The organism is Massilia mucilaginosa, assembly GCF_011682145.1.
GTDB classification, from domain to species: Bacteria; Pseudomonadota; Gammaproteobacteria; order Burkholderiales; family Burkholderiaceae_D; genus Telluria_A; species Telluria_A mucilaginosa.
Genome location: NZ_WHJH01000010.1, coordinates 1 through 57,671 on the forward strand (window position 1 = coordinate 1; position 57,671 = coordinate 57,671).

Below are 57,671 nucleotides of genomic sequence, written 5' to 3' on the forward strand. Positions count from 1 at the left end.
TAGGTCTACATGATTCTGAGCCACGATCGCGCTGTCCAATCAAGCTGATAGAATCAGAAGTTATCTCATAAATTCAATCGGTTACAAGATGATTTGGGTATTTTTACACGAATCCCGGCCAACCCTCTATTCGACAGCCCATCCTTGCTGATAGACTGCAAGCCGCGCACCGGCCGCCCCACGCCGCTCACTCTTCGACGACCATGACAGCATCACGACGATTTACCCTGCCTGCGCTCGCAGCTTCCTGCGTGCTGGCCCTGTTGGCCACCGGCGCCAGCGCCCGCAGCGCGGCGGCGGTGCCGGTGCCGGCGAGCGACGCCGAGATCCTGGCCATGATGAAGGCACGCGTCGATATCGATAAAAAAGGCAGCGGCATGGTGGTCGGCCTGATCGATCCACGCGGCAGCCGGGTGATCTCGTACGGCACCATGAGCATCGGCGGCGCCCCGGCCGGCGCCGACACGGTCTACGAAATCGGTTCGATCACCAAGGTGTTCAGCGCCACCCTGTTGAGCGACATGGCGCTGCGCGGCGACGTCAAGCTGGACGACCCGATCGGCGCCTGGCTGCCGGCCGGCGTCAAGACGCCGCAGTTCAAGGGCAAGCCGATCACCTTGCGCGAACTGTCGGCGCAACTGTCTGGTTTGCCAAGTACGCCAGCGAACCTGGCGCCGGCCAATCCCGCCAATCCGTTCGCCGATTACACCGTCGCGCAACTGTATGCGGCGCTGGGCAGTTACGAGCCGGCGCGCGCCAGCGGCGAAGTGTACGGCTATTCGAATTACGGCGTCGGCCTGCTCGGGCATATCCTGAGCCTGCGCGCGGGAAGCGATTTCGAGACCCTGGTGGGCCAGCGCATCAGCAAGCCGCTGGGCATGGACAGCACCGCCATCACCCTCGGCGCCGACCTGAAACAACGGCTCGCGACCGGCTACGGCATGCCCGGCATGGCGTCCCGGAACTGGGACATGCCGGCGCTGGCCGGCATGGGCGCACTGCGCTCGAGTACGTCCGACCTGCTCAAGTTCGTCGGCGTCAATGCGGGCCTGATTCCCTCGCCGCTGTATCCGGCCATGCAGGCCGCGCACCAGCGCCAGCACCCGATTGGCAAGCAGGCGGGCGAATACATCGGCCTGGGCTGGCATATTCTCGACAAGTTCGGCTCGCACATCGTCTGGCATAACGGCGGCACCGCCGGCTACCGCACCTATATCGGCTTCGATCCGGACACGCGGCGCGGCGTGGTGCTGATGTCCAATTCGCACAGCGGCTCGGACGATATCGCCCGGCGCGCCCTGAACCGCGCCTTCCCGCTGACCATCCACAGCGCGCCGCCGGCGCTGGTGGCCGCACTGGAAAAACGCGGCTACGAGCAGATCGGCGCGCTCTACCAGGAACTGCGCGCCGCCGATCCGCAGTTCAGGCTCGATGAAGCCTTCGTGAACAACTGGGCCTACGAGATGCTCATGCAGGGCAAGCTGAAACAAAGCCTGGCGGTGTTCAAGTTCAATGCCACGCAATACCCTGCCAGCAGCAATGTGTTCGACAGCCTGGGCGAAGCGCATGAAAAGAACGGCCATCTTGACGATGCCATCGCCAGCTACCAGCGCGCGCTCGAGCTCGACCCGCAAGCGAAGAACGCGCAGGACAGTCTGAAACGGCTCAATGCCCTGAAACAGGGCAAGTGAAGCGCAGGCGCGCTCAGCCGCGCAGCCCGCCGAGGCCGATCACCGAGGCGGGTACGTGCTTGAACCCGGCACGCTGCAGATTGTTCGCCAGATCGCCGATGAAGTCGTCGTAATCCCACCACTGATCGCGTCCCTTATATACCTCATCGAGGCCCGGTTCGCACGATTGCGGAACGCCGGTGCCGGAACCCGGGCCGACCCAGGCCGAAAAACATGCCTGCGCGCCGCCCCGTCCCCGCCAGTGCGGATGCAGGCCGACCTGCTGATCGAGCAGCCAGTCAAAACGCCTGATCAGCGCCAGCCCATGGCCGCATGCATTCTCCAACGCGGCCCAGACCAGTTTTTCGTCAACGCTGTTGTCGCCAATTAACAGAGACAAATCCAGCATATCCTTGAAGCTCGGCCGCGTCAGGCAGCGATGCAGTTTCCATGCAATCTGCAATTCGGCCGCCACACAGTTTGGTAGCATGAATGGCGCGCCGGACTGCGGCCGGTATGGCATCGGCTGCGGGGCTAGCCCGGGTTGCACGCCGAAGCGGACGTTCAGGTGGCAGTGCTCGACCCGCTGCGCGCCGGTCCAGCCGGCCAGATCAATCTTCGCGGCCGGGAAATCCCCGGCGAACGCGGTGTCGATATGGCATCGGAGCGGATCGTCGGAAAAACCACGAAAGCGCACGCCGTCATCGAGCGCGATGTCGGCAATGGCGGTCAGCCAGGTCGTCAGCAGCGCGGCATCGGGCGGCCCGAGGCCCACCCAGTCGAGACCGTTTGGAATGCGGCGCCAGCCTTCATGAATCCGCTGGCGGGTCACATAACTGCCTTCGAGCATGAAAGGACCGTCGATGATCGCGACGCGCCTGAGAAAGCCCTCCGCCAGCGCGATGCGCGCGTCAGGCGCGGGCGCGTTCAGGGGCGCCGCCCGAGCAAGCCGCACCGACATGCCGACCGGCTCGGCCGACGGCGCATAAGCTGGCGCCGCCACAGGCGCAAAGCCGGCGCCTTTCAGCAGCGTGGACAATTCCGCGACAAGCCGGCCGAGGTCGGGCCACAACAGCTCGGCGCCGCCGCAATACACATGTTCCAGCCGGTCTTCGGCCAGGTGCAGGCCGGGAAACGGTGATGTGCTCGCACGCCACTCTTCAAAACAGTCGGCCATACTGTAACGTCCGCATTTGATCCTCTCCCACGCCGGGTGTAGCACGATGGTTTGGTCGAGCAGCCAGTTGAAGCGCTCCATTGGCGTCTTATCGCGCCGGCACTCTTCTTCCAGGACCGCCCGGATGACAGCGGCATCGACCGTATTGGCGCGCAGCACGAGAACGATGTCCATCATGTCCTTGAAGCGTGGCCGGACCATACATTGATGCAGCTTCCACGCCATCTGCAGTTCGGTCGCCACGCTCTTGTTGACCGTGAACGCCTCGCCCATGCGGGGCTGGTACAGCAAGGACTGCGGCGGCGGCTCCAGGCGCAGGCCAAAGCTGACGTCGATGTCAACGTCACGGTGTTGATCGCCTATCCACGCGTCGAGACTGGTATTTACAGTCGGAAAATCGTCGTCCATCGCGTAGTCGATGTCGCGCCAGAACGCGTTTTTAGAAAAACTGTCGAAACGAATGCCGTCGTCGCAATCGGTTTCGGTGACGGCCGTCGCCCAGGCAGTGAGCTCGTTCGCATCGAGCGCGCCAAGGCCGACCCAATCGAGGTCGCCGGGCATGCGCCGCCACGCCTGGTCGATCTGCTGGCTGGTGACATAGCTGCCCTTGAGCATGAACGGACCGTCCACAATCGCGGCACGGCGCAGAAAAGCTTCTTCAGCAACCAGGCGCAGGACCGCATGTTCGTTCATATCGCGTTGCGCGGCGTAGTCCGCGATGTCTTGCATCGTTATTCTCATCATGCCTGCTCCAGCCATCCCTTATCGAGTGCGAGATTGCTGTCGAAGACGACGCGTTCCCACTGCTGTTTTTCGATTGTCCATCCGTGCGCGTCAAGCGCTCCGCGCAATTCATCCACGCGCGAGCGCAAGCCGGCGTGCTCGCCGGTTTCGCGCAGGGTCACGTAGCGGATATCGCCGCCGCGGATGGCGTTGTTCGACAAATGGCCACCGAAGGGCGCGCACAGCGCCGCCAGTCGCAGGCGGATCGGCTCGGGCACGGCCATGCGGGCGTGCCATTCATAGTAATGATGGCGCTCGCCCGCCACAGGCCGCGTATCCGGCGAGGCATCCTGCTCGATCTTGCAGCGCACCACCGCGAAACCGGCTTGCGCCGCCTGAACGGCCAGCGCCTGCGCAAAGGCGATGGCTTGATCGATGGTTCCGGCGCGGCACAAGGACAGCATCGGCTGTACCGGATGCCTACCGCGCGCCAGTGCGATGACCATCGGTTTGGCTTCGATGGCGGCGGCGAAGCGCGCGAAGCCGGCCCACTGCGAACCGGCCAGCGGTGCGGTGGTCAGGTGAATTTCATACATGGGCTTCCAGTGGCGCGTGGCGTGACTTATCGAAAAACCAATATGATACAGTGGACGGAACGCCCATCACATCAAGCAAGCAAGGCCGCCAACAAGATCAAACAGCTGGAACACGGCGGCACCCGCCTGCGCACGCGATGCGAAGGCCTGTTCGAGCGCATCGTCAGTGCCCGGAACCGGGCTATTTGTCACGGCTCGCGTTTGAAAGTGACCGTGCGTGCTCGCATTCGACGCCGATATTGAGACAAGAAAACCGTCTCGCTCAAGCGACTCATTTAGGCATACCCAAGAGAAACAGCTGTTGCTCTATGGCGCTTGATCCCATTTTGTTTTATGGCATCATTTTTTATGTCATCATGTGCCATACGGATCCGGAATTGGTAAATCTTCAATCGAGTCGTGTTCGACGATGGAGCACTCCAGGAGATGGTGGTATGGAGGGTGTTTTCGCGAGTGCCATTCAGCGGTCACGGTGTCAAGTACCGACTGCTTTACGGCATTGATGGGCGGCGCCTGGTTGAGGACGACAACGAACGCGAAAAGGTTGATCATCGCCACGTCAAAGGTCGCGAGGAGCCAGTTCCTCGACTGGGGCGCTCATTGACGATTTCCTTGCTGATGTGGCTCGGACAAGGAACAAGCCATGAACGATACCGACCTGCATGTGAATTACGACCGGACCGCATCGAAAGCGTGCGTCCTTGATGCGATCCGCCGCGCCGAGGTGGGCGCTATCGCACCGGAAAGCCATGTCACAGTCGAAAGCTGGGACGGGCTTTCCCGAACGCTTACCGGGAAGCGCCTCGAGTTACTGCGCCATGTCCGGAGTAGACCCGCAGCAACGGTTGCCGAACTCGCCCGAGCGCTTGGGCGAGACTACAAGCGTGTGCATCAGGATGTTAAGATCCCGGCAATGGCCGGCCTGCTCGATCAAACACGGGACGGTGTCCGCGCCGCCCACGACGAGATACGGACTGTGATCGGCCTGGCGCCAGAGGACTCACCATTCGCTCCCGCGCCATGAAGAGCCCAAGCATTCGCACTCGTCTGGTCACTTTGGTGCTGGGCTGCGTGCTGCCCATCGCTGTTGTCGCAGCGCTTCTAATTTTTGAGTTTTATGAGCGCGAGCAAGCGCAGCTCATCAGCAACGCCATAAGCCAGGCGCGCGCCATGGTGTCCGCTATCGACCGGGATTTTGGCCGTACCCAGGCCGCGCTGGAAGCACTTGCCACCTCTCACCGACTGGCGACTGGTGACCTCAAGGGCTTCCATTCGAGGGCGCTGGGTGCAGTGAAGAACATGCAAGCTGACAGCATCGTGGTCGTGGATGCTAGCGGGCAATTGCTTCTGTCTACACGGCGGCCGTTTGGCGAACCATTGCCCAAGCTTACTACTGCACCGTTGCTGAAACGCATCATAAAAACCGGCAAGCCAGGTGTTTCCGATCTTTACATAGGTCCGGTGGTTGGTCGCTTCATCTATACCGTTGCCGTTCCCGTCAAGCGCGACGGCGCGTTCCTGTATCTGCTCAATGCTACGGCGCCGCCGACCCAGCTCGCCCCGGTGCTGACGGAGCAAAAGCTGCCCCCAACGTGGCGGGCTTCCATTGTGGACAGTACCGGCGCGGTAGTGGTGCGAACGCATGATTTGGTGAAATTTCTGGGAAAAAAAGTCAACCCAGATCTGTTGCAACGCATGGCCAATGCCGACGAAGATAGTTTTAAGACCAAGACGCTGGATGGCATTCCCGTAATTACGGTATATAGCCGCTCGCAAGTGAGCAGGTGGTCGGTTGTGCTGGGCATGCCATTGGAGCAACTAACCTTAGGGCTGCGCGAAACTTTGACCCAGTTGATTGTGGCAACCTTTGCCGCGTTGGGCCTGGGGATCGCTCTGGCATGGTTTATTGGGGGGCGCGTGGCCACGTCCATAGTTGCGTTGACCAAACCAGCCATTGCACTGGCGCTCGGTGAAACTGCAATCGTCATTGCGCCGTTGTACTTTGAAGAGGCTAACGCGATGGGGCGGGCCTTGCAGGACACTGCGAAGTCGCTACAGCATGCCAAGCATGAAGCGCAGCACGATGGATTGACCGGTTTGGCCAATCGTTCGTCATTCCACCTCGTGGTCAATCAGCACTTGGCGCTGTGCCTGCGAAACAAGACAGGACTGGCGATACTATTTATCGATTTGGATGGTTTTAAGGCCGTGAACGATACCTTCGGTCATGCTGTGGGAGACCAATTGTTGAAAACGGTGTCCATCAGGATCACAGATGCCGTGCGGGAGTCTGATTTCTGTGCGCGACTGGGCGGCGACGAATTTGCGATTGCCTTGCTGGAATCCGATCTGGAACAAGGTGCAGCGTTTGCACAGCGGCTGATAGAGATTGTATCGGAACCGTATCCGATTGATGGCATCACCGCCACGGTTTCAGCCAGTGTGGGCGTTGCGGCTTTTCCGGCCTCAGCGACCAGTACTGATACCTTGCTCAAAAAGGCCGATCAAGCGATGTATCATGCCAAAGTTTTGGGGAAACGACGCTGTTGTGTGGCGACATAGGTCCTCGCACGGTCCCGCTCGGTGACTCAATTTTTCATCTGATGCTGGCGGGCGGATTGCCGGTCTAGTCAAGCGCAACTAATGTGAGCCGGCCGGCATGGGATGCAAGCCGACGCCGCCGATTGCAAGCTCATTTGCAGATGGCGTGAGCGCGGACGATCTTTCGCTCGCAGATATTGTGATCCGAAAACGGCGTGGATTGCGAGCACGGCCGTTTTCAAACGCGAGCCGCTATAGCTATTCGAAGTCGGGTGGCCAATACTCCCGGTTCGGCGGATTCACCGAAAAATGGATGCCCAGGGGTGTGGTGAATTGATTAAGGACTAATGCGCCGGCAGCGATACGCGCTACGAATTGCTCCAGAAACTCCACAAGAGTCCCGGCAACAGACTCGACCGTCGGAGCGTCGTGCGGAACATAGTAAAGCGTGCCCGAATCTTCCTTGTGGCGAATGCAGAGATAGTCGCCGTTGGCGTAGAACAAGGGAACGAGTGTCATTGCTTCGGCTTCGTCGGGACGGTCGGATTCGAGGGACATCTGTAGTTCCGCCAAATGGTCGCCGAGGAACTCGGTTCCTATCCATTCCCAACCGCCAAAAATTCCGTCGCCTTGATTGCAACCATCCGCTTGGCGATACAAAAGACGAACCGGATCGGGAAGCCGAATGCCGGTCTCATGCTCAAATGATGCTATTTGAGCCGCGCTCGCCGGCTCACTCAATCGCTTCGGCAAGTCGGGATGAAGCGCTTCAAGCGCACTGCGCGCTTCTCCGAATACATGCTCTAAACTTGCCATGATCTATCTCTTGGGTGGGAACCTTCTATCGGCGCCATGCCGATGCGCTTGCAAGTTTTACCATGCTGCCTGAGCCCAGTTGAAGCCGTTCAGGCATTCTCCACCTGCTGCGGCGCCAACGCCGCGCGCCGTCCCGCCGTCATCAGGAACACCCCGTAGCCGGCCAGCATCAAGCCGGCGAACACCAGCGACATGACGAAGTTGTAGTACACCATCGTCCCCAGGCAGACCAGCGCGCCCAGCAAGGCGAACAGCGGGAAGAACGGATACAGCGGCGCGCTGAACGGCCGTACCATCTGCGGCTCGCTGCGGCGCAGCTTGAACAGCGCCAGCATGCTGACGATATACATCGTGATCGCCCCGAACACCGACATGGTGACGATATTGGCCGTCAGGGTCTGGCCGCCGATCTTGATCAGCTCGTCGCTGTAGATTGCGGCGATCCCGACCACCCCGCCGGCCAGCACGGCCCGGTGCGGGGTCTTGAAGCGCGGATGAATCCTGGCGAAATAGTGCGGCAGATACCCTTCGCGGGCAAGCGCAAAGATCTGGCGCGAATAGCCGAAGATAATGCCGTGAAACGAGGCAATCAGGCCGAACAAGCCCAGCCACACCAGCATATGCAGCCAGCCGCTGCTGCCGCCAACGATCATCTTCATCGCCTGCGGCAGTGGATCGTTGATATTGGACAGCTTGGTCCAGTCCCCCGCCCCGCCCGCGAACAGCATCACGCCCATGGCCAGCGCCACCAGTGTCAGGATGCCGCTCACATACGCGATGGGAATCGAGCGGCGCGGGTCCTTGGCCTCTTCGGCGGCCATCGCCACGCCCTCGATGGCGAGGAAAAACCAGATCGCAAACGGAATGGCGGCGAACATGCCGGGAACGGCAGCCATGCTGAAGCTATCCTGCCCGGCCCAGCCGCCCTTGGTGAAGTTGACAAGCGAAAATCCCGGTGCCACCACGCCCATAAACACCAGCAACTCGAAGATCGCCAGCAGCGCCAGCATCAGCTCCAGCGTGGCCGCCACCTGCACGCCGATGATGTTCATGGTCATGAAAATCACATACGCGCCGACCGCCACCAGCTTGGGATCGAGCGCCGGAAACTGCACGTTCAGATAGGCGCCGATGGCCAGGGCGATGGCGGGCGGGGCGAACACGAATTCGATCAGCGTGGCGGCCCCGGCAATGTAGCCGCCGACCGGCCCGAAGGCGCGCTTGCTGTAGGCAAACGGCCCGCCGGCATGGGGGATCGAGGTGGTCAGCTCGGTGAAGCTGAAGATGAAGGTGGTGTACATGGCAGCGATGAAGATGGCCGTCACGGCGAAACCGAGGGTGCCGGCCGAGGCCCAGCCGTAGCTCCAGCCGAAATACTCGCCAGAAATGACCAACCCGACCGCAATGCCCCACAATTGAAAGGTGCTTAAAGCCTGCTTGAGCGCGGGCGCGCCCGCGGTGTTCGCGTTCATGAGTCACTCCAGTCCGGGTAAGGTGGGGAAACGTGATACGAAGATGCGGCCAGCGCACGCGCGTCCGGCCATGCTGCCGTCGGACGCGGGGGAACGATGCTGACGAGTTAAGTATGCCGTTAAATCAACGGTTTTGGGGAAGAGTTCGCTCCAGAATGCGCAACAAAGCGCATCGAGCGGGTCCGGCGCCGCGAAGCGCCGGGGCATTCATGCGGCGTCAAGGGCTACGGATAACTCTTGAGCAAGACCTGTTCGCCGAGGCTGGTCAACGATTGCTGGCGCTGGTGTTCTTTCTGTTCCTCCGACAAACTTGTGTGACCGGTGAGGTACGGTGCCAGCGCCGCCAGCAGGTCGCGCTGGAACGATTGCTGACCCGGGCTGAAAATATCGGACACCAGCTTGCCCATCGCATAGCTCAGCACCCGGGCCGACTGGCTGGCGGACTGATTGAGCGTGGCCTTGACCAGGTGTCCGTCGCTGTACGCCAGGTTCATGTCGCTGCTGGCCGCGTCCTTGATCTGATGATAATCGTAGTTCTGCGATTCTTGGGTGTGGTCCAGTTTGAGCGTGGTGCCGGGCGTGCTCGGCGTATGGAAACTCGCGTTCAGCTCGGACTTCTGCTGTTGCGAGACGGTGCGCTCGCCCTGGCTGCGCCCGCCCACATTGGTGCTTTGCGACACCTCGTAGGCGAAGCTGTCCAGTTCGCTCGAGCGCATCGGGTTGATCGCAGTGCTCACCTGGCTGATCGAGGCGCTGAAGTCGGCCAGCCCGCTCAGCACGGCGTGGTCGGCGGCCGCCAGCTCCCACTTGCCACCCGTGGCCACGCCGCTGCGGGGCTGCGCGCTCCCGACATTGCTGTTCAGGCCGGTAAAGGCTTCCTTGAACATCGTCATCAGTCCGGCATCGGCCCGGCCGCGCGATGCCGCCTGGTCGAATTGCTTGAGATTGCTGGCCAGCGCCCTGGCCTGCTGTTCCGGGCTGCCCAGGCCCGCCAGATTGCCGGTATCGACGCTGACAGAGGCCGTGCCGGACGGTCCGCTCAGGCTGACCGTGCGCTGCGCGGCGTCGGCGCGGAAGCTCAGCGCCTGGGTCGCTTCGGGGTCGCCGGCCAGTTTGATGGTGGCGCGCAGGTCGACCGAGGCCAGCACGGCCGGATCGAATTGCGTCAAGCCCTGCAGCCTGACCGAGGGCGGCTCCTGCGTCATGCCGTCGATGGCGTCCTGGAAACCGCCGGCCAGGCCGGCCAGCGCGCTGCGCTCGGCATCGCTCAGTTCCGCGCTGCTGCTCATGCGCACCGCCAGGCCATCGTCGGTGTTATCCAGCGACAAGGTGACTTCGACCCCGCTTTTGGTGGTGATGCTGAGCGAAATCTTGTCGTTGCCTAGGCCATGCAAGAATGGCGGCGCGGCCGCGATGCCGTAAGGCGAGGCTAGCGTTGCGGACGGGGCCAGCTGGACCGATTGGGAAACGTTGCCGGCCTCGCCCCTGAACTGGGTCAGCAAGGCCGCGCCCAGTCCGCTGAAACGGCCGGCCGCCGAGCGCGCGGCGACATTGGCGGCCATCAGCGCGCTGACGCCATCCTGCGCCGCCGATTCCCAATGCAGGGCGGCGCGGCCGGAGGCGGCCGCGGACAGGCTCTGCGGGCTGAGGCTGACAATGGTCGACGAGGACGGGCGCTGGACGGCCTGCTCATCGTTGCGTTGAGAAATCGGTACAGGACTGCGCACCGGCACCGTGTTGCGGCTGGAAATGGGAGAAATGGCGGTCATCTTCGCGATTTGTAAAGGATAGTCTGTTTATCAACTGGACACTTCCGGCCGAACTGACCGACGAAGCAACATTGACATAAGGTTATATCGACGACAAATCACAAATCATGAGGGCTGGCGGGAAAATATCGACATTATCCCAATACGCGCCTAGTCCAGATATCCCACCCAATAGTATTCGTCCGGACTTTTGCCTTTGAAGAGATGGCCACCGCGCCAAAACGCGACGAACGTGGATTCATTGATCTGTTCTTTGGAAAACCAATCCGGCGCTTCCGCGAACACGTAGTTCGGGTACCAGAATCTTCTATCCTCGTCGTGGGCTTCCCCCGCTCTCCCAGCGCTTCAATGGGCCTTCCCGGAAGCCGGTCGCATGATTCTGGCCGACTCGCCAGGCTTGCACAGCGGCGGCAAAGTCGGACGAGCGCAACTCGACATAGGCGAGTCTATGGGCATACTTCAGATCCAATTTGCAAGCAACCAGAGTTTCGCCACGTCGAAATGCCGTCTCGGCGCGCATGCCGCCTGGCACCAGCAGTGCCTCTTGAATGAACATCTCGGGAGAGCCATCGAGCCGGCGACCGGTTCGTTTGGCGCCATCATACGACCAAGCATAATGCTGGAATTTCGAGAACATGCATCCGGGCGCTGCGCCCCGATACACATATGTGCCAGCGAGGAAAAGCATGCCAAGAATGGCGACCGAAACTACCGCGACAACGGTATCTTTATGCATTCAAATAGCCTCATCTGATTTCGGAGGTTTGCCCATCTCAAATTGAGAGCCAGCTTCGTCGTTGTTGATTTCCACAGACCTGCTCGCCTGAACAATGGCGACACTGAACAATGGCGACACTGAATAATGCAATGGAGGCTGGATCGTAGTCGGAAGCATTGCTATGTGTCAACGCCATATGATCCGAACTGACAGCAAAGTCATATTGACAGACAATTAACACTCAGTCCACAATAGCAGTCATGCAGATTTCTCCCCTCATCGATATTGGACTGAACCTCGCCAGCCACCGTTTCACTCGCGATTGGAAACAAGTCATCGCCCGCGCGCAGGACGCCGGTGTCGAGCGCTTCATTTTGACTGGCACATCGCTCAAGATTTCCAGGGAAGTGGCGCTGCTGACGGAAAAAATGGCTCCCGGCACTGCATGCTTCACCGCCGGCATTCATCCGCATTACGCGTCCGAGCTCGACGCCGATGCATTGCTCCAGCTGCGCGCATTGCTGTCGCATCCGAATGCCGTTGCAGTAGGCGAGACTGGCCTGGACTACAACCGCGACCTGTCGCCGCGCCATGTGCAGCGCGCCGCGCTCGAATCCCAAGTCGCGCTGGCGTGTACGGTCGGAAAGCCCTTGTTCCTGCATGAACGCGAGGCTGCGGACGACCTGCTGGCCATCCTGGATAACTTCAAGGACCGTCTGCCGAACTGCGTGGTGCACTGCTTCACCGGTAGCGAGACTGTGGCGCGGCAGTACATCGAGCGCGGCTTCTATCTCGGCATCACCGGCTGGGTCGGGCAGAAAAACCGCAATCAAGACTTGCTGCGTGCCCTGCAAGCCATTCCGCCCGAGCGCACAATGCTCGAAACCGATGCGCCCTACCTGACCCCGCCCGGCTACGCGCCGAGCATCGCGGGCAGAAACGAACCGGCGGCCTTGCCGCGCGTCGCCGAACTGCTGGCCATTGCCCGCGGCGTGCCGGTTGAGCAGGTCAGGGCCGATGCCTATGCGGCGACGATGGGATTCTTCGGACTCGCCGACTTGCCCCACACGCCGGGCTGACCCCGGTCACATTTCACCTTCTTCAACTCGCTCTCGTCGCACGCTCGCATCAGCGGGCGCATGATCCTTGCGCTTGCCTCGGTCGCTTGGGTTTTCCATCGCACGCAAATCCATCACCGAGTTTTCGGAAAACAGAGCGCCGCCCGGGCGACCAGCGCCATTCCCGCCCTAAGCATCGCGTGGGTGGACGGTTCCGGCACCGCCGTGAGCTCGGTGAAGCTGGTCATCTGCGCACCCAGTGAGTATTTCTCCTTCGTGGTCCACCCGCGCCGGGGCACGCATGAAGATCCCTTCATCGACGACATTGGACTTGGCCCGGAACTGCATGTCGAGGTCGTGCTGGCTGTCATCGAACGTGAAGCGGCCGACGGTCTTGCCGCCCACATTGATGATGTCGAATTACCGATGATGCCGACGGCGGCGCCTACCCGACTCATATCAAAATCATAAAATAGTTTACTTGAATTAACATTAATATCGTGAAGCTATTAATGGTTTCTTCATTATGTCCTGCCTTCTCGATCCGCAAATTCTTTGCGTCATACCCCTGTAACTTTTGAACATTACAATCATTCCCGTTCAATACCGGCTGCGCGACTGTAGGCCGTATTTTAATGCTCGATGATGAAATAACATTTACGCCCGTCCGTGAAATAGCGCATTCGCCCAGAGGCCACCATTGCAATCAATATCCAGCTTCATTAGCGCACTGATTACCGTTACCGCCGCCGTCGTGCTCAGTGCGTGCGCGTCGAGTGCCACGACCAGGGCGTCGCCCTATCGCATCGAATTCCAGGCGGCCCGCGACGTGAATGGCGACAGCCGCCAGCGCCCCTCCCCGGTGCTGGTCAAGGTATATGCGCTGCGCTCGCCGACCAGCTTCCAGTCGGCCGATTTCTTTGCGCTGCAAAGCCAGGCCGACACGGTGCTGGGCAAGGATCTGGTGGAAATCGAACAGCTCGTGCTGGCGCCCGGCGAAAGTCGCTCGATCAAAAAACCGGGCAATCCCGAGGTTACCGCGATCGGCATCGTCGCTGAATACCGCTTATTGGAAAAGAATAAGTGGCGCGAAACAATTACCTTGCCCGATCCGAAACAACTGAATGCCTTCAAGTTCTGGCAAACCTTGCCCGATCAGTTTCTTTTGCAGGTCGGTATTAACAAGGGCGGTATTGCCTTGATTCAAAAAGCCAAATGAAACCCTATTCACCCAATCCGAATATCGCCAGCAGCATGCATCAGCGCATTGTCTGGACCGAAGGCATGTTTTTGCGCCCGCACCACTTCCAGCAGATGGAGCGCTATTTCGAAAACTTCGTGCTGGCGCGCGTGCTGCCAATGCAGGGTTTTCACTGGGGATGGTCGCGCCTGGTGCTGGACCGGGATGCGCTGGCACTGGGAAAGCTGGCCATCGGCAGCGGCGCCGGGGTCATGCCTGATGGAACGCCATTTGCCTTTGAAGCGGACAACGCACCTGCCATGCTGGACGTGCCGGCCCAGCTCAAGGACCAGGACATCGTGCTGGCCTTGCCCTTGTGGCGTGCCAACCGGCCCGATTTTTCCTGGTCCGACGAGGCCCCGCCCCAGGATGCCGCCGGCAACACCGGCTGGACCCGCCACGACATCGGCGAGTTCGAGATCGAAGACGCCAACAGCGATGCATACGGCCCGGCCGTGCTGCAATTCGGCCGCTTGAACCTGCGCCTGATGCCCGCGTCCGCGCTCAATGCGGACTGGCAGTCGGTCGGCGTGGTGCGCGTGAACGAACGGCGCAACGATGGCCAGGTGCTGCTCGATGACAGCTACATCCCGCCGATGCTCGCTGCCACTTCCCATCCGGTGCTGGAAAAGTTTGTCTCGCAACTGCACGGTCTGCTACAACAGCGCGGTGACGCCCTGGCCGAGCGCCTGTCGCAGCCGGGCAGCAGCGGCGTGGCCGAATTCGCCGATTTCCTGCTGCTTGAAGTGATCAACCGCTACACCGGCGTCACCTGGCATGCCGGTCAAAGCAGTCGTCTGCATCCCGAGATGCTCTATAAAGACATGCTGAAACTGGCGTGCGACCTGGCCACCTATACGTCCGACAAGCGCCGCCCGACGGTCTATCCGCCGTACCTGCACGACGATCTGCGGGCCACGTTTACGCCGCTGATGGTGGAACTGCGCCGCGCGCTCTCCACCGTCCTCGAGCAGCACGCCATCGCCATCCCGCTGCAAGAGCGCGGCAATGGCATTCGCGTGGCGCAGATCCCTTCGCTGGAATTGATCCAGGACGCCGGGTTTGTCCTGGCGGTCAATGCCGATATGCCGTCCGACCTGCTGCGCACGCGCTTCCCGGCGCAACTGAAAATGGGCGCGGTCGAGCGCATCCGCGACCTGGTGCTGCTGCAGCTTCCCGGTATCGGCGTGCGCCTGTTGCCAGTGGCGCCGCGCCATCTGCCCTACCACGCCGGCTTCACCTACTTTGAACTCGACAAGACCGGCGAGTTCTGGAAGCAGCTGGAACAGTCCGGCGGCCTGGCGCTGCACGTGGCCGGTCAGTTCCCCGGTCTTTCCATGGAATTCTGGGCCATCCGTCAATGAACACCACCAACACCTTCGGTTTCGATCCACTCGGCCAGCTGGGCCGGCGCGGCGACCATTTTGTCGCGCCCAATCCTGGCGGCGCGTCCGCCGCAAACAACATGCAAGGCGCCGGAGCGGCTCCCGCCGCGCCGCCTCCCGGCCAACGCATTTACAGCGGCAGCAACCCGCTGGTGGCGCTGGCCAACCCGCTGCTCAACCTCATTCCACAGATTCGCACGACCGTGCATCACGCCGATCCGGCCATGCTGCGCGAGCAGTTGCTGGCCGAACTGCGCCAGTTCGAAACCCGCGCCCGGGAAGCGGGCATTGCCAACGAAACCATTCTCGGCGCACGCTACTGCCTCTGCACCACGCTCGATGAAGCCGCCACCTTGACGCCCTGGGGCGGCGGTGGCGTCTGGTCGGCCAACAGCCTGCTGGTGACCTTTCATAACGAAACCTGGGGCGGCGAAAAGTTCTTCCAGTTGCTGTCGCGCCTGGCGCCCTATCCGGCCCAGCACGTCGACCTGCTTGAACTTCAATATTTCTGCCTGATGTTGGGCTTCGAAGGACGCTACCGCGTGCTCGACCAGGGCCGCTCGCAGCTCGAATTGCTCAAGCAGCGCCTGCTGCAACTGATCCGCACCCAGCGCGGCGAGCATGCCAGCGCGCTGTCGCCGCATTGGCACGATCCGGTTGTCGCCGCCCGTGCGCAGCGCAGCGTGCCGCTGTGGGCAGTCGCCAGCGTGGCGGCGCTGGCCTGTCTCGGTTTGTTCGTCGGTCTGCAGTGGTCGCTGTCGTCGCGCTCCGACGAGGTCTATGCCGCGATCGACCAACTGCGCGTGCCGCGCGTGGTGGCCAGCGCCGCCAGGCCGACCCCGGCACCGCAGGCGCGCCGCCTTGCCCAGTTCCTGGAAACCGAAATCGCCGAAAAACTTGTCAGCGTGCTGGACCTGAGCGACCGCAGCACGATCATCATCCGCGGCGACAGCCTGTTCGAGTCGGGCGCCGCCACGGTCAGCAGCAGCCCGGCGCACGCATCCTTGTTGCAGCGCATCGGCAAGGCGCTCAATGCCGTCCCTGGCGCCGTGCTGGTGGTCGGCTACACGGACGACGTGCCCACCCGCGGATTGCGCTTTGCCTCCAACTGGGAGCTGTCGGTGGCGCGCGCCGACAGCGTCAAGACCTTGCTGCAAGCGCTGCTCGATCAACAGGGCCGCCTGCGCGCCGAGGGCCGCGGCGCGGCCGAGCCGGCCGTGCCGAACGACAGCCCAGCCAACCGGGCGCGCAACCGGCGCGTCGAAATTACCCTGATGGTGCCGCCGGCGGCACCAGCCACCGAGTCCGCGCCATGAATCTTGTTATGAACCTGTTCGCCAGATTTGCCGGTGTCGTCTTCGGTCGCCATCTGTGGATATTCCTTGGCATGGTTTCCCTGTGCTGCATGATCTGGGTGCTGGGGCCGATCATCGCCATCGGCCAGATGCGCCCGCTGGAGAGCGAACTGGCGCGCTGGTGCGTGATCGGACTGGTGTTTGCCTTCTGGCTGCTGCGCGCGCTGTACCGCAACTGGCGCGCGGCCCGCCTGAACTCCCAGCTGCTGACGCAAATCCGCACGCCCGCCGCACGCCCGAATGCCGCGCCGAGCCCCGCCAACCCGCACCTGGACGAACTCGGCCAGCGCTTCCAGGACGCCTCCGAGAAACTGAAGACGGCCAGGTTCGCCACCGACGCCAATCAAGGCAAGCTGGCTTTCCTGCAACGCTTCTCGGGCCAGTATCTGTATCAGCTGCCGTGGTACGTCTTCATCGGCGCGCCCGGCTCGGGCAAGACCACGGCGCTGGTCAATGCCGGCCTGGAATTCCCGCTGGCTGAACAATTCGGCAAGGCGGCCATTCGCGGCATCGGCGGCACCCGCAACTGCGACTGGTGGTTCACCAATGAAGCGGTGCTGATCGACACGGCCGGCCGCTACACCGTGCAAGAAAATCGTGACCATGACCAGGGAGAATGGCAGGGTTTTGTCGATCTCCTCAAAAAATTCCGGCCGCGCCAGCCGCTCAACGGCGCCATTCTGACCATCAGCATCGCCGACCTGCTCGGCAGCAGCGAGCAGGAACGCGCACTGCATGCGCTCACCTTGCGCAAGCGCCTGCACGAACTGCGCGATCAGCTCGGCATTCAATTCCCGGTCTACGTCCTGATCACCAAGGTCGATCTGCTGGCCGGTTTTACCGAGTATTTTGCCCAACTGAGCAAGGAACAGCGCAGCCAGGTATGGGGCCTGACCTTCAAGCTGGACGCCGTGCGCGACAGCAGTTTCGACTTGCCGGGCGCTTTTTCGGCCCAGTACAAGCACCTGCTGGAACGCCTGTACGCCAGCCTGCCCGAGCAGCTGCTGGCCGAACACGACCCGCGCCAGCGCGAACTGGCCTACCTGCTGCCGCAGGAATTTGCCGGCCTGGAAAGCATCCTGAGCCAGTTCCTGGCGCACGTCTTCGTCTCGTCGAAATTCGAATCGAACGCCTTGCTGCGCGGCGTGTACTTTACCAGCGGCACCCAGGAAGGCACCGTGTTCGACCGGGTCCTCGGCGGCATCAAGAACTTCTTGCAGATCAATACCGGCCAGCGCTCGCCGCAGATCGGCGAACCGGGCCGCAGCTTCTTCCTGCGCAGCCTGTTGCAAGACATCATTTTCAAGGAAGCCGGCCTGGCTGGCATCAATGAACGCTGGCAGAAGAAGCAAACCTGGCTGCGCACCGCCGGCTACGCCGCCACCGCCGTGCTGGCCGTCGCGCTCTCGCTGGCATGGATCAACAGCTACCGCGCCAACCAGGCTTACGTCGACGACGTCGCAGCGCGCCTGCCAGCGCTCGAAAAACGCCTCGGCGCAGTCAAACTGAGCGACCGCGAACCGATCACCAGCGTCATGCCGATGCTCGACGCCTTGCACGCCGTGCCGGTCAGCACGGTGCTCGACGTGGACAAGCCAGCGTTCGCTTACCAGCTGGGCCTGTATCAGGGCGGCAAGCTGCAAGCGGCATCCACCCGCGCTTACGAACGGGCGCTGGACGACATGTTCCTGCCGCAGCTGGCGCGCCGCCTGGAAGACAGCCTGCGCCAGGCCCCGGCCAACGACGTGGAACTGAGCTACAACGCCCTCAAGGCCTACCTGATGCTGTTCGACCCGGCCCATTACGACGCCGATTTCCTGCAAGCGTGGTTGTCGCTGGACCTGGAACGTCAATTGGGCAGCGCCCTGTCGAACGTCCAGCGCGAGGACCTGCGCGCCCATCTGAAGCGCTTGCTGGCGCAACGGATCGTGGCCTCGCCGTTTGCAATCGACGAGCCGCTGGTGGCGCAAACGCGTGAACGGCTGCTGACGCATACCCTGGCCCAGCGCGCCTACGGCACCATGCGGCGCATGCTGCAAGGTAACAATCAACTGCCGACCTTCAATGTCGGCACCGTGGTCGGTCCCCAGGCCCCGCTGGTGTTCCGGCGCGCAAGTGGGGCCAGCCTGAATCAGGGCGTGCCCGGCTTGTACAGCTATCGCGGCTACTGGGAACTGTTCGCTCCCGGCCTCGATGCGCGCATCGCCAAACTGGCGGAAGAAGAGAAATGGGTCCTGGCCCAGCCAAAAAGCGCGCCAGCGCAGGCCGCAAGTGTCGACAACCTGGCCGCCTGGAGCGCCGAGGTACGGCGCCTGTACCTGACCGACTACATTCGCGTATGGGAAGACTATCTGGGCGACCTGCGCCTGAAGACCGGCGGCACCCTGGCCCAGAACATCCAGGTCGCGCGCATCCTGTCGTCAAGCGATTCGCCGCTGGTGCGCTTCATGAACGCGGCCGCCAGGGAAACCACCCTGGTGCGCAAGGACGAGATCAACGGCGCCACCATCGTCGACAAGGCCCGCGACAAACTCGACAGCACGCGCTCGTCCCTGAGCCAGATCTTCGGCCAAAACGACCTGGCCAACGGAAAGCGCGAGGCGGCCGCTACCGAACGCGTGGAAATGCTGGTCGATACGCGCTTCGCCGCGCTGCGCGAATTCACGACGGCACGCGACAAAGGCGGCAAGGCCCCGATCGACGGCATTGTCGAGACCCTCGGCGAGCTGTACGCCCAGTTGATCGCCACCGAAACCGCCCTGCGCGACGGCGCCACGCCGCCACCGAACCAGGTGGTCAGCAAAATCCTGGCCGAAGCCGGCCGCCTGCCGACCCCGTTTCGCGGCATGCTGGGCGAACTGGCCAATTCGTCCGGCAACAACGTGACCCAGGTGCTGCAACAGCAGCTTGGCAAGAATGTCGCCGCCAACGTGGGCCACTACTGCCAGCAAAGCGTGGCTGGCCGCTACCCCTTCGTGCGCGCCTCCTCGCGCGACATGGCGCTTGGCGACTTTGCCCAGATCTTCGCGCCCGGCGCCCTGATGGACGAGTTTTTCCAGAAGAACCTGGCAAACCAGGTCGACACGGCGGTGCGGCCATGGCGCTTCAAGGGCGAACAGAAGGCCCGTGCCGGCTACCTCAATTCCTTCGAGCAGGCTGTCGTCATTCGCGATGTGTTTTTCGCCGGCGGCGCCCGTACGCCCACCATCCGGCTCGATATCAAGCCGGTGCAGATGGACGCCTCCATCGCCCAGTTTGTCATCGACGTCGACGGCCAGGCAGTGCGCTACGCCCACGGCCCGCAAGTGTCGACGCCGATTCAATGGCCCGGCCCGGCAGGGCGCAACCAGGTGCGCGTGCAGCTTACCGGCAGCAACGGCAGCAGTGCTTCCCTGATGACCGAAGGCGCGTGGGCGCTGCACCGCATGTTCGACCGCGCCAGCCTGGCGCCGCAGCGCGACGCGGAAAAGATGCTGGCGACCTTCGACGTCGGCGGCGCCAAGACCGTGTTCGAAGTGACCGCCAGCAGTGCGCAAAACCCGTTCCGCCTGGCCCAGCTGGCCAGCTTTTCCTGCCCGGGAGGGATTTGATGAACGGCCCGTTCAAGACGCTCGTTCCGAGCACCGCAAGCGCGCCGGTCGGCTGGTTCGGCAAGATCCCGTCGGCCGGCGACTTCGTCCGCCAGCAACTGCCCTACGCGCTGCTGGGCGGCTGGGAGCACTGGCTGCAAAACGGCCTGGCGGCCTTGCAGCAGGCCGGCCCGAACATGCTGTCCACGCACTACGCCGTGGCGCCGCTGTGGAATTTCCTGCTGCCGGCGGGACTCGGCCACGACTCCGTCCAGCTCGGCGTTCTGGCGCCCAGTTGCGACCGCGTTGGCCGCTACTACCCGGTCGCGGCGCTGTGGCCGGTGCCGGTCAACGCCTTCCATAACGGCATGCTGGAGGGCTGCGACGAATTCTACGGCGCGCTCGGCCAGGCGCTGCTGGAGGCGATCCGCCACGGCCACGCCATCGACCGCCTCGGCAGCGCCCTGGCGCGCGTCAACACCGCGCCGATGAGCACGCGCACCATCGTGGACCAGGACGCGTTCTGGCGCCAGGCGCAGGCCGGCACCCGTCGCCACGCCAGGTCCAGCCCCGACCTGGCGCTGTATTTCGACGCCGCCAGTGCCACCAGCTTCTGGTGGACCAACCAGGGCGACGGCTCGCCCCTGCAGACCTGCACCCACACCGGACAGCTGAACAATGCCCTGTTCGCCCGCCTGTTTGGTCCCCAACAAGGATCCGTATGACCGATTTCTCCAACGCCAGCGTCCTGATCGATCCAGCGGCGGCGGCGGACGCCTCCACGCGCCCGCTGCCCAACGGCCACCGCATGGAAGAATTCGAAATCACCGGCGTGCTCGGCGCCGGCGGCTTCGGCATCGTGTACCGCGCGTTCGACCATGCGCTCGAACGGGTGGTGGCGATCAAGGAATACATGCCGGCCATGCTGGCGCTGCGCCAGGGCGACCTCTCCATCGCGCTGCGCGGCGAGCGCTTCGCCGCCACCTTCAAGACCGGCCAGGCGGGCTTTATCAATGAAGCGCGTTTGCTGGCCAAATTCGACCATCCGGGCCTGATCAAGGTGCTGCGCTTCTGGGAAGACCACGGCACCGCCTACATGGCCACGCCCTGCTACGAAGGCCTGACGCTCAAGCAGCGCCTGGCGGGCGGGCGCGCCCTCGGCGAAGCGGAGATCATGCGCATGCTGGCGGCCCTGCTGGGCGCGCTCGAAACCTTGCACCGCGCCCAGTGCTTCCACCGTGATATCGCCCTCGACAACATCCTGATGCAGCCGGACGGCACCCCGGTCCTGCTCGATTTCGGCTCGGCCCGCAAGCTTATCGGCGACCTGGTCGACGATTCGAGCATCATGCTCAAACCCGGCTATTCGCCGATTGAGCAATACACCGACGATCCGGCCTTTCCCCAGGGGCCGTGGACCGACATTTATGCGCTCGGCGCGGTGATTCACATCCTGGTGTCGGGCCAGCTGCCGCCGGCGGCGGTGGTGCGCAGCATTTCGGACAACTACCAGCCGCTCGAAGGCAGCACCCAGCGCTACAGCGCCACCCTGCTGCGCGCCGCCGATGCTGCCCTGCGCCAGCGCATCGAAGAGCGGCCGCAATCGGTCGGCGCTTTCGCGACCCTGCTGGGCCTGGCGTCGGCGACGCCGGGCCACTACAGCGCTGCCGATCAGGCGGCCCCGTTGGCGGGCGTGGCGGCGCCAGCGGCACACGAAGCCGCGCTTCCAGCCAGCCCGGCGCCCCAGCAAGGCACGCCGCGCGACGCACTTGTCATGTCGGCCTCGGTCGCGCCGCAAGCGCCGTCCGGCGCGAGCGCTGCGCCAGGCTCGTCGAAACGCTGGTGGGTGCTCGGCGCCGGCGCATCGGCGCTGGCCCTGGGGGCCGTGCTGTGGCAGGTGAACAGCGCGCAGCCGCCCGAATCGACAACGACCATGAACGCCGCAACGCCGCCGCAGGCGCCGCCACCGATTGCCGAAACAGCGCCCGTGCCTGCCCCGCCCAAGCCCGAAGCGCCTGCGCCAGTGGTCGACAGCGGCGAGGTGACGGTACCCGCGCCGCTGCCGGCGCAGAGCAGCGAGCCCGAGCCCCCTGCACCGGCGCTGGCCGATGCCGAGCCCGCGCCCGCGGCCAAACCTGCCGCCGAGCCGGTGCGCAAGCCGATACAGGTCGCGCTGCGTATCAGCCCATGGGGCGAGGTCTATGTGAACGGCAAAAAACGCGGCGTCAGCCCGCCCATGAAGTCGCTCCAGCTGATGCCCGGCGACTACCAGATCGAAGTGCGCAACGGATCGCTGACGCCGCACCGCCTGCGCCTGCAGGTGACAGCCGATGCCGCCGCGCCCGATGTGGTCCACGCTTTCAAATCGGGCCAGCCATGAACCTGCCTGACGCTCCCTGCGCCGAGTCGGCCCTGCTCGGCACCTTGCTCGCGCCAGCCGCCGACGCGCCGCCTTGCGGCCCCAACCTGGAATATGCCGCCCCCTTCCTGGCGCTGATGCAGGCCGCGCAGCCGCGCGCCGAGCAGCAATACGGCGACACCATCATCGCGGCCGAAGCGCCGGACTGGCGCGAGGTCGCGCGCCAGGGCGAGCAGCTGATCTTGCAAAGCAAGGACCTGCGCATCGCCTGCCTGCTGGCGCAAGCCTGGACCAACCTGCAAGGCATGCAGGGCTACGCCCAAGGGCTGCGCCTGGTGGCGGAGCTGCTCAGCCGCTACTGGACCGATGTCTACCCGCGCCTGAAGGACGACGGCGAGGATGACGAGGACATCGACCCATTCCCGCGCACCAATGCGCTGGCGCCGCTGTTCGAGCCGCAGAGCGTGCTGCGCGACTTGCGCGCCGTGCCGCTGCTCGGCCCCGGCGCCCTCCCTCTGCGCGAGATGGAAGCGGTATTCAATCACAGCGCCCCGGAGCATGTGAACTACCCCGGTGGACCGGAGCGCCTGCGCATGGAACTGACGCGCGCCCGCAACGACAATCATCCCGCCCTGCTGGCCGTGGGCGAAGCGCAATGGGCGCTCGAGACGATCGTCGCACTGCTGCGGGAGCACCTGGGACCGGAATGGCTGCCGGAACACCAGCCCGTCGCCAAACTGCTGCAACGCCTCGCCGAGGTCAGCGGCAGCGGTGGCAGCCACGCTCCCGTCGAGAGCGCGCCTGAGCAGGCAGCTGGCCAGCCTGGCGCGCCACCGGCGCCGGGCGCGCGCGCAAGCGACTGGCGTACGCAGGAGCTCGGCAGCCGCGACGACGTGCGCCTGATGCTCGAAAAAATCTGCTTCTATCTGGAAAAGCACGAACCGAGCCACCCGGCGCCGCTGTTGCTGCGGCGCGCGCAACGGCTGATGCAGATGAGTTTCTACGAGATCATGCGCGACCTCGCGCCGGACAGCGTCAGCCAGATCGACCTGCTGATGGGCACGCAGACATGACAGCGCAGCCTTCCCTTTTGACGTCCACACCGTTTTCGACCAATTGACAGCTTTCACAAGGAGTGTTTTCCATGGCTAACCGACGGCCCGCAAGCAGCGGCCAGAAATTTATCGCACGTAACCGTGCACCGCGCGTGCAAATCGAATACGACGTCGAAGTGTATGGCGCTGAACGCAAGGTGCAACTGCCGTTCGTCATGGGCGTCATGGCCGACCTGGCCGGCAAGCAGCTCAATCCACTGCCGGACCTGGCCGAGCGCAAATTCCTGGAAATCGACATCGACAATTTCGATGAACGCATGAAGTCGCTGCAACCGCGCACCGCTTTCCAGGTCCCCAACACGCTGACCGGCGAAGGCGTGCTGCAAGTCGACCTGACCTTCAACAGCATGGACGACTTCTCGCCGGCCAATGTGGCGCGCAATGTGGATTCCCTGGCGCAGCTGCTCGACGCCCGCACCCAGCTGTCCAACCTGCTCTCCTACATGGACGGCAAGAGCGGCGCCGAGGAATTGATTAACAAGGTGCTCAAGAATCCGGCACTGCTCGGCAGCCTGGCCGCCCGGCCGGCCAACGACACCGCCAGCGGCCCAGCGGCCGCGCAGGGAGACGCGCATGAATGATTTTTCCGCCCTGCTGGAAGCGGGCACCCTGCCCGCCCACGGTATCAGCGACAACGCCAGCGCCGACAGCGACTTTGCCCTGCTGCTGCAAAAGGAATTCAAGCCAAAGAGCGAGCAAGCCAACCACGCGGTGCAGAACGCCGTGCGCACCCTGGCCCAGCAAGCGCTGGCGCACACGGTGACGATGTCGTCGGACGCCTACAGCTCGATCCAGGCCATCATCGCCGAGATCGACCTGAAGCTGTCGGAACAGATCAACCAGATCTTGCACCACGCCGACTTCCAGCAGCTCGAAGGCGCATGGCTCGGCCTGCATCACCTGGTCAGCAACACCGAAACCGACGAACTGCTGAAGATCCGCGTGTTGCCGATTTCGAAAAAGGAACTGGCGCGCAACCTGAAACGCTTCAAGGGCGTGGCCTGGGACCAGAGCCCGCTTTTCAAAAAGGTCTACGAAGAAGAATACGGCCAGTTCGGCGGCGAGCCTTTCGGCAGCATGATCGGCGACTTCTACTTCGACCACAGCCCGCAGGACGTTGAAACGCTGGCGGAACTGGCGCGCATCTCGGCGGCCGCGCACTGCCCCTTCATTTCCGCCGCCGCCCCGACCGTGCTGCAGATGGAATCGTGGCAGGAACTGGCCAACCCGCGCGACCTGACCAAGATTTTCCAGAACACCGAATACGCCGCCTGGCGCAGCCTGCGCGAATCGGAAGACGCGCGCTACATCGGCCTGACCATGCCGCGCTTCCTCGGCCGCCTGCCCTACGGCGCGCGCACCAATCCGGTCGATGAATTCAGTTTTGAAGAAGACACCGACAGCGCATCGCACGAGCGTTACACCTGGGCCAATTCGGCCTACGCCATGGGCGTGAACATCAATCGCTCGTTCAAGGAATTCGGCTGGTGCACCTCGATTCGCGGGGTCGAATCGGGCGGCGCGGTCGACAACCTGCCGTGCCACACCTTCCCGACCGACGACGGCGGCATGGACATGAAGTGCCCGACAGAAATCGCCATCAGCGACCGCCGCGAAGCGGAACTGGCCAAGAACGGCTTCATGCCGCTGGTGCACCGCAAGAACTCGGACTTTGCCGCGTTCATCGGCGCCCAGTCGCTGCAGCAGCCGGCCGAGTACTTCGACGCCGACGCCTCGGCCAACGCGCGCCTGTCGGCCCGCCTGCCGTACCTGTTCGCCTGCTGCCGTTTCGCGCACTACCTGAAATGCATCGTACGCGACAAGATCGGCTCGTTCAAGGACCGCGATGAAATGACCAGTTGGCTCAACAGCTGGATCATGCACTACGTCGATGGCGATCCGGCCAACTCGTCGCAGGAGACCAAGTCGCGCAAACCCCTGGCCGCCGCCGAAGTCCAGGTCGAAGAGCTGGCCGATAACCCGGGTTACTACGCCGCCAAGTTTTTCCTGCGTCCCCATTACCAGCTGGAAGGCCTGACCGTCTCCCTGCGCCTGGTATCGAAATTGCCTTCGCTGAAGAAAGTGGATGGCTAAGCAAGCACCAACCCTGCAAGTCTTTTCTTAATTTAGGAGTTTTACATGGCAGCAATGATGTTTATGAAAGTAACTGGCGTCACCGGCGAAGCAACCGATGACAAGCACAAGGATTGGAGCGACATCAAATCGTTCTCGTGGGGCGCCAGCCAGCCAGGCGGCATGGTCGTCGGTGGCGGCGCGGGCCGCGCCAGCTTCAACGACCTGCAAGTGGTCGCCTACATGGACAAGGCCACCCCGGCCTTGATCAAGCACTGCGCAAGCGGCATGCATCTCGGCAGCGTGGTTGTCCACGTCTGCAAATCGACGGGCACGAAGAAAGAGTTTTGCGTCGTCACCCTGGAAGATGTGCTGGTCACATCGGCGCAAATCGTCGGCGTCGATCCGCAAGACACGCTTGAGCGTCTGGTCATGAACTATGGCTTCCAGGCTGCCAAAGTGCGTCAGGCTTACACCGACAAGCAAGGCAACGGCGCATCGAGCCCAATGGGCTGGAACATCAGCGACAACGTCGAAATGTAATGTGCGGGGTTCATCGCGCCACGGCCCGATGAACCCTTTCTCAAAGGTGGAACATGAATCAACATGCGGTCGCTGAAGTAGCAAGCCTGGATGAAGAACATGCGCAGCTCAAGGAGCTGATCCGGCGCACACCGGAAGACGCGGACCTGCGCGCGCGGCTGTTCCAGGTGCTGGCATTGCGCGGTGACTGGCCGCGTGCGCAGGCCGCGCTGAGAATGACCCTGGAACTCAATCCCAACGCCCATTCGCTGGCGGGGACCTACCTGCGGCCGCTGGCGTGCGAACTGCTGCGCGCGCAGGTGTTCGCCGGTGCCCGGCGGCCCGAGGTCCAGGAAGCCCATGCGGCGGTGTCGGCGGCAGTTGAGCGCCTGGCCGACGCCCTGCAACTCGACGAAGGCGGTAGCCATGCGCAGGCCGGGCTCTTGCGCGCCGCCGCCATGGCCGACCTGCCGGCGCGCGGCGGACACCTGCGCCTGCACGGCGCCGACACACCTGTCCCGTTCGACTGGCTGGCCGATGGCGACAGCCGCTTCGGCCCGGTGCTCGAACTGTTCGCAGCCGATCGCTATCTGTGGCTGCCACTGGCCCAGGTGCGGCGCATTCGCCTGGTGCCGCCGACCAGCCGCTGCGCGCTGGTCTGGTCGCATGGCGCCATCGATCTCGTGACCGGCAAGACCATCCACGGGGCTTTGCCGGTGCGCTACCCCTTGCCCGCCACCGTGACTGACCAAAAAATCCTGACCGCCGCGTATACCGAATGGCAGCCGCTGGCGGGGGCCGACCAGTATCTGGGCATCGGCCAACGCATGCTGGTGACCGACCAGGGCGAATACGCCCTGCTCGATATCGCCGAGATTGTTTTCGAACTTGACGATGCGCAGGCGGGCAATGACTAGGTCAGGCAACCACGTCCCGCGTCCCCTGCACGGGCGCCATGACGACGCCGAGCGCCTGCGCCTGGGTGCGCGCGACCGTCTGCGTCCGGCCCTGCTGGAACGCCTGACCGACCACGACCGGCTGCAAGCCATCGAAATGGAGCCGCCCGGCACCTCCAGTGCGGCCCTGCGCAGCGCCGTCATGCGCGACCTGGTCTGGCTGCTCAATTGCACCGCCATGGCGGCCGACGTCGATCTCGAGGCTTACCCGCAGGTGGAGCGCTCGGTCCTCAATTACGGCATCCTTCCGCTGTCGGGCAAGCATTTGTCGGAGCTCGATACCCAGGAACTGGCCGGCAGCCTGCGCCGCGCGATTCTCAGGTTCGAGCCGCGCCTGCTGCCGGACACGCTCCAGGTGCGTTGCGTGTCCGCCCCGGACAGTCTGACGCTGCACAACGAACTGGCGTTCGAAATCCGTGCCCAGTTATGGTCGCAACCGTATCCGGTGGAGTTTCTCGTGCGCTCCGACGTGGACATCGAAACCGGCCACACCAGACTGCACAACCTGGTGGCCGACTGATGGATGCACGGCTGCTGGACTACTACAACCGCGAACTTGGCTACCTGCGCGAGATGGGCGCCGAATTCGCCGAACAGTTTCCCAAGGTCGCTGGCCGCCTGGGCATGCACGGCATTGACGTGGCCGACCCCTACGTCGAGCGCTTGCTGGAAGGCTTCAGCTTCCTGACGGCGCGCGTGCAGCTGAAAATGGATGCGCAGTTTCCCCGCTTTACCGAGCAGCTGCTGACGTCGATCTACCCCGGCTATCTGGCGCCGACGCCGTCCATGGCGGTGGTGCAGCTGCAGCCGGACCTGACCGTGGGCAGCCTGGCGTCGGGCTTCACCTTGCCGGCCCGGACCTCGCTGCGCGCCGCTCTGGCGCGCGGCGAACAGACCGCCTGCGAGTTTCGCACCGGCCACGCCGTCACACTGTGGCCGCTGACCCTGGACCAGGTGCGTTTCGGCCCCGCACCGGGCGATCTGCCGGCGCGCCTGCGCAACCGGGCCAAGGCCGCGCTGCGCATCAACCTGCAGTTTGGCTGCGGTCAGCGCTGCGAAGCGACGCCGCTCGACAAGCTGACCTTCCATGTGGCCGGTCCCGAGCAGCGCGCCTTGCGCCTGCTGGAACTGGTGGCGGGTCACAGCATCGCCGTGCTGTGCCGGCAAACCGACAGCGGCAATGGGGCCAGCCGGCCATGGGGCGAGGTGCTCGACGCCAGCGCCGTGCGCCATGAAGGCTTCGACATGGCGCAGGCCCTGCTGCCGGTCGACGAACGCCACTTCCAGGGCTACCGGATCTTGCAGGAGTATTTCGCCTACCCGGCCCGCCTGCTGTTTTTCAGTATCGCCGGCTTGCAGCGCGCCTTGCGCGGCGTCACCGGCACGCAGTTCGACATCGTCATCCTGCTCGACCAGGACGATGCAACGCTCGAGCGCCTGGTCGGCACGGGCGACCTGGCGATGCACTGCACGCCGGTGGTGAACCTGTTCCCGAAACGCGCGGACCGGGTCCTGGTCACGCCCAAGGTCAATGAATACCATCTGCTGGTCGACCGCAGCAAGGCACTCGACTTCGAAGTCCATAGCGTGACGTCCATGCTCGGCCACGGCAGCGGCGACGACCGCCAGTTCCGCCCGTTTCATGCCTCGTTCGCACGCGATGCGCGCGACCATGGCGCCTACTACTGCCTGCGGCGCGAAGCGCGCCTGCTGTCGCAGCGCGCCCGCCAGCAAGGCGCGCGCACCTCCTACAACGGCAGCGATGTGTACATTTCACTGGTCGACCAGCACGAAGCGCCGTTTGCCGACACCTTGCGCCAGCTATCGGTCGATACGCTGTGCACCAACCGCGACCTGGCCTTGCTGCTCAGTACCGGCGGCGACAGCGACTTCACGCTCAACGTCTCGGCCCCGGTCGGTGCCATCACGACCGTGCGCGCGCCGTCGCGTCCCCAGGCGCCGCTGGCCGACGGCAAGCTGGCATGGCAGCTGATCAGCCACCTCGGCCTGAATCACCAGGGCCTGTTCGAGCAGGATGGCGAGCAAGGCGCGGCGATCCTGCGTGAATTGCTTGGCCTGTATCTGGACGACAGCCAGGCCGGATTGCAGCGCCAGGTCGAAGGCGTGCGTTCGGTCGTGCACCAGCCGGTGTTTCGCCGCCTGCCCCAGCCTGGCCCGCCGGTGCATGGGCGCGGCGTGAAGATCGCCGTGACCGTCGACGAGCAAGCCTTCTCCGGCGACAGTCCGTATCTGTTCGGCGCGGTGCTGGAACAGTTCTTCGCGCGCTACGTGTCGGTCAATCTGTTCGCCGAGCTGGAGCTCCATAGCGGTAGCCGGGGCCGGATCGCCAGCTGGCCGGCGCGCCTGGGCAACAGGCCGCTGTTATGAACGCGACCTGGAGCAATCAGGCGCGCTGGCGGCAGCTGCGCGAAGCGCCGTACGAGCACGATCTGTTCGCGCTGCTGCGCTGGATCGACGCGCGCGCCGGTGCCGCGCAGCAGCTGGGGCGGACCGGCCATCCGGACCAGGAACCGCTGCGCCTGGCGCAAAAGGCCTCGCTCGCCTTTGCGCCCGCCTCGGTGGCCGACCTGCGCGAGCTGGAAGGCCGCGCGCCGCAACTGAGCATCTACGGCTTCGGTGTGTTTGGACCGAACGGGCCGCTGCCGCTGCATCTGACCGAATACGCGCGCGAACGCGAGCGCATGGCGTCCGATCCGACCCTGGTCGCTTTTGCCGACCTGTTTCATCATCGCCTGATCACCCTGTTTTACCGGGCCTGGGCCGATAGCCAGGTGACCGCCACGCTCGATCGCCCGGGCGAGGCGCGTTTCGATGCCCATCTGGCCAGCCTGCTGGGCATGGGACTGCCGGCACAAAAGCGCCCTGGCGCCATCGGTCTGCATGCGCGCTACTGCCAGGCTGGCCATCTGGGCCGGCAAAGCCGCAATCCGGAAGGCTTGCGCGCCATCTTGCACAGCTATTTCGAGATCCCGGTCAAGGTCATCGAGCATGTGACGCACTGGGTCAGTCTGGCCGCCGCCGACCGCCTTGCGCTTGGCAACGCGGGCACGGGACTTGGCCGGGGCAGCACCCTCGGCATGGCCGTGCGCGACGCCCAGTCGCGCTTTCGGCTGGTACTGGGGCCGCTGACACTGGACGACTACCAGCGCTTTTTGCCGGGCGGCGAGCGTGTCGCCGCGCTGGTCGAATGGGTCCACGAATTTGTCGGCATGGACCTGAGCTGGGATGTCCAGCTGGTGCTGGCCGACGAGCACAAGCCCATGACGGCGCTGAGCCGGATGCAGCCGCTCGGCCTGTCGACGTGGCTGGGCAGACGGCCTGCCGACACCCCGCGCGCAGGGAGCACTCACCTGATTCTCGATTACACGGAACGCGCCGCCAGGAAACGTAGCGCGCCGCGCGCCGACTCTCACCTTCAACGAGGAACACTTCATGTCTGAAATCAGCCGCCTGGCCCTGTTCGGCAAGCTCAATCCCAATCTGTACGCAGCACTCGAAAGCGCCACTGCGTTCTGTCGCCTGCGCGGCAATCCGTACGTCGAGCTGGTGCACTGGATCCATCAGCTATGGCAGGCGCCCGACGGCGATCTGCAGCACGTCGCCAGCCACTTCAATCTGGACCAGGACCAGCTGACGCGCGACTTGCTGGCGGCGCTGGACCGCTTGCCGCGCGGCGCGGGCGCGGTGAGCGACCTGTCCGGCCATATCGACGACGCTGTCGAACGCGCGTGGGTGTACGGTAGCCTGACGTTCAACGCCGAGAAGATTCGCGGCGCGCATTTGCTGCTCGGTTTGCTGAAGACCAGCAGCCTGCGCCATGTGCTGGTCGGTGTCTCGCGCCAGTTCGAGCGGGTCTTGCCGGACGTCCTGTCCGGCAGCATGGACCAGATCCTGGCCGGCTCGCCGGAACAGGCGCTCGCCGGCGCCGCAGCCCTTCCGCTTGACGGCGTGCCTGCGGCCGCAAGCGGCAAGGCCCTCGCGCTCTACACGGTCGACCTGACCGCACGCGCCCGTGCCGGTGAAATCGACCCTGTCACCGGGCGCGATGAAGAAATCCGGCAGATGGTCGACGTGCTGCTGCGTCGCCGCCAGAACAATCCGCTGCTCGCCGGCGAAGCCGGGGTCGGCAAAACCGCCGTGGTGGAAGGCCTCGCACAGCGCATCGCCAACGGCGACGTGCCGCCGCCGCTGCGCGACGTCGACCTGCTGCTGCTCGACATCGGCCTGCTGCAAGCCGGCGCCAGCGTCAAAGGCGAATTCGAGAAGCGCCTGCGCGAATTGATCACCGAGGTGCAGGCCAGCGCCCGTCCGGTCATCCTGTTCATCGACGAGATTCACACCCTGATCGGCGCTGGCGGCGCGGCCGGCACCGGCGACGCCGCCAATCTCTTGAAACCCATGCTGGCGCGCGGCGAGCTGCGCACCATTGGCGCCACCACCTGGGCCGAATACAAAAAGTATATTGAGAAGGACGCCGCCCTGACCCGCCGTTTCCAGGTCGTGCAGATCGCCGAACCGGACGAGGCGCGCGCCGTCACCATGATGCGCGGCCTGGCCGACAAGCTGGCCACCCACCACCGCGTGCTGCTGCTCGACGATGCCATCGTGGCGTCGGTGGCGCTGTCGCACCGCTACATTCCGGCGCGCCAGCTGCCGAACAAGGCCGTCAGCCTGCTCGACACCGCCTGCGCCCGCGTGGCGGTGAGCCAGCACAGCTGCCCGCCCATGCTGGAAGACTGCCAGCGCCGCATCGACGCCATGCTGGTCGAGCAGGACATCGTGACACATGAGTGCAATCTCGGTGCGGGCGACGCCAGTCGCCTTGAACCGCTGGCCCGGCGCATCGCCGCCGAGCGGCACGAGTTCGACACCATCAGCGCGCGCTGGCACGCCGAAAAACTGATGGCGGAACAAATTTTCACCCTGCGCGACGCCTTGCAGGCGGCCGCACCCGGCGCGCGTGCCGCCCGCCTGACCGAATTGCAAGCGGTACTGGTACAGCTTGAATTGCACCAGGAAGAACAGGCGCTGATCCACACCGCGGTCGACGCCCATGCCGTGGCCGCGGTGGTTGCCGACTGGACCGGCATTCCGGTCGGACGGATGGTCGGCGACGCCGTCGAAGCGGTGCTGGAACTGGCCAATACCCTGGGCCAGCGCGTGATCGGCCAGCAGCATGCGCTGGAAGCGATTGCGCGCCGCGTGCAGACCGCGCGCGCACGCCTGGACGATCCGAACAAGCCGGTCGGCGTGTTCCTGCTGGCCGGTCCTTCCGGCGTCGGCAAGACCGAAACCGCGCTGGCCCTGGCCGAAACCCTGTACGGCGGCGAGCAGAATCTGATCACCATCAATATGAGCGAATTCCAGGAAGCCCATACCGTCAGCACCTTGAAAGGCGCGCCGCCCGGCTATGTCGGTTACGGCGAAGGCGGTGTGCTGACCGAGGCGGTGCGCCGCCGTCCGTACAGCGTGGTCCTGCTCGATGAAATCGAAAAGGCCCACCCGGACGTGCATGAAATCTTCTTCCAGGTGTTCGACAAGGGCTGGATGGAAGACGGCGAAGGCCGCTACATCGACTTCAAGAACACTGTCATCATCCTGACCTCGAACGTCGGCAGCGATCTCTTGATGCGCCTGTGCCAGGACCCGGACCTGATGCCGGAGGTCGATGCGCTGGCCGGCGCGCTGCGCGAGCCGCTGCTCAAAGTGTTCCCGGCCGCCTTGCTCGGCCGGCTGTCGGTGGTGCCGTACTTCCCGCTGTCGGACAGCATGCTCGCGCGGATCGTCGCGCTGCAATTCGATCGCATCCGCAGCCGCCTGCTGGCCAACCACCAGATTGCGTTCACCTATGAAGACGCCGCCGTGGCCCTGCTCGGCCAACGCTGCACCCAGCTCGAATCCGGCGGGCGCATGGTCGACGCGGTATTGACGCAGACGGTGCTGCCGCACATCAGCCGCGAGATCCTGCTGCGCCTGTCGGCACCCGAAAAACTGACCGGCGTGACCATTGGCGCGGAGGGCGGCGAGTTCACGTATCGCTTCGCGCATGCGCACGCTGCGCTGGCCATTCCGGCCGTACGGTCCGACGACCTGGACGTCGAACTGTCGGCACTGCCGAACTGAGATTGCCTCACCCATGACAAATATGACGAAAGATTTTTTGATGAACCGACTTGTAAACGTTTGCCCTCCTGTATCCATGTTCAGAACCGCTGTTGTCAAAACTGGTGCGTCGGTGCTGGCGCTCGGCGCCCCGCTCTGGCTGAGCGCCTGTGCCGATACGCCCCCTGCGCCGGTTGCCGCTCCCGAGCCAACGGCCAGGTCCGCCGCAGTCATATTGAATTCCATGGAGCAGCGCGCGCAAGCTGCCATTGCGGAAGCCGACAAGCAATTCGCGGCCGGTGACTTCAAGGCAGTCATCGGCAGCCTGACCAGCAGCAAGGCCATCGATTTCGCAAGCACCGCGACGCAGGTCCAGGCGCACAAGCTGCTGGCGTTCAGCTACTGCCTCACCAAGAAGACCGCGCTGTGCTACGCGCAAGCCCAGCGCGTGATGCAGCTCGATCCGGCCTTCCAGCTGCCCGAAGCCGAGCGTTCGCATCCGACCTGGGGGCCGGCGTTCGATGCCGCCCGCAAAAGGGCCGCAGCTCCAGCCAAGTCATAATCGGGAACACGCATGCGATTGACCATCCTCGAACACGCCGGACAGCCGGTACGCCCGCCGGTCGGCAAGGACTTCTCCCCGCCTGGCGCAACCATTGGGCGTGGCGCCGACAACCATCTGGTGCTGGCCGACGACACCCGGCAGATTTCGCGCTTGCAGGCATCGGTGCGCATCGATGACAGCGGTACTTACCTGGCCAATCTGAGTACGGTCTGCCCGGTGGAAGTGAACGATGCGGCATTGACGGGCGACCAGTTCTGGCGCCTCCAGGATGGCGACCAGGTGCGGATTGGTTTGTATCTGCTGCAGGTTGGCGCGCAGCAGGCGGCCGATGCCGCCGACAGCCCGCCGCCTGTGGCCGAGGTGGAAGACGCCATCGCCACGGCACCCGCGAGTGTAGCGCCAGCGCCAGCACCAGCGGCGACGGCGGCTCCCGACGATGCGTTCTGGGATAACCTTGTGTCCGACTTTGCGCCGGCACCGAGCGCCCGGCTGTTTGCCGCTGCTGCGCCGGTGCCAGCGCCGCTGGCGGTCGCGCAGGCGGCGGCGCCGGAAATGCTGTTGCCGGACGACGCGCTTGCGACGCTGAGCAATCCGTCGGTCGATCCGCTCGATTTCTTTGCCAACCCTGGCGCGCAATCGCACAGCAACCTGTTCGCCGACAGTGCCAGCGCCCTGCCCGACACCAGCACTGCGCTGCTGGAACTGGCGCAACAAGAACAGGCGGCGTGCGCCCCGTTCGACACCAGCTCCTTGTTCGGCCGGGCGATTGCCGGCGGCGCGCAAGCGGATCCCGCGCCAGTGCAGTTCGCTGCCGATATTGCGCCGCCCGTCCGGACGGCGGCGCGGCCCCCATCCTGCGAACCTGCGCCGCCCACACCGGACGCCGCAAGCATGGTCGCGGCATTTCTGGATGGTGCCGGCTTCACCCCGAATGAAGGCACCCTGACCGACGCGCACTTTCATCAGGCCGGTCGCCTGTTGAGCAAACTGGTCGGAGGCTCGATGAACCTGCTGACCAGCCGCACGATCATCAAGCGTGAAGTCAAGGCAGAACTGACCATGATGCTCGACAAGGAAAACAATCCGCTCAAGCTGCTGCCGGACGCCAAGACCGTCCTCAAACAAATGTTCGGGCCACCGTTCCCCGGCTTCATGACGTCCGAGCGCGCCGTCGACGACACCTTCCATGACTTGCAGGCCCACCAGATGGGCATGCTGGCGGGCATGCGCGCCGCACTCAATCAGCTGTTGCGCAATTTCAGTCCGGAAGTGGTGGACAAGCAGATGGGGGCCGATGTCTGGTACGACCGCCTGATGCCGAAGGGGCGCGACGGGCGCGCGTGGGTCCGTTATCGCGCGCTGCACCAGGCGGCGGTAACCGCCGTGGAGGAAGACTTCCATACCGTGTTCGGGCAGGTATTCCTGTCCGCCTACGACGCCGAGGTCGAACTCTACCGCGCACAGAGGATGCAACAGGCATGCTGACCTTGACCACGGCGCAATGCTCGCATCGGGGCGGGCGCGCCAGCAATGAAGACGCCCTCGGTTCCCGGGTACGTGAAAACGACGCCTGCTTTGCGATCAGCGACGGCGTCGGTGGCCGCGCCGGCGGCGCCATCGCATCGAAGTTGGCGGTGCACTGGGCCTTGCAGCAGCTCGATGACAAGCCAGCGTACGGACTGCAAGCGATGACGCACGGCAGCGTGGATGCCGCCGACGCCGCCATCGTCGCGGAACAAAGGCGCAACCCCGAGCGGGCGCACATGGCGGCGACCATGGTGGCGCTGTTTATCGACCGGCGCGAACGGATGGCGCAGTGGATTCATGTCGGGGACAGCCGCCTGTACCTGTTCCGGCGCGGGCATTTGCTGCGACGCACGCAAGACCACAGCCTGGCCGCGCAACTGCAACGGGCTGGCTTGTCCTGTAGTCCGGACAAAGCGCATTTGCTCAGCCACGCGCTGGGCCAGGCCGATACCGACACCATCGAGCCTGGCGTGGCCTGCACGCTTGAAGACGGCGATGCCTATCTGCTGTGCACCGACGGCTTCTGGAACGGGCTCGATGACGCGGCGATGCAGCACTGCCTGCAAATAGCGGGCAATGTGGCCGATTGGATCGCCCTGCTGGCGGAGCGAGTGCGTCAGCGCAGCGATGGCGAGGGCACGCAAGACAACTACTCGGCGCTGGGCGTATGGGTCGGCGATCCGCATTTGGTCACCCGCGCGCCTGCCGCTTGATAAGCACCCGATTGCAATCCCTACGATAGATATATTACCTGTCGATGACCAAATGAATATAGTCAAAACCTTGGGAAACATTATTGACCGGACCGCTTCAATAACGTTAGCATAGTCCGCCAATTAAGAAAATTGCAATATCCTATTGTCGGAATCGATGTATAGAATACCGCGCGATCCATATCGATTTGAGTTCCAGCGCCACCGGATAAACAAGCAGCATATGAAAATCATCAAACCGATGCGCCTGGGCGTATTACCCCGGCCCTTTACCTGGCAGAAGAAACATTATCTATGCGTGACGGCATACGCGCATGCCACGCTTGGACCCAATCCCCAGCTATTGAATGAACAAGGCTTGTGGCCGATGCTGGCCAGCGAGCTGGGGGAAACCAGCGTGCTCGACCTGGGCTTGCCAAAGCAATATCCGGAGTTTCTGGTATCCGGTTTTGGCTATACCCATCATCAGCAAGATAAAACCCGTTGCGCCGTCTCCGCCCAGGTTGGTCATATTGAAAAACGCCTGACTGTTTTTGGCGACCGCTATTGGATCGCCGGTGGCGCCAGTGCGCCGGCGCCATTCGACGCCATGCCGCTGGACTGGACGCATGCCTTCGGCGGCGCGGCCTATGCCGGCAATCCGCTTGGCCGCGGCATTGATGCCGACCATATTGGCGATCGACAGGTGGTCCGGCTGCCCAACATCGAGCTGGCCGGCGAACTGTACCAGTCGCCGGGCAGGCCGCCGTCGGCGCCGGCCGGCATGGGACCGGTCGACCTCGCCTGGCCGCAGCGCCAGGCGCGCATGGGCGTGCACGACCAGGCCTGGTTCGACAATGACTTCCCCGGCCTTGCCAGGGACATGGACTGGCGCGCATGGAACGCCGCACCCGACGATCAGCACTTCCCCGCCAGCTTTGAGCTTGCCGGCGCGCCCTACACCTTGCGCAATATGCACCCGGAGCACCCGGTGCTGAGCGGAACCATTCCCGACTGGCTTGGCCGTTGCCTCGTGGTCAAACGGCAGCCTGGCAAGCAGATTACCGCCGACATCGACCTGCGGCTGACCACGGCGTGGTTCTTCCCGCACCGGCTGGAAAGCGTGCTGATATATCACGGCGTGGTCGAGATCGACCAGGACGATGCCCACGACGTTGTGCAACTGATGCCCGCGCTGGAGCATCGCCATGCAAAACGCGATCATGCCCACTTCCTGAGGGTGCTGGAACAAAGGTGCGACCCGAAGACTGGCAGCAACTACGCCTTTCGCGATGGCGACCTGCTGCCTGACGGCGTGGCGCTCGGCCCCCTGTTCCCTGGCGAAGACACCATGTTCGACAAGGCGCCAGGCCCGCTGGAACGCAATCTTCGGCAGAACATGCAAAACCAGCGCGACAAGGCTGCGCAAACGGCGCGTGAGGAAGGGCTGGTCCCGGACGACATCCTTCCGCCGATGAACGCCGCTCCCGAGCTGCCGCGCCGCCTGGAAGATTTGCCGCAATTTATGGAAAAGGTGGATCGGCAGCACGCCGCCGACCTGGATCAAGCCCGGGCAACGCTGGCCACGACGCGCCGGGAAATGGCGGCCAATCTCCCGCCCGACCATCAGAACCAGCTTGCCATGCTCGACCAGCTGGCGCCTCTGCTCGACAGCAATGCCGGTGCCACGCGAGCGCCGGCGGCGCCCACCCACAGCTTCGCCGAGGTCAAGGCGAGCCACGTCCACATGGCAGCCTTGGGAAAAACATTTCCCGAAACGCCTGCTCCCGAGCTCATGCCGGCCGCCGAGCTGAAAGCCAAAATGCACAAAATGTACCTGCATGGCGTGACCGGTTTCGCGCCAGCCGCCGTGCTGGCCGGGGATGCGGCCCGGCGCATGCGCGAGCAGGTGGCGGCGATCTACGCCAGCACGCGGGACTTTGCCGGCCTGGACCTGACCGGGGCGGATCTGTCGGGCATGGATTTGCGCGGTGCAAATTTTAGCGGCGCCATGCTGGAAAGCGCCGACTTGCGCGGCGCCAAACTGGACGCTTGCAACTTTGCCGAAGCGATCCTGGCGCGCACCTCGCTTGCCGGCGCCAGCTTTGCGAACGCCAGGTGCGATGGCGCCAGCCTGGCGCAAGCCGACGCCCGCCACGCCTCCTTCGCGCACGCCGTACTGAACAAGTGCGCTTGGGAAGAAACCAAGCTCGATCACGCCGACTTCGCGCACGCGCAGATCGGTGAAGTCATGCTGACCGACCTGCAGATTGCGTCGGCAAGTTTTGACGGTACGCGCTTTTTCTCGGTGACGTTCTACAAAGTTGGCATGCGCGAATGCAGTTTCCGGGATGCACATTTCGAGAAATGCGCCTTTATCGAAGGCCGGCAAGAAGATCTGTGCTTCGACAAGGCCACCTTGCAAGACAGCGCATGGGTCACGACCGACGCGGCACGGCTGAGTTTTCGCGGCAGCGTCCTGCGCACCTGCGCGGTCACCGATAAAACGTCACTCGATGAGGCCGACTTCACGGATGCCCAGCTCTCACAATGCAATTTCCGTGAAATCAGCATGCAGCGCGCAAATTTCAGCGGTGCGACAGCGGCGATCACGGACTTTTCTGAAGCCAATCTGAGCGGCGCCAACTTGCAGCGCATGAACGCCGGCGGCAGTTTTTTCACCCGCGCCGTCATGCTCGCCAGCGACCTGCGCGGCGCCAATCTGATTGGCGCAAGCCTGGTGAAGGCCGACTTGCGCTCGTGCGACCTGCGCGGCGCCAACCTGTTTCGCGCCGACCTGGCGCAAACGCTGGGCGACGGCGGGACCCTGTTCGACCAGGCCTACCTGGAGCAGACCAAATTCCTGCCCCGGCTGGTGCCTGACAGCGCCCTGGCCGATTGAGACCAAGGAATGCCGATGTTTTTCTTACACTTTCAGCAGGACACCCCATGTTCTTGAAAACCCAGCTTGGCCTCTCCCTGGCGCCGGTCGATGCCAAGATTCCGATTACCTCGCCCAACGCCGCGCCGGCACCGATGCACATCCCGAATGCCTTCAACATCCTCGTCGGCGGCACCCCGGCCCACAACCTGGCGACCTTTGCGCCGATGACCATGACCTTGCCCGGGGTTGGCGTGGCCAGCGGTACGGTCATGGGACCGTCGCGCGAAGTGACCGGCAAATACAACTTGCTGATCAAGGGGACGCCGGCCACGCGCATGACCAGCATGTCGATCCAGAATTCCACCAACGCACCGGGTATCTATCTGGTGCCGGGGCAGTTCAAGGTGCTGGCATTTTAGCCATGGCTTTCCGAAAGGGTTTTCCTTGAAGTACCGCAGCGTTGTCGCCAGTCCGGCCTATTGCCCTCCACCCCGGCGCTCGCGCCGCATTCTGCATATCGACTCGCGCGAGGCCGCCCCGGTCATGATGGTGACCACCTTGTATCTGCCGGACGGAGCGGGCCCTTTTCCGCTCTGGGTATTCAACCACGGCAGGAATTTCGGCAATACCGTGCTTCAAGCGCGCAGCCGGCCGGACGCGCTGGCCAAGGTCTTGCTGCGTCAGGGCTATGCGGTCGCCGCTCCCAACCGCAGAGGGTTTGCCGACTCGGGCGGCCGCCATTTGAGCCATTGGGAAAATCCGCTTTCCGGCGGACTGTGCTGTGCGCGCGACATCGAGACCGTGGTGCTGGCCATGTCCAGCAAGCCGTATATCGACGCCAGCCGGATCATCGTCAGCGGGCATTCGTATGGCGCGCTGGGAACCTTGGCCTACGGCATGAAGCCGCACGCCGGCGTGCGCGCCCTGGTGAACTTTGCCGGCGGCCTGCGCGGGGAAATGGACCAGGGCTGGCAGCAGCCGCTACGCGAGGCGTTCCGCTATTACGGCCGGCGCGCCAGGGTGCGCTCGCTGTGGCTGTACGCCGAAAACGACAGCTTCTGGCCGCTGGACTATGCCAGCTCGCTGCATGAGGCCTACTGCGAACACGGCGCCAATGCCGAATTTGTCAACCTCGGCCACTTCAAGGAGTGCGCCCACCGCTATGTACTGGACCCGGATGGGGTCGACTTCTGGTGGCCGAAGGTGGCTGAACTATTACGCGACATCGCAGCATGAGCGGCTGTCCGCATCCACACATTGTGTTTAAGCCTGGAAGGAAATTGATATGGACCGCATTGTAAAAGCCCACACGCCCCTCGGCGACGAGGTACTGCTCTTCAGCGCCCTGCGCGGTACAGAAGCGTTGTCGCAGTTGTTCGAATTTGAAGTGGACATGATTGCCGATAGCAACGCGCTGGACCTGAAAGCGCTGCTGGGCCAGCCATTGACGCTGGAAATCCAGACGCGCGACGGCGCAGTGCGCTACCTGGACGGCATCGTCGGGCGCGGCATGCTGGTGGGACGCGAAGGGGCAACCGCGCGCAGCTGGCGTTACCGCGCCATCGTGCGCCCGTGGTTGTGGCTGCTAACGCAAACCAAGGATTGCAAGATCTTCCAGAACAAAAGCGTCGCCGAGATCTTGCAGGAAGTACTCGGGGAATATGGCTTTGCGCTGGAGCTCAATCTGACCGGCAATTACCGAACCTGGACCTATTGCGTGCAGTACCAGGAGACCGACTTCGACTTCGTCAGCCGCCTGATGGAACACGAAGGCATCTATTACTACTTCAAGCATGCGCTGGGCAGCCATACCCTGGTGCTGGCCGATGACATCGGCGCGCACGAGGTACTGCCCGACTATGCCTCGATTCCCTTCTTCAAGGCCGAGCGCGTGGCCACGCCCCAGGAAGAGTTCATCGACCGCTACCACGTGGCCCAGGAAATCGCGCCGGGCAGCTACGTCACGGACGACTTCAATTTCACCAAGCCGCGCGCCAGGCTGCAGAACCAGCGCGCCAACGCCGGTTCGCACCAGCATGGCGACATGGAAGTCTACGACTGGATGGGTGGCTACGCCGAGATGGGCGATGCCGACCATTACAGCCGCATTCGCCTCGAAGGATTGCAGTCCGAGCGTGAACGCGACCATGGCCACGCCACAGTGCGCGCCCTGGCGCCCGGCTACCGCTTCAATCTGAGCAACTGCCCGCGCGACGAAGCCAACCGCGAGTATCTGCTGGTGAGCGTCACGTATCGCTTGCAGGAACCCTGTTACGCCAGCGATCCGACCCCGGCCTGCTACGAATGCGATTTCGTCACGCAGCCGACCAGCCTGCCGTTTCGCCCGCGCCGGGTCACCCCCAAGCCGCGCACCAACGGGCCGCAAACGGCGACCGTGGTCGGCCCGGCAGGCGAAGAAATCTGGACCGACGAATACGGCCGCATCAAAGTGCAGTTTCGCTGGGACCGCTACGGCACCATGGACGAAAACAGTTCGTGCTGGCTGCGCGTGGCAACGAGCTGGGCTGGCTCGAATTTCGGCAACTTGTACATCCCGCGGGTGGGCCAGGAAGTCATCGTCGACTTCATCGGTGGCGAGGCCGACCGGCCGATTGTCATCGGCAGCACCTACAACGCCGACCAGATGCCACCGTTCGGGCTGCCGGGCGCGGCCAGCAAAAGCGGTATCGTGTCGCGCTCGACCAAAGGCGGTTCGCCCGCCAATGCCAATTCGCTCGAGTTCGAGGACGCGATCGGCGCGGAAAGGCTGGCCCTGCATGCCGAGAAGGACATGCTGATCGAAGTGGAGCACAACAAGACCAACACGGTCGGCAATAATCAAGACGAGACCATTGTCGCCAACCATACCGAGTCGATTGGCGCCAACGCGACCCAATCGGTGGCGGCCAACCTGACCGAAAGTGTCGGCGCCAATAAGGTGACGTCCATCGACGTCAATCATGCCCATACGGTTGGCGGCACCAGCACCCGCACGGTCGTTGGCGCCAGCACCGAGCAGCACCAGAGCGGCCATGCGCACAAAGTCACCGGGCACCACGAGCATATCGTCACGGGCGACTACAACGAAACCATCTATGGCAATCACAATTATGTGCTGCACGGCGACCATAATTACACGGTGTATGGACATCGCAATTACGATTTGAATGGCAACCAGGTCCATATGCTGAACGGCAACCAGGCACAGAATGTCATCGGTGATTATCTGCGCGCGGTCAGCGGCAACCAGGACCATATCGTCGATGGCAGTCACGTTCACGTTGTGCATGGCGGGCATAAGGTAACCGCCAACAATGCCGATTACCATACGAGCGGCGTCCATAATATTTTTGCGGGTGATGTGTTCATCAAAGCGGGCGGCGGCGGCGGCGGGGCTACTGCCCCCGCTAAAAGTAGCACTGGTGGAGGCACGTACAACAATAAACTCGGCATTACCGCCACCTACGCCGTCGACATTGTCGGGATTGTCAAATTCTCCTATGCCACAACAGCGTTTTCCGTCGTGCCGCTCAACACCAACATGCGACTCGTCCAAATAGCCTTTCACGGAAAAGCACTCAGCTTTTTCGGTATAAAAACCGACTTGTGCGGGTGGAAGCGCGACATCAACGGTGTGAAAATTGAAGGAAGTATTGCCTATAACCAGACTTCTACAGTGTCCACCCTGAATGGCGGGGTACTGATGAATACCAGATTCATGAACCTGATATTTTGAACTGCCATGCAAGCACAACATCTTCAATCGAAAATCAGGAACGGCGAAGCGTTGGAGAAACTCGACCTGCGCGGGGCAGTGCTGACAGGCCTCGCACTAGCCGGGGGGCAATTCGATCAGGTCGACTTTCGAGGCGCTCAGCTCGATGGCGCCGATCTGAGCGAGTGCGAATTCATGAACTGCAATTTTGGAGAGGCCGATCTTCGCGATGCAAGCTTGGCCAAAACGACGTGGAACCAATGCAGCCTGAGCCAGGCTCGGCTCGATCGCGCAGAGGCCAGTGGTGCCACCATGCTCGAATGCGATCTGCGTGGTGCCCTATTGGAATCGTCGCGCTTCGGCAACGCCACGCTACTTCGCTGCAAGCTCGATGGCGCCAAGCTCATCGCTCTCAGGGCAGAAATGTTGTGTGTGACTGAATGTTCGGCGCATGACTGCGATTTTTCCGAAGCGCTGTTGGAAAAATCCCTGTTCATGGAGGTCGATTTCGCAGGTAGCGTGTGGCGTGCGGCCAGCTTGAAGAACGTTGTTTTCGCCAAAGCGAAGCTGACCGGGAATGTGTTTGCCGGACTGTCCATGCCGATGTGCCAGTTCGTCGAAAGCAATCTGGCGCAGACCGATTTCAGCGGGGCGAATATCGCGCACTGCATGTTCAAGGGTGCGCAACTGCAGGGTGCGCTACTGCGAGGCGTCCAGGCACGCTTTGCCTTGTTCGCCGAAGCCAACCTGGACGGCGCCGATCTGTCGGGCGGGTTTTTTGAACAAACGCTGTGGCCGCGTGCCAGCCTGCGGACAGCCAACTTGCGCGGCGCCAGGCTCGCCTACGCCACTTTCCAGGCAGCGTGCTGCGAAGGCGCGGACTTCCGCGACACCGACCTGCGCTTCGCCGATTTTTCGTATGCCGATCTACGCGATGCCAGCTTCAGCCACGCCGGCTTCGACCGCACCCGGCTGCATCGCAGCGCGCAGGATGGCGCGACCTGGACCAGCCGGCGCGGCGTCATCGAACACGATGAGCCACTTCTGCATGCCGAACTCTGGTCGCGTTGAGCCTGCCCCGGCGGTCGCCCTCCCCCATTCATTCAAGGATTCTTATGATGCATACCGTACTCGAACACGCCAGCGCACATGACGCGGCCATTCACGCCATTGCCACGGTCGTCGCCGATCTTGGTCATGGCAATTTTCTGTTGGACCTTCATGGCGGCACCCTGACCTGCAAGCGCGCCGCCAGTTGCCTGCTGCATCCGGAAACGGGCGACAAGGTGCTGGTCTCCGGTCCGAGCCGCCAGCAAAGCTACCTGATCGCCGTGCTTGAACGCGACAGCGCGCGCACCGCCAGGGTCGGCGTCGAGGGTGCCATGGCGATCGGCTACGGCGGCGCGGTGCAGGTCGTCAGCGACGACACCATCAGCCTGGAGAGCGCCGCGCTGTCCCTGACATCGGGGCAGCTGGGCATCCGCGCCGAGAGCGCCGTCGTCGTTGCGCAGGAACTGAGCTACCAGGGCCGGCAGTGGCAAGGCGCGCTGGGGGTGCTGCGCCACACCGGGCAGGCGCTGGAAATGCTGCTGGACAAAGTGCGCCAGGTCGCACGTGTCTGCCATCGCCAGGTCGAGCAAACCGACCATCTGCGCGTGGGCCAGCTCGATTATCAGGCCAGGGACTATGTGCGGCTACACGGCGACCATGTCATGGTGACCAGCGACAAGCTGCTGAAAATGGACTCAAAACAGATTCATCTGGGCTGAGGCATGAGCGACTTTAGCGCGATGGCGATCGCAGCGGCAATCATTTTGCTGGTTGGCGGGCACGTCTCCTGGCAGATCCGCGGCTTGTTTCGTGCAAGGGCAGCCGACGCCAGGCTGCTCGCGCACGGCGATGTATGCTATGCAAGGGTCGTCAGTGCGCGCCAGAGCGGCACCCTGATCAATGACCAGCCGCTGTGCGTGGTGCGCCTGGTGGATGTGCAGGCGCCTGCAACGCAGCGCGACATCGCCCAGGCCATCGCAGCGATCAATCTACCGGCAATACAAACCGGCTGTACGGTCGCCTTGCGGGTAGACCGTTCCAGCGGGCGGGCGCTGATTGATTTTTCTCGTTCATGAATCTGGCATCGACCGCCTGAGCGACTTGCGGCGGCTTCCGGCCGCTTAACGGCCTTACTGCAAGGCGCGAGCCATTGCATGATGGTAGTCGTGGCGCCGCATTCGCACGGTCAGTCCTGCCAGAATCAGCTCTTGCCACCACGCGCATGCAGTGCGAGCTTCTTGACCGATGCACCCAGTTTCCCTTTTTCATTGATGGGATGAAGTTCAATGTCTACTGACTGATTGGTCGCCATGCGGAACCGTAAAGTGACCGGGCCACTCGTCAAGACCAGGTAGCTGCCGTCATTACGGGGAGTAATCATATCCGCCGGCCCCACTGCCACCACGTCGCCGCCGGAGAATGTCAGAGCGTATTGCGATTCCGGCTTCTCGCCCAGGTCGACCACCACAGTCTTATTCCCGTAGTTCTTTGCGTCTAACAACAAGGTATCGGTGGTGACATTGAGAGAAACGCTGGCGGCCTTGTCCTTTGTGTCTTCTTTTTCCTTCTTCGGAATCCTGGCCGTTAGGGGATAAAACTGCGAGTCGGTCCACAAGCGGGCATAAGTCCAGTCAGTTGGAGGGGCTGCGGGTTTGGCAACCTGGCAACCGCTAATCTCGACAAGCAACGGGACGAGCTTAACCTTGCTGTCGGCCTCGGATGGAACCATTCGCGCAGTATCAAAGGTCAAGCCAACAGTCCGGCGATCATCCCTTACTGAAATCTCCGACGCAAGCAGTCCATAGGCCTGCCTGCTTAAAGTCGATGTTGCGGCAGCAGGGCTTACGGCAGCTTTTCCGAGGCTCTTACGGGTGCCAGTCTTGGGAACTACTGCGGCGGGTGTGGGCGCTTCAACCAGACCCCAGTGAACTGCCGCTTTCAAATTCCCTACGCCAAGTTCCGAGCCGCCTCGCAACGCGATGGCGATGCCTGATTCTATTTCCGCATACACGCCAAGCTGGCCTGCTACAGGGCACAAGGCTACCGATTTTGGAAGGTCGACAACCGTGGTGCTAAAACGCCCGCCGGGTAGTAAGGACAAAAGGTGCGACCATACGTAAGCCGCCGTCCGCTCACGCTCGGCCTCCATGCCTGTCTGCATTAAGCGATGCCCCGCGGTGGTACAAGATTGCTTGCGCGCCTCGTCCTCCGCGCCGCCGGTACGTTTGCATAGCGATGGCAGGTGCTCCTTGAAGTCTTTTTCAAACGCCTGGTAATTCCCTTCGAGGGGATATTCATCAACTTTTCTCAGGAAATCTTCCGTGAAACCCAGATGGGCCCATTGTTTGAGAACTGGAGCGAGTCTCTGGCTATATGTCTCACCATCTGAGCGAAGTTCGGTTCCATCAACGACGTGCAGCCATGAGTTCCGGGAAACCATGCGGGCCACTTCTGACTTCTTGGGAAAGAAGACAAGAACAGAGATGGTATTTGTCCGGGGATGTGTAGCGTAGCCTCCCCCAGGGTCATTGGCAGCGCCAAATCTGACGCGAAGCGAATTGTCCGAAAGCCGGCCTAACGTCAGGATGGAATTTACGTCCAGCCCCTGCAGGGCTTGCTGGCGGTCTTTTTGAGAGTTGGCAGAAAAGCCGATCCCGCCAAAGCCCTTAACCAGGTCTAGGGCAACTCCGATATCACGCAGCGCTTCTATGCTCTGAGCGCGTTCGGCAGTTTCAATGGAGTCAGTCGACAGAAGGGGCACAACAAACGGCGTGCCGGCGGTCGGATCCCTGACAACGGAAGCGCCTGTTGCGGCATCTGATTTTCCAGAATAGGAGAAAAAGCTCAAATTGGAGTAAACATCATAGCCAAGGTGCCGGCGTCGAGGCATGACACTTATCTGGACCCGCATGAGATAGGCCTCATATCCGGTTCGACTTGCCGCGTAGTCGACTTCTGCATTCAATGCCTCGACATCCTGCTTGTACGAAGCCATTGCCCGAAGCGCCAATGAGGAATTTATCGAGGTAATTCCCGAAACTTCGGTCGCGGGCTTCGCACCTGCGGCCAGGGCTGTCCCCGCAACGGGTGCGCGCGGCGTACCCGGAGCCTCCTCCGTGCTCGCCTCCGTTTTGGTATTGTCGTCCTTTCCAGTCTCGGTCGTCGTTGTGGACTTCGACGTCGTCCTGGATACAGTCGGAGCAAGTGATGCTTGCAAGCGCAAAATGCTGAGATATTTGTCCAACATCGCCTGAGTCGACGGTATCGCCTGGTCCTTAAGCGTCTTTGGGTCAACAGGAATCTCTGGCCGAAGTTTTGCCTTTATGTCGTTCCATGGGGTGATGGAGACAACCGCCACGTGCACCGACCCGGCTTCATCAAGATTGTCGACGGACTGGCTTCCCGCCGGCGTCTCCTTGAATTTGAGTCCATAACTCGAACAACCGATCAACAAGAACATTGCTGCGACGGCTATCACGCCACGGTTCATGGCAGCTCCTCAAATTTTTAGCGGGACGACAATTGTGAAACGAGAGCACGTCAAGGGCCAGGGTGTCCGGAGTCCGATCGCTTGCAGCGCTACGAAAACAGCTCGCGGTCGCGGATCTTGATCGGGTCGGTCCAGTCTTCAAGCCACCATGGCTTTTCCGATTCTTTGCGCGGAGGCAGTCTCAATTCAAGGTGCTTGTTTTTGACCTTCGCGGCTGCCCGACGAACACGGTACTCGTAATGATCGAATATGCGGAGTGCCTCGACCATGTACGCCGTCGCCACACGCTGGTCCCTGATGACGACCAGCTGTTCGCCGTTTTTCACGTCAGCCGCTTCCGAAAAATTGAACGAGCCCATGTAAACACGCGCATCAGGCGTGTTGAAATCAGTAACGATGAATTTGTGATGCAGCCGGATTCCACCACCTCCCGCTATCTCCCGCGCAAATGGTTCAGGCACATCGTCGGCGAGCACTGCAGGCTGAACAATGGCCATGTGGCCGTTCGCCATTTGCAGGTTGATTCCAGTCTTTTTGTCGGACATTCCGTAAACGAAGACATTCTCGTTATCGGTAAGCGATGAAATAGCATCGCGCATCGCTCCGTCAGTTTGATAAAGAAATGCGAGCGCGAAGAGCACATTCGACTTCGTGTGCGCCCCTACGTAGCGGGCCACAGTATCGAGTACTTTATTGTCACTGCCGTGCGGCGAAAAGGTCACGGCCGCCTGAACGGATGGCAACCCCAAATCAGACCACCCGGCCGATTGAGATGTTCTAACCCGATTCACGTCATCATCCGGCGACCAGTAGGCCATGAAAGCATTTTCAAAAACTCGGACCGGCTCGTCTCCGCGCATGATCACGGCGTTGTTAGCTTGAATGAAGAAACCACGCCAACTGAAATTGGTCGAACCGCATACAACGGCTTTGCATTTTGGGCCGTTAACAACAATTGTCTTGTTGTGCTGAAGTCCACCCATCTTCTGCCGAATGACATTGCCCTCCCCTGCGCTGTTTGCGAGCATGCTTGCTGCCGCGTTCTCGGCCGAATGGGGATGGCCGTGATCTGCGCTATTGTCGATGATGATGCGCAAGCGTGGACCTAAAGCCTGCAGGCGCGTCACCACGTCGCGTTCACTCAGGTCATACGCAACCACACTGACTTGGGCATCGGAGTCTGCCAAGGCCTCATCAAGTAATCCCAGAATCGCATTCCTGGCTTCAAAGCCCATCCATCCAAGTGCTTTAGCCGCTTGAGGGTGGGTAGCCACAAACGTGAGGCCATCGGCAGCCGTTGCCGGCAGCAATGACCCAATTTTGTGGCCGTCCTTTAGGTAGGTCTGTGAGAATTTCTGCGATGACACGTAGCCACGCGTAAAAGCGACGTTAAGCTCACCCTCGTAAGTCTCGAGCCCGAGTTCGATACTTGCCATTTGGGACTCGCCGTACCGCAGCACGGCATCGGGGTCCATGAAGACGGGGGTGACGCGATAGGTGAATTCGCCTGCCAGCTCTGCTTGGAACGGGAAATGAACCCATCGGAATTTCTGGATTGGCGACTCAAGCGTGGATAGTGACTTATCAGCAGTGATTCCAGGAAATCCTAAGCGATTTTTCAAAACCTTGAATTTCACGCTTCCGGGCGCGCGGTACTCGATCGCAAACCCGGCAAAATCGATTGGTGGCTTGCCGTCACGCCAGTTCATTGCGATCAGCACCATGCTTTCACCACGATGGATTTTGAGCGTGAACGGCGCTGTTGCGTTCTTGCCGACCACCGACCAATTGCCATTGCTCATCTCAGTCCTTTTTACAGAAACACCTCGTCAGCGTTTTCGGCGAGGTGCAGGATGACAAGCACAGGTCTTTCTGATCGGCTTGATATCCGTCAAGCACTGTGCAAGAACGCGATCAACATTAACAGAGAAAATTGTAAAGATAATCACAAATTATCACATTGATCACATTTCAGACGAATACCGCACAGTTTCCGCTTTACTGGCTGAGCGGGTATGCTCGATCCCCACACGCTCTCGGACCATAGCGGACCTCGAAAATTGCGTCGCGCAGTGGGTTTGTCGAGATCCCCGATATCCGGTGGCGACGTTCACGCCGATCGAATCAAGCGAACGGCTGGTCCAAACTCGCGGCGGGCCTGGTGAACCACCGAGGCCCGGATGCGCTCATGTAGAAATGATCTTCCAGACGAACGCCGAACTCTCCGGGAACGCAAATCATCGGCTCGTTGGAGAAACACATGCCTTGTTCGAGTGCGCGCGTTTCGCCGCCGACCAAATAGGGGCCTTCGTGGATATCCAGGCCGATGCCGTGACCGGTCCGGTGCGGAAGACCAGGCAGTGCATATCCCGGTCCAAAACCATGTGCTTCCAGAGAGCGCCTCGCGGCCTTGTCCACTTCTTCGCAAGGAACGCCGAGTTGCGCCGCGTCAAACGCGGCCTGCTGCGCGGCTTTCTCCGCGTCCCAGACGAATCTCTGCCTCTCCGACGCCTCGCCAAAGACATACGTTCTGGTAATGTCGGAAAGATAGTGATACAGCTTGCATCCGGTATCGATGAGAACCATATCGCCCTGTTTCAAGGTTTGCACGTAGTTCACGCCGTGCGGATACGCGGTGGCTTCGCCGAATAGTACAATGCAGAAATACGAACCACTCGATCCCACACGCTTGTGAGCAAGGTGGATGAACTCTTCAACTTCTTTCGTGGTAATGCCTTCGTGCAAGATTGAAGCCGCAGCGCGCTGCACTTGCAACGTCATGTTCATTGCGCATTGAATCAAGGCGATTTCCGCCGCCGACTTGCGCGCCCTGCAAAATGAGGTCAGCGGCGACGCCGGCCGCAGTGCATACCCCTCGGTCGCCGCCTGTATTGAAGAAAACAGAAACAGTGGCGTACTCTCGTCGATATACAACCGGCGCGCTGGAGCGGAGCTGTTCGAGATGCCCAGCTTCTCCAGAACTTGACGAAACGTGAGCGCCGGGTTGTCATGCTCATCCCAGCAGACAATGTCACCAGGGACTACCCTGAATTTCTCGATCGTCCCCCGCTCGAACGCGGGTGCGATATACACCAATTCACCGGCAGCGGGCAGGATTGCTCCGACCATTCTCTCGCTAGGATGCCATTGCATGCCAGTGAAATAGGTCAAGTTGCTTCCAGCATTCAAATATAGCGCGTCAATATCTTGCGACACCATAAAACGCTGTGCGCTCTTCATCCGCGCAAGGTGTTCCTCCATCCCGATCGGGATCGCGTGCTCGGTCATCAGCGACAATTCGTCAAGCGCCTGTTGCCAAGACTTCTTTCCAATATTCATTTTCACCGACTCCCCCCGTTTTTCGTTTCACTACAAACGTTCATTTGGCAGTAACCTTGTTTCCATTGGCGCCAGACTTGAGTTCGCTCGACACTGTTATTAACCAGTCCTCGAACTCCTTATCGTAGCTGTCGCCCCACTCTCGTGTGACGGCTTGATATCTGGGGTAATCTCCGACGCGGGTAAAGGCAAGCATCCTTTCAATTTCCTGGCGCTTGTTTTCCATCATGAAGCGAACCGCAAGATAACTCCACGCGTACACGCGATCCTTGCCGGTATTGTTTTCGTAACCCGTGTCGAAAAGCGCACTGAGCTTGAAGGCATTGGTTTTCGCGATCCGCATGGCTTCGGGATGCGCCGCCCCCCGCGCCAGATACTCCGCAATTCCTTCAGTCCACCACACCAGATACGGCGTGGCCGGTGCCGGTTTCGGGCAATTTTCAGGCGGACTATGCGAATCATGCAGATTGCGGCAAAAGTCGCCATGCAAGTTGAAGCGTGCGTCGAGGAAATGAACAAACTCGTGTTCCAAATTGTGGATACTGCCATCCGCTTTCTGATTGGCAATGAACTCCGCTTGATTGCCTGGCCGCTCAGGAAAGCCTTCCAGGTACATGCCGCCATTATCGGTCGGAATATCGAAATGCAAGCCCGCGTATTTTTCATACTCCGCCTTCGAACGATAAATATTCGCACGCAGACTCTCGTTGAAGTCGTTTGAAACAGATTTGCCGATCGTTGCAAACATGCGGTGGAAGCGTTGCTCAACGCCGCTGAGCGATGTGCAAGCCCTGGTCTCGAATTCGCGCGTCAGTGCCTGGGAGCGCAGCGTCACACTCGGGCCGCATCGCCAAGTACGGCTGAGTACCGCATCGACGCTTGCCGTGGCGTGAGGGGGAGTGCCGAAAGCGAACGACGAGGCATTGGCTGCAAACATGAGCGTCGCGGCATAAAAGGCTGTGAGAGGTCTGGAATACATGACGGTGCGTTGTGAATGAGTCTGAAGCCATTCTACGGCAGCCGCATCTGTCGCGAGCTTATTGCTGCTGGCTTATGCCGATTTCCCCGGGTTTGATCCATCGATTCCTGAAACCTCAGTATCGTCCCGGCATCAAACGAGCTGCGCGGATCTGAATACGAGGCGGCAAGCCGAATTGATAATGTCCAGATCCGCAAGTAGCGAACGCCTGAGCACCAAACCAGCGCCGCGCTACGACCGCGCATAGTGCCGGGGCGTGCGCCGATCTCGCGCCGCCTGACGCCAATTGTGTGCCAAGTCCCTGTGTAAGTTACTCGACAAAAGCGGTCGAAAGTCGCATAGACGGGAATTGTCAGCCTGGTTAGCCTATCTCACCCGAACGTGTTTTTATAGCGAGCATATTCGGGTTGGAATCAAAACACCATTTCCAGATAGATACTGCTGCATCGCACCTTTGCAAACGCATATACATTGATCAGTCCCAAATGATAGCAATTGCAATATTTACACTTGTGTATTTTACACTGTTGCCAGCAAACTATTCGAAAATGTCGTCGTGTACATCATAAAAATGTTTCAGGAGACTTTCGTGCAAGAAAAATTAATCAGTGCCAGTATTCGCTTCATCTGCATGACTACGGCAATCGGCGGCGGACTGGCGTTCGGCCCAGCCGCTCATGCCCAGGATGGCGGAATCCAGCGGGTCGAAATTACCGGGTCCGCAATTAAACGCATTGCCAAAGAAGGGGCATTGCCGGTTCAATTTCTGAGCTCTGCGGACATTCAAAAATCGGGCGCGAAGAGCGTGGAGGAACTGGTCCAGTCGCTCCCTTCCATGCAGGGCTTCGTCACCGCATCCGAGTCGGTCAATGGCGGCGGCGGCGGCGTTCAAACCGCATCACTTCACAATGTCGGCGCCGCTTACACACTGGTGCTGCTCAATGGCCGCCGGCTCGCTTCCTATGGATCGGGCAGCGCTGTCAATCTGGCGAGCATTCCGATGACGGCGGTGGAAAGGGTGGAAATTCTGACGGACGGTGCGTCCACCCTGTACGGGTCCGACGCCATCGCGGGCGTTATCAATTTCATTCTGAAGAAAAACCAGCAAGATTTTCGATTGGACGCCGGAGCCGGCCGCCCCGGGAAGAAAGGCGGGCAAAGTTCCAGCTTCTCCGCCTCCAAGGGTTTTGGCGACCTCGACAAAGTTGGCTACAATGTGCTGCTCACGTACGCCCGCGACAATCAAAGTGAACTCAACGCGAAAGATCGCGATTTCTCCAAATCGGGCTTAAGACAGTTCACCGAGAACGGGAAGACCTACTCGACCTACCTTCTCGCCGCGAATACTGCACCGGCCTCCGCCACATTGAGCCTGAAGGACAATTCGGTAAAGATCTTCTCGCCGAACTATTACAAAGATGGAAAATGCGCGCCGGATACCGCTTTCGTCGGCAGCAGCGACGACAAGTCCTGCTGGTACGACTATGCGGGCACCGTTCAATTGGTTCCCAAATCGGTACGCGACAGTGTATTTTCTTCGTTCAACATGAAGATCAACGAGGAGCTGTCTGTTTTCGGCGAACTGGTCCTGTCGAAGTTTACCCAGACGGCGCGCTACGCACCGGCCGCGCAACGCTTGAGTTTGCCCTTGAATGGCGATTTGTACGCCAGGGAAGTTCTGCCCTACCTGGCGAACATCGGGGTCGCGCCTGGCGACGTGAAATCAGCCTCCATGAACATCCGTTTTACGGATGCGGGAGGCAGGGCGCGCGACTACATGACCAAAGCAAAACACCTCGCCCTTGGCGCATCGGGCGTCAAGAACGGGTTCGACTACTCGGCATCGTTTACCCATTCCGAGAACAGCCAGGAATCGACCTTCGTGGCCGGCTTTTTGAGCAAGAATACTTACAACGATATTGTCGCCTCGGGCAAATTCAATCCCTTCGGCCCGTCCGGGAGCGCATCGGCGGTGCTGGCCCCCGCCGTCCTGAATACGACCGAAAACACCACCGACGTCAAATTGGACAGGATCAGCGCCTCCGTCGGCCATGCGCTTTTCGACGCGCCCGGTGGGGCCTCGCAGCTGGCGCTCAGTGCGGACTATGCGCGACAGCGCTACGATTTCATGCCCAGCGCAATTTCCCAAGGAAGCAACGCGCAGCAGCCCAACTATACCGATACGCCCCTGGGCGACTCCGCCGATCACCTGCCGGTGCGTGCCAGCCGCAACAACTGGGGTGCATCGGCTGAATGGATGACGCCCGTATCGAAGACGCTGGAGGTGACCGCGGCCGCGCGCTACGATGCCTACTCCGCAGTGAAAAACAAGATGGTATTCGATCCATCCGACGGCAAGCTTCTTCCTTCCGCCGAGCAAGGCAATGCGAACAAGAAGGCGACCTACAAGCTCGCGTTCCGCTACACCCCTGTTGAAAACCTCCTGCTCAGGGGATCGTATGGAACCGGTTTCAAGGTGGCGAGCATGGACGCGATCGCTTCCCCGACTGTCCAGGCAGGCAACACTTCCGGGTCCTACGCCTGCCCGGTCAGGGCGCCTGATCCACGCGCCGCCTACTGCACCGGAACCACCCAGCAGTACTTGCTCAGCGGCGGCAACAATCTGTCGGGTTCAAGTGGTCTGCGCCCCGAAAGGTCTCAACAATATTCGATCGGCGCCCGTTTCGATCCGGTGAAAAACCTGTCTCTCGGGCTCGATCTGTGGTCGATCAAAATGAAAGACCAGTTGACCACGCTACCGGAGCAATTCCCGTTCGCGGACCCGGCCAAGTTCAACAACAACTTTTCGATTGTCTTCGATCAAGGAATTGGCGCCAATAAGCTCGTCACCTTGCTGCCGACCTTTAACCTCGCAGCCGCCAGGTACGGCGGCATCGACTGGGATAACTCGTATACCATCAGGACCAGCCTGGGCAAATTGGACCTCAAATGGAACGGCACCTACATGTTGAAGTCCGAAGTCGAGGTTCCGGGATCCCCTACGGAAAGCAGCGTCGGCCGGTTTGACGCCTACAACAACGCGACGTCGAGAACAGTGTCGCGCTTATCGGCCAGTTTTGCCAGTTCCGAGCGCTATACCAACACGCTCGCCATCAACTTCCGCTCCGGTTATCACGACCAGGTGCTGACGCCGGACGACAATGCGCTGAAACTGGTCAATGCCGATGGAAGTTTGCCGGTCGGCTTCGTCGGCCTGGCGCGCAAGGTGAAATCGTTTACAACCGTCGACTGGCAAACGCGCGTGCAATTGAAGCAGTACAGCAATTTGACAATCTCGGCGGGCATTCGCAACCTGCTCGATGCGGATCCACCGCTCAGCATTCGCACCGCTGGCGGCGGCAATCAGGCTGGCTATGACGCGCGCTATGCCAGTGCTCTCGGACGGCAGTTCTATGTCAATGGCGGCGTGAGCTTCTGATTGCGAAGCGGGATGCGGCTTTAGCGCGGCATCCATCCCGCTCGACTCGGCAGCCGGTGGCGCCAGCCCCGCTGCCGTTCATGCATCGGGCCGCGGCGCCATCCGCACACACGCGAGCCAGTGTCGTGTGTGAAATCGACATCATCGGCAATCCGTGGAGCCGCCTTCGATCCGCCAAGCGCTAGTCTCTCGTCTTCCGATCCAACACCAGCATCGCCACCGCCGATGCCAGTGCCAGCAAGGCAAAGCCGGACCACATCAGCAGGGGCTGATGAAGTCCCTTCGCGATGGAGGAGTATGCCCAACCGGAGAGAACGCCGGCCAGCAGGCTTCCCAGCGCCATCGATATGAAATAGTAGCCCATGAACATGGCGGTCTTTCCTGGCGGGGAAACCGCGCTGACAAACTCCTGGCTCTTGGGGGACACAATGGTTTCCGCGATGGCAAAGACGGCGATTGCCCCCAGCACGATCGCGCCACCGTAGGCCGAGCCTGCCGATAATCCGATGACGATGAGCGAGACCATCAGCGTGAGCACGCCGAAGACCAGCACCGGCAGTGCTCGGAAGCGGCGGGCGAACACGCTCACGCCAATCTGGCAGACGATGATGATCAAGAATTCGATATTGATCATGTACTCGGGCGCGATCTGGCGATAGGTCGCCGCCAGATGCTGCGCCAGGCTGTCGGCGTCGGTGCGACCAGACTGCAGCGCGCCAAGACTGCCATGGAGCACGTCGTCCGGTACCAGGATCCTGAGATTGGCCAGCGAGCGACTCACTTCCATGATCGCATCGCTGGTGGGCGGCCGCTGCTGAACGCTGGCCAGCAGTGCTTTCACCTCATCCAGGTTGACGTGCGCGAGCACATCGGCGGCGCGCGGCGATACCGCAGTGAAAAACCGCACCAGGTCGCCCGTATCGACAAAGTCCTTGATGAAAAGCGGCAGTGTCAGGAAGAGCTGGTAGTAAACCGCCCAGAAAACCGACAAAATGAGCAGGTAGGCCACAAAGCGCCGGTCGCCGACGCGGACCGGCTGGGCATGCCAATTGCCTGAGCGGCTGTTACGCACCAGGAAACTCCAGGCCATGTTCCCACCGATCCATGCCAGCAGGACCGATAGCAGGACCAGGAACGATCCGGCCGTCTTGATAAAATACATGACGACAGCGAGCGCGGGAACAATCAGGACCAGGAGCCGGACGTTGCCAAGGACCTCGCGCGAGTCGGCCAGCACCGTCTTGAGCGAGCGCGTATCGCTGCCGGTTGCGGCAGGCTCGCGGTACAGAAAGATGGCCGGTATCAGATTGATCGCCACCCAAAAAGACGACATCGTAAACACCAGATCCCAGCTGATCGCCCGCACATAGCCGGCAACGATGGGGCCAAGAAAGCCGCCCACATTGACCATCATGTAGAAAATACCGAAGCCCAGCCCGCGATTGCTGTCGTCCGTCGTGCGGCCGACCGTCCCGATCGCCACCGGCTTGAATATCGCGGCGCCGACGGCAACCAACACAAATACCGCGCAAAATGGCCAGAAACTGTGCATCTTCCCCAACAGAAAATAGGAGGGCGCCATGACCAGCGACGACACGATGAACATCTTCCGGTAGCCGTAGCGATCGGCCAGCGCGCCAGTAAACACGGGGAGAATGTACAGCACAAACGGCACAATACCTTGGAGAAACCCCCTCTCCTCATCGCTCAAACCGAGACCACCCTGCGTGCGGGGCGTGGTCATATACAGCGACGACACGGTGAAGAACCCGTACCACGCCAGGCGCTCGAATATTTCCATGGTATTGGCGACATAGAATGAGCGGTGAAACTGCTTCCCCTGGCGCTGTTTCATGGTCTGGCACGTCCTGCAATGCGGGCTCTGGTATTGCTGCGCTTCATACGCTGATCTGGAAAAACTTCGGCGCGTGGGTCAGGCAGCTTGCGCCGGCTTCGCCGACCAGGACATCATCTTCGTAGCGAACACCGCCGACGCCAGGAATGTAGATGCCAGGCTCGATGGTGACCACGAATCCCGTGTGCAGGGTGTCCTCGCAGCGCTGTCCCAGGAACGGGTGTTCGTGGAGCTTCAAACCCACACCATGGCCGAGTCCCTTGCCCGCGTAGTGCGCGAACGGCGAGCGGTCGATGATGCGCCTTGCTTCCCGATCAATTTGCTGTCCGCTGACGCCGGCGCGTGTCGACGCGATCGCCGCTTCCTGCGCTCGCAGGACGGTGCCCATCATGGAGAGCTGCTGCTCGGTCGGCTCGCCCGCAACGAAGGTGCGCGTCATGTCGGAACGATACCCATTGATCATCGCCCCGAAATCGATCAAGACGAAATCGCCCTCTTTCAAGGCGCGATACCCCGGCACGCAATGCGGCTTTGCCGAGTTTTCCCCGAACCCGATTATGATTGGAAACGCGAGATCATCCGCCCCCTTGGCCCGCATCAAGTACGCGAGCTCCATGGCCAGGTCGCGCTCGCTCACGCCGAGCCGAATCTGTGCGACAAGCGCTTCCAGCGCCTGGTCGGCGATCTGCGCAGCCCGCCTGATTTGGGCGACCTCCCACTCGTCCTTGCACGCCCGGAGACCTTCGACAATACCGTTGATTGGAACCAGCGTTATCGGCTGGAAGTGGTGTTGAATCTTCGTGAACAAATCCAGCGACAGATGCTCGGACTCGACCGCCACTCTGGAAACGGCCGCATTGCCCAGCACCTCGCCAATGACCTCGGCCAGGGTGGTTTTC

Annotated in this window: 43 protein-coding genes and 1 pseudogene (1 of these 44 running past the window's edge); 32 read left to right on the forward strand and 12 right to left on the reverse strand. The window is 61.9% G+C overall.

What is annotated here, in order from left to right:
- Positions 1 to 203: 203 nt before the first annotated feature.
- Positions 204 to 1,691 (forward strand): serine hydrolase domain-containing protein, encoded by a 1,488-nt coding sequence (locus F2P45_RS11145; RefSeq protein ID WP_166874276.1) that lies wholly within the window; start codon positions 204 to 206, stop codon positions 1,689 to 1,691.
- Between the two features lie 13 nt (positions 1,692 to 1,704).
- Here the strand turns inward: F2P45_RS11145 and F2P45_RS11150 are convergent, their stop codons facing one another.
- Together F2P45_RS11150 and F2P45_RS11155 are read right to left on the reverse strand one after the other, a co-directional pair.
- A complete protein-coding gene (locus F2P45_RS11150) occupies positions 1,705 to 3,576 on the reverse strand; it encodes a nucleotidyl transferase AbiEii/AbiGii toxin family protein (protein WP_166874278.1) in 1,872 nt (623 codons plus the stop codon).
- Positions 3,577 to 3,587: 11 nt separating this feature from the next.
- The gene (locus tag F2P45_RS11155) at positions 3,588 to 4,166 is read right to left on the reverse strand and encodes a hypothetical protein (protein ID WP_166874281.1); all 579 of its coding nucleotides are present in this window, start codon (positions 4,164 to 4,166) and stop codon (positions 3,588 to 3,590) included.
- A gap of 426 nt (positions 4,167 to 4,592) precedes the next feature.
- Between F2P45_RS11155 and F2P45_RS35635 the strand changes: the two genes are divergently transcribed.
- From F2P45_RS35635 to F2P45_RS11165, 3 genes are read left to right on the forward strand one after another with little or no spacing between them, the layout of a single operon-like run.
- The gene (locus F2P45_RS35635; RefSeq protein WP_229505034.1) at positions 4,593 to 4,871 is read left to right on the forward strand and encodes a toxin-antitoxin system TumE family protein; all 279 of its coding nucleotides are present in this window, start codon (positions 4,593 to 4,595) and stop codon (positions 4,869 to 4,871) included.
- On the forward strand, positions 4,810 to 5,190 hold the full coding sequence (locus tag F2P45_RS11160; RefSeq protein ID WP_166874284.1) for an HVO_A0114 family putative DNA-binding protein: 381 nt from the start codon (positions 4,810 to 4,812) through the stop codon (positions 5,188 to 5,190). The genes F2P45_RS35635 and F2P45_RS11160 overlap by 62 nt, the downstream gene beginning before the upstream one ends.
- Positions 5,187 to 6,728, forward strand: coding sequence for a sensor domain-containing diguanylate cyclase (locus F2P45_RS11165; protein WP_166874287.1), 1,542 nt, complete (start codon positions 5,187 to 5,189; stop codon positions 6,726 to 6,728). The genes F2P45_RS11160 and F2P45_RS11165 overlap by 4 nt, the downstream gene beginning before the upstream one ends.
- Before the next feature lie 237 nt (positions 6,729 to 6,965).
- On the opposite strand, the gene F2P45_RS11170 is transcribed toward F2P45_RS11165, so the two are convergent.
- The 4 genes from F2P45_RS11170 to F2P45_RS11185 all read right to left on the reverse strand — a co-directional run bounded on the left by F2P45_RS11170 (position 6,966) and on the right by F2P45_RS11185 (position 11,500).
- The gene (locus tag F2P45_RS11170; protein ID WP_166874290.1) at positions 6,966 to 7,523 is read right to left on the reverse strand and encodes an SMI1/KNR4 family protein; all 558 of its coding nucleotides are present in this window, start codon (positions 7,521 to 7,523) and stop codon (positions 6,966 to 6,968) included.
- 89 nt (positions 7,524 to 7,612) lie between these two features.
- Positions 7,613 to 8,995: an ethanolamine permease gene (gene eat / locus F2P45_RS11175; protein ID WP_166874292.1), complete on the reverse strand. Its 1,383-nt coding sequence runs from the start codon at positions 8,993 to 8,995 to the stop codon at positions 7,613 to 7,615.
- 224 nt (positions 8,996 to 9,219) lie between these two features.
- On the reverse strand, positions 9,220 to 10,764 hold the full coding sequence (locus tag F2P45_RS11180) for a hypothetical protein (RefSeq protein ID WP_166874297.1): 1,545 nt from the start codon (positions 10,762 to 10,764) through the stop codon (positions 9,220 to 9,222).
- Between the two features lie 307 nt (positions 10,765 to 11,071).
- On the reverse strand, positions 11,072 to 11,500 hold the full coding sequence (locus F2P45_RS11185) for a hypothetical protein (protein ID WP_166874299.1): 429 nt from the start codon (positions 11,498 to 11,500) through the stop codon (positions 11,072 to 11,074).
- Between the two features lie 242 nt (positions 11,501 to 11,742).
- Between F2P45_RS11185 and F2P45_RS11190 the strand changes: the two genes are divergently transcribed.
- The 27 genes and pseudogenes from F2P45_RS11190 (at position 11,743) to F2P45_RS11320 (ending at position 44,746) form a co-directional block, all read left to right on the forward strand.
- On the forward strand, positions 11,743 to 12,561 hold the full coding sequence (locus tag F2P45_RS11190) for a TatD family hydrolase (protein WP_166874302.1): 819 nt from the start codon (positions 11,743 to 11,745) through the stop codon (positions 12,559 to 12,561).
- 60 nt (positions 12,562 to 12,621) lie between these two features.
- A complete protein-coding gene (locus F2P45_RS11195) occupies positions 12,622 to 13,011 on the forward strand; it encodes a hypothetical protein (protein WP_166874305.1) in 390 nt (129 codons plus the stop codon).
- A gap of 229 nt (positions 13,012 to 13,240) precedes the next feature.
- Complete coding sequence (gene tssJ, locus F2P45_RS11200) at positions 13,241 to 13,759, forward strand: type VI secretion system lipoprotein TssJ (RefSeq protein WP_166874308.1); 519 nt, start codon at positions 13,241 to 13,243, stop codon at positions 13,757 to 13,759.
- Positions 13,756 to 15,144, forward strand: coding sequence for a type VI secretion system baseplate subunit TssK (gene tssK / locus F2P45_RS11205; RefSeq protein WP_166874311.1), 1,389 nt, complete (start codon positions 13,756 to 13,758; stop codon positions 15,142 to 15,144). Before tssJ ends, tssK begins: the two co-directional genes overlap by 4 nt.
- The gene (locus F2P45_RS11210; protein ID WP_166874314.1) at positions 15,141 to 16,481 is read left to right on the forward strand and encodes a DotU family type VI secretion system protein; all 1,341 of its coding nucleotides are present in this window, start codon (positions 15,141 to 15,143) and stop codon (positions 16,479 to 16,481) included. Before tssK ends, F2P45_RS11210 begins: the two co-directional genes overlap by 4 nt.
- Positions 16,478 to 20,110, forward strand: a complete 3,633-nt coding sequence (tssM, locus tag F2P45_RS11215) for a type VI secretion system membrane subunit TssM (protein WP_166874317.1) — start codon at positions 16,478 to 16,480, stop codon at positions 20,108 to 20,110. The genes F2P45_RS11210 and tssM overlap by 4 nt, the downstream gene beginning before the upstream one ends.
- Positions 20,110 to 20,814, forward strand: coding sequence for a type VI secretion system-associated protein TagF (tagF, locus tag F2P45_RS11220; protein WP_166874320.1), 705 nt, complete (start codon positions 20,110 to 20,112; stop codon positions 20,812 to 20,814). Before tssM ends, tagF begins: the two co-directional genes overlap by 1 nt.
- Positions 20,811 to 21,686 (forward strand): annotated as a pseudogene (locus F2P45_RS37455) (serine/threonine-protein kinase); the annotation flags it as partial. The gene tagF and the pseudogene F2P45_RS37455, both read left to right, overlap by 4 nt.
- Before the next feature lie 779 nt (positions 21,687 to 22,465).
- On the forward strand, positions 22,466 to 23,521 hold the full coding sequence (gene tssA, locus F2P45_RS11230) for a type VI secretion system protein TssA (protein ID WP_166874325.1): 1,056 nt from the start codon (positions 22,466 to 22,468) through the stop codon (positions 23,519 to 23,521).
- Positions 23,522 to 23,592: 71 nt separating this feature from the next.
- Positions 23,593 to 24,144, forward strand: a complete 552-nt coding sequence (tssB, locus tag F2P45_RS11235; protein ID WP_166874328.1) for a type VI secretion system contractile sheath small subunit — start codon at positions 23,593 to 23,595, stop codon at positions 24,142 to 24,144.
- Positions 24,137 to 25,657, forward strand: coding sequence for a type VI secretion system contractile sheath large subunit (gene tssC, locus F2P45_RS11240; protein ID WP_166874331.1), 1,521 nt, complete (start codon positions 24,137 to 24,139; stop codon positions 25,655 to 25,657). The genes tssB and tssC overlap by 8 nt, the downstream gene beginning before the upstream one ends.
- Before the next feature lie 45 nt (positions 25,658 to 25,702).
- Positions 25,703 to 26,179: an Hcp family type VI secretion system effector gene (locus F2P45_RS11245; protein WP_166874333.1), complete on the forward strand. Its 477-nt coding sequence runs from the start codon at positions 25,703 to 25,705 to the stop codon at positions 26,177 to 26,179.
- 53 nt (positions 26,180 to 26,232) lie between these two features.
- Entirely contained in the window at positions 26,233 to 27,075 is an 843-nt protein-coding gene (locus F2P45_RS11250) for a type VI secretion system accessory protein TagJ (protein ID WP_166874335.1), read from the forward strand.
- On the forward strand, positions 27,068 to 27,634 hold the full coding sequence (gene tssE / locus F2P45_RS11255; protein WP_166874338.1) for a type VI secretion system baseplate subunit TssE: 567 nt from the start codon (positions 27,068 to 27,070) through the stop codon (positions 27,632 to 27,634). The genes F2P45_RS11250 and tssE overlap by 8 nt, the downstream gene beginning before the upstream one ends.
- Positions 27,634 to 29,502: a type VI secretion system baseplate subunit TssF gene (tssF, locus tag F2P45_RS11260; protein WP_166874341.1), complete on the forward strand. Its 1,869-nt coding sequence runs from the start codon at positions 27,634 to 27,636 to the stop codon at positions 29,500 to 29,502. The genes tssE and tssF overlap by 1 nt, the downstream gene beginning before the upstream one ends.
- Complete coding sequence (tssG, locus tag F2P45_RS11265) at positions 29,499 to 30,575, forward strand: type VI secretion system baseplate subunit TssG (protein ID WP_166874344.1); 1,077 nt, start codon at positions 29,499 to 29,501, stop codon at positions 30,573 to 30,575. The genes tssF and tssG overlap by 4 nt, the downstream gene beginning before the upstream one ends.
- Positions 30,568 to 33,258, forward strand: coding sequence for a type VI secretion system ATPase TssH (gene tssH, locus F2P45_RS11270; protein WP_166874347.1), 2,691 nt, complete (start codon positions 30,568 to 30,570; stop codon positions 33,256 to 33,258). The genes tssG and tssH overlap by 8 nt, the downstream gene beginning before the upstream one ends.
- 76 nt (positions 33,259 to 33,334) lie before the next feature.
- A complete protein-coding gene (locus F2P45_RS11275) occupies positions 33,335 to 33,799 on the forward strand; it encodes a TssQ family T6SS-associated lipoprotein (protein WP_166874350.1) in 465 nt (154 codons plus the stop codon).
- Between the two features lie 12 nt (positions 33,800 to 33,811).
- The gene (tagH, locus tag F2P45_RS11280) at positions 33,812 to 35,287 is read left to right on the forward strand and encodes a type VI secretion system-associated FHA domain protein TagH (protein WP_166874353.1); all 1,476 of its coding nucleotides are present in this window, start codon (positions 33,812 to 33,814) and stop codon (positions 35,285 to 35,287) included.
- Positions 35,281 to 36,042, forward strand: coding sequence for a PP2C family protein-serine/threonine phosphatase (locus F2P45_RS11285; RefSeq protein ID WP_166874356.1), 762 nt, complete (start codon positions 35,281 to 35,283; stop codon positions 36,040 to 36,042). The genes tagH and F2P45_RS11285 overlap by 7 nt, the downstream gene beginning before the upstream one ends.
- Positions 36,043 to 36,265: 223 nt before the next feature.
- A complete protein-coding gene (locus F2P45_RS11290; RefSeq protein WP_166874359.1) occupies positions 36,266 to 38,923 on the forward strand; it encodes a DUF2169 family type VI secretion system accessory protein in 2,658 nt (885 codons plus the stop codon).
- Between the two features lie 47 nt (positions 38,924 to 38,970).
- Positions 38,971 to 39,324 (forward strand): PAAR-like domain-containing protein, encoded by a 354-nt coding sequence (locus F2P45_RS11295; RefSeq protein WP_166874362.1) that lies wholly within the window; start codon positions 38,971 to 38,973, stop codon positions 39,322 to 39,324.
- A gap of 25 nt (positions 39,325 to 39,349) precedes the next feature.
- Positions 39,350 to 40,141, forward strand: coding sequence for a dienelactone hydrolase family protein (locus tag F2P45_RS11300; RefSeq protein WP_223164713.1), 792 nt, complete (start codon positions 39,350 to 39,352; stop codon positions 40,139 to 40,141).
- Between the two features lie 49 nt (positions 40,142 to 40,190).
- The gene (locus F2P45_RS11305) at positions 40,191 to 42,641 is read left to right on the forward strand and encodes a type VI secretion system Vgr family protein (protein WP_166874365.1); all 2,451 of its coding nucleotides are present in this window, start codon (positions 40,191 to 40,193) and stop codon (positions 42,639 to 42,641) included.
- Positions 42,642 to 42,647: 6 nt separating this feature from the next.
- Entirely contained in the window at positions 42,648 to 43,691 is a 1,044-nt protein-coding gene (locus F2P45_RS11310) for a pentapeptide repeat-containing protein (protein WP_166874368.1), read from the forward strand.
- Positions 43,692 to 43,735: 44 nt separating this feature from the next.
- Positions 43,736 to 44,389, forward strand: coding sequence for a DUF3540 domain-containing protein (locus tag F2P45_RS11315; protein WP_166874371.1), 654 nt, complete (start codon positions 43,736 to 43,738; stop codon positions 44,387 to 44,389).
- A gap of 3 nt (positions 44,390 to 44,392) precedes the next feature.
- Positions 44,393 to 44,746: a hypothetical protein gene (locus tag F2P45_RS11320; RefSeq protein WP_166874374.1), complete on the forward strand. Its 354-nt coding sequence runs from the start codon at positions 44,393 to 44,395 to the stop codon at positions 44,744 to 44,746.
- Between the two features lie 125 nt (positions 44,747 to 44,871).
- On the opposite strand, the gene F2P45_RS11325 is transcribed toward F2P45_RS11320, so the two are convergent.
- The 4 genes from F2P45_RS11325 to F2P45_RS11340 form a co-directional block, all read right to left on the reverse strand.
- Positions 44,872 to 47,160 carry a hypothetical protein gene (locus F2P45_RS11325; protein ID WP_166874377.1) on the reverse strand — a complete coding sequence of 763 codons (2,289 nt, stop codon included), beginning with the start codon at positions 47,158 to 47,160 and terminating at the stop codon, positions 44,872 to 44,874.
- 89 nt (positions 47,161 to 47,249) lie between these two features.
- Positions 47,250 to 48,962, reverse strand: a complete 1,713-nt coding sequence (locus F2P45_RS11330) for a phospholipase D-like domain-containing protein (RefSeq protein WP_166874380.1) — start codon at positions 48,960 to 48,962, stop codon at positions 47,250 to 47,252.
- Positions 48,963 to 49,284: 322 nt separating this feature from the next.
- Positions 49,285 to 50,499 (reverse strand): M24 family metallopeptidase, encoded by a 1,215-nt coding sequence (locus F2P45_RS11335; protein WP_166874383.1) that lies wholly within the window; start codon positions 50,497 to 50,499, stop codon positions 49,285 to 49,287.
- 40 nt (positions 50,500 to 50,539) lie between these two features.
- Positions 50,540 to 51,478: a collagenase gene (locus F2P45_RS11340; protein ID WP_223164714.1), complete on the reverse strand. Its 939-nt coding sequence runs from the start codon at positions 51,476 to 51,478 to the stop codon at positions 50,540 to 50,542.
- A gap of 589 nt (positions 51,479 to 52,067) precedes the next feature.
- Here F2P45_RS11340 and F2P45_RS11345 point away from each other — a divergent pair.
- Positions 52,068 to 54,917: a TonB-dependent receptor domain-containing protein gene (locus tag F2P45_RS11345; protein ID WP_370663234.1), complete on the forward strand. Its 2,850-nt coding sequence runs from the start codon at positions 52,068 to 52,070 to the stop codon at positions 54,915 to 54,917.
- A 181-nt stretch (positions 54,918 to 55,098) separates the two neighbouring features.
- Here the strand turns inward: F2P45_RS11345 and F2P45_RS11350 are convergent, their stop codons facing one another.
- Together F2P45_RS11350 and F2P45_RS11355 are read right to left on the reverse strand one after the other, a co-directional pair.
- Positions 55,099 to 56,772, reverse strand: a complete 1,674-nt coding sequence (locus tag F2P45_RS11350) for an MFS transporter (protein WP_166874390.1) — start codon at positions 56,770 to 56,772, stop codon at positions 55,099 to 55,101.
- A 43-nt stretch (positions 56,773 to 56,815) separates the two neighbouring features.
- Positions 56,816 to 57,671: the 3' portion of a M24 family metallopeptidase gene (locus F2P45_RS11355; protein WP_166874393.1), read on the reverse strand. 239 nt of this gene lie beyond the right edge of the window; the window shows 856 of its 1,095 coding nt (coding positions 240-1,095); its start codon lies beyond the right edge, outside the window — the gene reads right to left on this strand; its stop codon occupies positions 56,816 to 56,818.

Excerpts from the sequence above, each read along its gene's own strand:
- F2P45_RS11145 (WP_166874276.1), top strand. The coding sequence starts at position 204 with ATGACAGCATCACGACGATTTACCCTGCCTGCGCTCGCAGCTTCCTGC.
- F2P45_RS11150 (WP_166874278.1), bottom strand. The coding sequence starts at position 3,576 with ATGCAAGACATCGCGGACTACGCCGCGCAACGCGATATGAACGAACAT.
- F2P45_RS11155 (WP_166874281.1), bottom strand. The coding sequence starts at position 4,166 with ATGTATGAAATTCACCTGACCACCGCACCGCTGGCCGGTTCGCAGTGG.
- F2P45_RS35635 (WP_229505034.1), top strand. The coding sequence starts at position 4,593 with ATGGTGGTATGGAGGGTGTTTTCGCGAGTGCCATTCAGCGGTCACGGT.
- F2P45_RS11160 (WP_166874284.1), top strand. The coding sequence starts at position 4,810 with ATGAACGATACCGACCTGCATGTGAATTACGACCGGACCGCATCGAAA.
- F2P45_RS11165 (WP_166874287.1), top strand. The coding sequence starts at position 5,187 with ATGAAGAGCCCAAGCATTCGCACTCGTCTGGTCACTTTGGTGCTGGGC.
- F2P45_RS11170 (WP_166874290.1), bottom strand. The coding sequence starts at position 7,523 with ATGGCAAGTTTAGAGCATGTATTCGGAGAAGCGCGCAGTGCGCTTGAA.
- eat (WP_166874292.1), bottom strand. The coding sequence starts at position 8,995 with ATGAACGCGAACACCGCGGGCGCGCCCGCGCTCAAGCAGGCTTTAAGC.
- F2P45_RS11180 (WP_166874297.1), bottom strand. The coding sequence starts at position 10,764 with ATGACCGCCATTTCTCCCATTTCCAGCCGCAACACGGTGCCGGTGCGC.
- F2P45_RS11185 (WP_166874299.1), bottom strand. The coding sequence starts at position 11,500 with ATGCATAAAGATACCGTTGTCGCGGTAGTTTCGGTCGCCATTCTTGGC.
- F2P45_RS11190 (WP_166874302.1), top strand. The coding sequence starts at position 11,743 with ATGCAGATTTCTCCCCTCATCGATATTGGACTGAACCTCGCCAGCCAC.
- F2P45_RS11195 (WP_166874305.1), top strand. The coding sequence starts at position 12,622 with ATGATCCTTGCGCTTGCCTCGGTCGCTTGGGTTTTCCATCGCACGCAA.
- tssK (WP_166874311.1), top strand. The coding sequence starts at position 13,756 with ATGAAACCCTATTCACCCAATCCGAATATCGCCAGCAGCATGCATCAG.
- F2P45_RS11210 (WP_166874314.1), top strand. The coding sequence starts at position 15,141 with ATGAACACCACCAACACCTTCGGTTTCGATCCACTCGGCCAGCTGGGC.
- tssM (WP_166874317.1), top strand. The coding sequence starts at position 16,478 with ATGAATCTTGTTATGAACCTGTTCGCCAGATTTGCCGGTGTCGTCTTC.
- tagF (WP_166874320.1), top strand. The coding sequence starts at position 20,110 with ATGAACGGCCCGTTCAAGACGCTCGTTCCGAGCACCGCAAGCGCGCCG.
- tssA (WP_166874325.1), top strand. The coding sequence starts at position 22,466 with ATGAACCTGCCTGACGCTCCCTGCGCCGAGTCGGCCCTGCTCGGCACC.
- tssB (WP_166874328.1), top strand. The coding sequence starts at position 23,593 with ATGGCTAACCGACGGCCCGCAAGCAGCGGCCAGAAATTTATCGCACGT.
- tssC (WP_166874331.1), top strand. The coding sequence starts at position 24,137 with ATGAATGATTTTTCCGCCCTGCTGGAAGCGGGCACCCTGCCCGCCCAC.
- F2P45_RS11245 (WP_166874333.1), top strand. The coding sequence starts at position 25,703 with ATGGCAGCAATGATGTTTATGAAAGTAACTGGCGTCACCGGCGAAGCA.
- F2P45_RS11250 (WP_166874335.1), top strand. The coding sequence starts at position 26,233 with ATGAATCAACATGCGGTCGCTGAAGTAGCAAGCCTGGATGAAGAACAT.
- tssE (WP_166874338.1), top strand. The coding sequence starts at position 27,068 with ATGACTAGGTCAGGCAACCACGTCCCGCGTCCCCTGCACGGGCGCCAT.
- tssF (WP_166874341.1), top strand. The coding sequence starts at position 27,634 with ATGGATGCACGGCTGCTGGACTACTACAACCGCGAACTTGGCTACCTG.
- tssG (WP_166874344.1), top strand. The coding sequence starts at position 29,499 with ATGAACGCGACCTGGAGCAATCAGGCGCGCTGGCGGCAGCTGCGCGAA.
- tssH (WP_166874347.1), top strand. The coding sequence starts at position 30,568 with ATGTCTGAAATCAGCCGCCTGGCCCTGTTCGGCAAGCTCAATCCCAAT.
- F2P45_RS11275 (WP_166874350.1), top strand. The coding sequence starts at position 33,335 with ATGTTCAGAACCGCTGTTGTCAAAACTGGTGCGTCGGTGCTGGCGCTC.
- tagH (WP_166874353.1), top strand. The coding sequence starts at position 33,812 with ATGCGATTGACCATCCTCGAACACGCCGGACAGCCGGTACGCCCGCCG.
- F2P45_RS11285 (WP_166874356.1), top strand. The coding sequence starts at position 35,281 with ATGCTGACCTTGACCACGGCGCAATGCTCGCATCGGGGCGGGCGCGCC.
- F2P45_RS11290 (WP_166874359.1), top strand. The coding sequence starts at position 36,266 with ATGAAAATCATCAAACCGATGCGCCTGGGCGTATTACCCCGGCCCTTT.
- F2P45_RS11295 (WP_166874362.1), top strand. The coding sequence starts at position 38,971 with ATGTTCTTGAAAACCCAGCTTGGCCTCTCCCTGGCGCCGGTCGATGCC.
- F2P45_RS11305 (WP_166874365.1), top strand. The coding sequence starts at position 40,191 with ATGGACCGCATTGTAAAAGCCCACACGCCCCTCGGCGACGAGGTACTG.
- F2P45_RS11310 (WP_166874368.1), top strand. The coding sequence starts at position 42,648 with ATGCAAGCACAACATCTTCAATCGAAAATCAGGAACGGCGAAGCGTTG.
- F2P45_RS11315 (WP_166874371.1), top strand. The coding sequence starts at position 43,736 with ATGATGCATACCGTACTCGAACACGCCAGCGCACATGACGCGGCCATT.
- F2P45_RS11320 (WP_166874374.1), top strand. The coding sequence starts at position 44,393 with ATGAGCGACTTTAGCGCGATGGCGATCGCAGCGGCAATCATTTTGCTG.
- F2P45_RS11325 (WP_166874377.1), bottom strand. The coding sequence starts at position 47,160 with ATGAACCGTGGCGTGATAGCCGTCGCAGCAATGTTCTTGTTGATCGGT.
- F2P45_RS11330 (WP_166874380.1), bottom strand. The coding sequence starts at position 48,962 with ATGAGCAATGGCAATTGGTCGGTGGTCGGCAAGAACGCAACAGCGCCG.
- F2P45_RS11335 (WP_166874383.1), bottom strand. The coding sequence starts at position 50,499 with ATGAATATTGGAAAGAAGTCTTGGCAACAGGCGCTTGACGAATTGTCG.
- F2P45_RS11340 (WP_223164714.1), bottom strand. The coding sequence starts at position 51,478 with ATGTATTCCAGACCTCTCACAGCCTTTTATGCCGCGACGCTCATGTTT.
- F2P45_RS11350 (WP_166874390.1), bottom strand. The coding sequence starts at position 56,772 with ATGAAACAGCGCCAGGGGAAGCAGTTTCACCGCTCATTCTATGTCGCC.